The 55,459-nt window shown below is 70.6% G+C and carries 45 protein-coding genes; 20 read left to right on the top strand and 25 right to left on the bottom strand.

Annotated features, from left to right (window positions below; all coding sequences use genetic code 11):
* From CQ044_RS17490 to CQ044_RS17460, 7 genes are all read left to right on the top strand, one after another.
* The coding region (locus tag CQ044_RS17490; protein ID WP_146116823.1) for a DUF4129 domain-containing protein at positions 1–718 on the top strand (718 nt) is incomplete at its 5' end.
* Complete coding sequence (locus CQ044_RS17485) at positions 715–1,962, top strand: DUF4350 domain-containing protein (protein WP_258133361.1); 1,248 nt, start codon at positions 715–717, stop codon at positions 1,960–1,962. The genes CQ044_RS17490 and CQ044_RS17485, both read left to right, overlap by 4 nt.
* Positions 1,963–2,150: 188 nt before the next feature.
* Entirely contained in the window at positions 2,151–3,074 is a 924-nt protein-coding gene (locus CQ044_RS17480; protein ID WP_105689654.1) for a MoxR family ATPase, read from the top strand.
* Positions 3,075–4,385, top strand: coding sequence for a DUF58 domain-containing protein (locus CQ044_RS17475; protein WP_105689648.1), 1,311 nt, complete (start codon positions 3,075–3,077; stop codon positions 4,383–4,385). It abuts the gene before it with no gap.
* Between the two features lie 190 nt (positions 4,386–4,575).
* Positions 4,576–4,995, top strand: a complete 420-nt coding sequence (locus tag CQ044_RS17470) for a Fur family transcriptional regulator (RefSeq protein ID WP_105689647.1) — start codon at positions 4,576–4,578, stop codon at positions 4,993–4,995.
* 93 nt (positions 4,996–5,088) lie between these two features.
* Complete coding sequence (katG, locus tag CQ044_RS17465) at positions 5,089–7,302, top strand: catalase/peroxidase HPI (protein WP_258133360.1); 2,214 nt, start codon at positions 5,089–5,091, stop codon at positions 7,300–7,302.
* Positions 7,303–7,441: 139 nt separating this feature from the next.
* Positions 7,442–8,218, top strand: a complete 777-nt coding sequence (locus CQ044_RS17460; protein ID WP_105689645.1) for an aquaporin — start codon at positions 7,442–7,444, stop codon at positions 8,216–8,218.
* A gap of 37 nt (positions 8,219–8,255) precedes the next feature.
* Here the strand turns inward: CQ044_RS17460 and CQ044_RS17455 are convergent, their stop codons facing one another.
* A complete protein-coding gene (locus CQ044_RS17455; RefSeq protein WP_105689644.1) occupies positions 8,256–9,248 on the bottom strand; it encodes a stage II sporulation protein M in 993 nt (330 codons plus the stop codon).
* 16 nt (positions 9,249–9,264) lie between these two features.
* Between CQ044_RS17455 and CQ044_RS17450 the strand changes: the two genes are divergently transcribed.
* Positions 9,265–10,113, top strand: a complete 849-nt coding sequence (locus CQ044_RS17450; protein WP_105689643.1) for an RDD family protein — start codon at positions 9,265–9,267, stop codon at positions 10,111–10,113.
* Positions 10,114–10,230: 117 nt separating this feature from the next.
* On the opposite strand, the gene CQ044_RS17445 is transcribed toward CQ044_RS17450, so the two are convergent.
* Entirely contained in the window at positions 10,231–10,437 is a 207-nt protein-coding gene (locus tag CQ044_RS17445; RefSeq protein ID WP_105689642.1) for a DUF3499 family protein, read from the bottom strand.
* A gap of 107 nt (positions 10,438–10,544) precedes the next feature.
* Between CQ044_RS17445 and CQ044_RS17440 the strand changes: the two genes are divergently transcribed.
* A complete protein-coding gene (locus tag CQ044_RS17440; RefSeq protein WP_235281556.1) occupies positions 10,545–10,988 on the top strand; it encodes a hypothetical protein in 444 nt (147 codons plus the stop codon).
* A 36-nt stretch (positions 10,989–11,024) separates the two neighbouring features.
* Here the strand turns inward: CQ044_RS17440 and CQ044_RS17435 are convergent, their stop codons facing one another.
* From CQ044_RS17435 to CQ044_RS17425, 3 genes are all read right to left on the bottom strand, one after another.
* Complete coding sequence (locus CQ044_RS17435) at positions 11,025–12,425, bottom strand: DUF5719 family protein (protein WP_105689641.1); 1,401 nt, start codon at positions 12,423–12,425, stop codon at positions 11,025–11,027.
* Positions 12,422–15,688: a glycosyltransferase gene (locus CQ044_RS17430; protein WP_181158371.1), complete on the bottom strand. Its 3,267-nt coding sequence runs from the start codon at positions 15,686–15,688 to the stop codon at positions 12,422–12,424. The genes CQ044_RS17435 and CQ044_RS17430 overlap by 4 nt, the downstream gene beginning before the upstream one ends.
* A gap of 79 nt (positions 15,689–15,767) precedes the next feature.
* Positions 15,768–16,085: a WhiB family transcriptional regulator gene (locus tag CQ044_RS17425; RefSeq protein WP_082076464.1), complete on the bottom strand. Its 318-nt coding sequence runs from the start codon at positions 16,083–16,085 to the stop codon at positions 15,768–15,770.
* Between the two features lie 211 nt (positions 16,086–16,296).
* Between CQ044_RS17425 and CQ044_RS17420 the strand changes: the two genes are divergently transcribed.
* From CQ044_RS17420 to CQ044_RS17405, 4 genes are all read left to right on the top strand, one after another.
* On the top strand, positions 16,297–17,703 hold the full coding sequence (locus CQ044_RS17420) for an O-antigen ligase (protein ID WP_105689640.1): 1,407 nt from the start codon (positions 16,297–16,299) through the stop codon (positions 17,701–17,703).
* Positions 17,700–18,995 (top strand): O-antigen ligase family protein, encoded by a 1,296-nt coding sequence (locus CQ044_RS17415; RefSeq protein WP_105689639.1) that lies wholly within the window; start codon positions 17,700–17,702, stop codon positions 18,993–18,995. The genes CQ044_RS17420 and CQ044_RS17415 overlap by 4 nt, the downstream gene beginning before the upstream one ends.
* 113 nt (positions 18,996–19,108) lie before the next feature.
* Entirely contained in the window at positions 19,109–20,083 is a 975-nt protein-coding gene (locus CQ044_RS17410; protein WP_105689638.1) for a glycosyltransferase family 2 protein, read from the top strand.
* 6 nt (positions 20,084–20,089) lie between these two features.
* Entirely contained in the window at positions 20,090–20,677 is a 588-nt protein-coding gene (locus tag CQ044_RS17405) for a hypothetical protein (RefSeq protein WP_105689637.1), read from the top strand.
* Between the two features lie 46 nt (positions 20,678–20,723).
* Here CQ044_RS17405 and CQ044_RS17400 read toward each other — a convergent pair whose 3' ends face one another.
* Genes CQ044_RS17400 through CQ044_RS17370 form a run of 7 tightly spaced genes read right to left on the bottom strand, consistent with a single transcriptional unit; the run spans position 20,724 to position 27,711 of the window.
* Entirely contained in the window at positions 20,724–21,464 is a 741-nt protein-coding gene (locus CQ044_RS17400) for an ABC transporter ATP-binding protein (protein WP_045270325.1), read from the bottom strand.
* The gene (locus tag CQ044_RS17395; protein WP_105689636.1) at positions 21,464–22,258 is read right to left on the bottom strand and encodes an ABC transporter permease; all 795 of its coding nucleotides are present in this window, start codon (positions 22,256–22,258) and stop codon (positions 21,464–21,466) included. Before CQ044_RS17395 ends, CQ044_RS17400 begins: the two co-directional genes overlap by 1 nt.
* 38 nt (positions 22,259–22,296) lie before the next feature.
* Positions 22,297–24,366: an acyltransferase family protein gene (locus CQ044_RS17390; RefSeq protein WP_105689635.1), complete on the bottom strand. Its 2,070-nt coding sequence runs from the start codon at positions 24,364–24,366 to the stop codon at positions 22,297–22,299.
* On the bottom strand, positions 24,363–25,499 hold the full coding sequence (gene glf, locus CQ044_RS17385; RefSeq protein WP_105689634.1) for a UDP-galactopyranose mutase: 1,137 nt from the start codon (positions 25,497–25,499) through the stop codon (positions 24,363–24,365). The genes CQ044_RS17390 and glf overlap by 4 nt, the downstream gene beginning before the upstream one ends.
* Positions 25,499–25,867, bottom strand: coding sequence for a DUF2304 domain-containing protein (locus CQ044_RS17380; RefSeq protein ID WP_105689633.1), 369 nt, complete (start codon positions 25,865–25,867; stop codon positions 25,499–25,501). Before CQ044_RS17380 ends, glf begins: the two co-directional genes overlap by 1 nt.
* Positions 25,868–25,875: 8 nt before the next feature.
* Positions 25,876–26,559 carry a glycosyltransferase family 2 protein gene (locus CQ044_RS17375; protein ID WP_105689632.1) on the bottom strand — a complete coding sequence of 228 codons (684 nt, stop codon included), beginning with the start codon at positions 26,557–26,559 and terminating at the stop codon, positions 25,876–25,878.
* 39 nt (positions 26,560–26,598) lie between these two features.
* Positions 26,599–27,711 (bottom strand): glycosyltransferase family 4 protein, encoded by a 1,113-nt coding sequence (locus tag CQ044_RS17370; RefSeq protein WP_105689631.1) that lies wholly within the window; start codon positions 27,709–27,711, stop codon positions 26,599–26,601.
* A gap of 110 nt (positions 27,712–27,821) precedes the next feature.
* Here CQ044_RS17370 and CQ044_RS17365 point away from each other — a divergent pair, with 110 nt between their 5' ends.
* Genes CQ044_RS17365 through CQ044_RS19670 form a run of 3 tightly spaced genes read left to right on the top strand, consistent with a single transcriptional unit; the run spans position 27,822 to position 31,788 of the window.
* Positions 27,822–28,934, top strand: coding sequence for a glycosyltransferase (locus CQ044_RS17365; protein WP_105689630.1), 1,113 nt, complete (start codon positions 27,822–27,824; stop codon positions 28,932–28,934).
* Positions 28,931–30,175 (top strand): lipopolysaccharide biosynthesis protein, encoded by a 1,245-nt coding sequence (locus CQ044_RS19675; protein WP_181158370.1) that lies wholly within the window; start codon positions 28,931–28,933, stop codon positions 30,173–30,175. Before CQ044_RS17365 ends, CQ044_RS19675 begins: the two co-directional genes overlap by 4 nt.
* Positions 30,172–31,788, top strand: coding sequence for a DUF2142 domain-containing protein (locus CQ044_RS19670; RefSeq protein WP_181158369.1), 1,617 nt, complete (start codon positions 30,172–30,174; stop codon positions 31,786–31,788). Before CQ044_RS19675 ends, CQ044_RS19670 begins: the two co-directional genes overlap by 4 nt.
* On the opposite strand, the gene CQ044_RS17355 is transcribed toward CQ044_RS19670, so the two are convergent.
* Both CQ044_RS17355 and CQ044_RS17350 read right to left on the bottom strand, forming a co-directional pair.
* A complete protein-coding gene (locus CQ044_RS17355; RefSeq protein ID WP_181158368.1) occupies positions 31,746–33,581 on the bottom strand; it encodes a glycosyltransferase in 1,836 nt (611 codons plus the stop codon). The two genes, CQ044_RS19670 and CQ044_RS17355, sit on opposite strands and share 43 nt — an antisense overlap.
* A complete protein-coding gene (locus CQ044_RS17350; RefSeq protein ID WP_105689628.1) occupies positions 33,571–34,548 on the bottom strand; it encodes a glycosyltransferase in 978 nt (325 codons plus the stop codon). Before CQ044_RS17350 ends, CQ044_RS17355 begins: the two co-directional genes overlap by 11 nt.
* Before the next feature lie 12 nt (positions 34,549–34,560).
* Here CQ044_RS17350 and CQ044_RS17345 point away from each other — a divergent pair, with 12 nt between their 5' ends.
* Together CQ044_RS17345 and galE are read left to right on the top strand one after the other, a co-directional pair.
* On the top strand, positions 34,561–36,720 hold the full coding sequence (locus CQ044_RS17345) for a glycosyltransferase (RefSeq protein ID WP_105689627.1): 2,160 nt from the start codon (positions 34,561–34,563) through the stop codon (positions 36,718–36,720).
* A gap of 64 nt (positions 36,721–36,784) precedes the next feature.
* On the top strand, positions 36,785–37,804 hold the full coding sequence (gene galE / locus CQ044_RS17340; RefSeq protein ID WP_105689626.1) for a UDP-glucose 4-epimerase GalE: 1,020 nt from the start codon (positions 36,785–36,787) through the stop codon (positions 37,802–37,804).
* A gap of 44 nt (positions 37,805–37,848) precedes the next feature.
* On the opposite strand, the gene CQ044_RS17335 is transcribed toward galE, so the two are convergent.
* The 5 genes from CQ044_RS17335 to rfbA all read right to left on the bottom strand — a co-directional run bounded on the left by CQ044_RS17335 (position 37,849) and on the right by rfbA (position 44,816).
* A complete protein-coding gene (locus CQ044_RS17335; RefSeq protein WP_045270234.1) occupies positions 37,849–39,039 on the bottom strand; it encodes an ABC transporter ATP-binding protein in 1,191 nt (396 codons plus the stop codon).
* Positions 39,039–39,953: an ABC transporter permease gene (locus tag CQ044_RS17330; RefSeq protein ID WP_105689625.1), complete on the bottom strand. Its 915-nt coding sequence runs from the start codon at positions 39,951–39,953 to the stop codon at positions 39,039–39,041. The genes CQ044_RS17335 and CQ044_RS17330 overlap by 1 nt, the downstream gene beginning before the upstream one ends.
* Positions 39,954–39,994: 41 nt before the next feature.
* Positions 39,995–41,923, bottom strand: a complete 1,929-nt coding sequence (locus CQ044_RS17325) for a rhamnan synthesis F family protein (RefSeq protein WP_105689624.1) — start codon at positions 41,921–41,923, stop codon at positions 39,995–39,997.
* Positions 41,916–43,859, bottom strand: a complete 1,944-nt coding sequence (locus CQ044_RS17320) for a rhamnan synthesis F family protein (RefSeq protein WP_258133358.1) — start codon at positions 43,857–43,859, stop codon at positions 41,916–41,918. The genes CQ044_RS17325 and CQ044_RS17320 overlap by 8 nt, the downstream gene beginning before the upstream one ends.
* Positions 43,860–43,946: 87 nt before the next feature.
* The gene (rfbA, locus tag CQ044_RS17315) at positions 43,947–44,816 is read right to left on the bottom strand and encodes a glucose-1-phosphate thymidylyltransferase RfbA (protein WP_105689622.1); all 870 of its coding nucleotides are present in this window, start codon (positions 44,814–44,816) and stop codon (positions 43,947–43,949) included.
* A 92-nt stretch (positions 44,817–44,908) separates the two neighbouring features.
* Here rfbA and rfbB point away from each other — a divergent pair, with 92 nt between their 5' ends.
* Positions 44,909–45,907 (top strand): dTDP-glucose 4,6-dehydratase, encoded by a 999-nt coding sequence (gene rfbB / locus CQ044_RS17310; RefSeq protein ID WP_045270231.1) that lies wholly within the window; start codon positions 44,909–44,911, stop codon positions 45,905–45,907.
* The gene (locus CQ044_RS17305; RefSeq protein WP_181158365.1) at positions 45,907–47,316 is read left to right on the top strand and encodes a bifunctional dTDP-4-dehydrorhamnose 3,5-epimerase family protein/NAD(P)-dependent oxidoreductase; all 1,410 of its coding nucleotides are present in this window, start codon (positions 45,907–45,909) and stop codon (positions 47,314–47,316) included. Before rfbB ends, CQ044_RS17305 begins: the two co-directional genes overlap by 1 nt.
* Here CQ044_RS17305 and CQ044_RS17300 read toward each other — a convergent pair.
* From CQ044_RS17300 to CQ044_RS17275, 6 genes are all read right to left on the bottom strand, one after another.
* Positions 47,304–48,503: an acyltransferase gene (locus CQ044_RS17300; protein WP_181158364.1), complete on the bottom strand. Its 1,200-nt coding sequence runs from the start codon at positions 48,501–48,503 to the stop codon at positions 47,304–47,306. The genes CQ044_RS17305 and CQ044_RS17300 overlap by 13 nt on opposite strands.
* Positions 48,500–51,022 (bottom strand): hypothetical protein, encoded by a 2,523-nt coding sequence (locus tag CQ044_RS17295; protein ID WP_258133357.1) that lies wholly within the window; start codon positions 51,020–51,022, stop codon positions 48,500–48,502. Before CQ044_RS17295 ends, CQ044_RS17300 begins: the two co-directional genes overlap by 4 nt.
* Positions 51,023–51,116: 94 nt before the next feature.
* The gene (locus CQ044_RS17290) at positions 51,117–52,190 is read right to left on the bottom strand and encodes a glycosyltransferase (protein ID WP_105689619.1); all 1,074 of its coding nucleotides are present in this window, start codon (positions 52,188–52,190) and stop codon (positions 51,117–51,119) included.
* 59 nt (positions 52,191–52,249) lie between these two features.
* A complete protein-coding gene (locus tag CQ044_RS17285; protein WP_374954871.1) occupies positions 52,250–53,707 on the bottom strand; it encodes an LCP family protein in 1,458 nt (485 codons plus the stop codon).
* On the bottom strand, positions 53,704–54,171 hold the full coding sequence (gene purE / locus CQ044_RS17280) for a 5-(carboxyamino)imidazole ribonucleotide mutase (protein ID WP_045270228.1): 468 nt from the start codon (positions 54,169–54,171) through the stop codon (positions 53,704–53,706). Before purE ends, CQ044_RS17285 begins: the two co-directional genes overlap by 4 nt.
* A 127-nt stretch (positions 54,172–54,298) precedes the next feature.
* Positions 54,299–55,423 carry a 5-(carboxyamino)imidazole ribonucleotide synthase gene (locus tag CQ044_RS17275; RefSeq protein ID WP_105689618.1) on the bottom strand — a complete coding sequence of 375 codons (1,125 nt, stop codon included), beginning with the start codon at positions 55,421–55,423 and terminating at the stop codon, positions 54,299–54,301.
* Positions 55,424–55,459 lie beyond the last annotated feature (36 nt).

The raw sequence follows: 55,459 nt of genomic DNA, 5'->3' as shown, positions 1-55,459 counted from the left end.
CGGGATCCGATCGGCAATGATCGGCCGCGCCCTCCGCGTCGCGCTGATCGCCCTCCCCATGGCGGTCGGCGCGAAGCTCGCCGCGATCCCGCTGATCCCCGACGGCGACAGCGCTCGCGAGCTCGCCGAGAAGGAGCTGTCCAAGCCCGAGTACCAGGAGGCGAAGCCCACCCTCATCGATCAGTGGGCCCGCGCGGTGATCGATTGGCTCATCGACCTGCTCACTCCGCAGCACGCCGTGGACCTCGGCCCGTGGGCCGCGATCGTGATCGGCGCCCTGCTCATCGCCGCCCTCATCGCCGTGCTGCTGATCTGGGGACGTCCGCGCCGCTCGCGGACCGGCCGGACGGGAGCCGTGCTCCTCGGGTCCGCCGACGACCGCACCGCCGCGCAGCTGCGCGCGGACGCCGATCGCGCCGCGCGCGAGGGCGACTGGACCGAGGCGATCGTGCTGCGCTACCGCGCCGTCGCCCGGTCGCTCATCGAACGGGATCTCATCGCCCCGGCGCCCGGCGCGACCGCGCAGACGATCGCCCGCGAAGCGGCGGTGCCGTTCCCCTCGGAGGGAGAGTCCCTGCACGCCGCCGCCGTCGCGTTCGACGACGTGCGCTACCTGGGGCACCCCGGTTCGGCGGCCCGGTACCGCGCTCTCGTCGAGACGGACGACCGTCTGGGCGCCCTGCGTCCGCAGGCGCTGCCCGAGGCGGTGTCCGCATGAGCGCCGTCGCTCCCCCGTCCGTGCCGGACACGGCGGCCATCGGCGACGGATCCGGGCCCTCCGCCGACGCGCGGGGCGCCGGGACGCTCGTGCGCGCGCCTCGTCGGCTGCGCCGCATTCTCGGCTGGGTGCTCGTCTCCGCCCTCGTGCTGATCGTCGGCGCTGCCGGACTGCTGCTCACGGCCCCCTCGCCCGCGCAGCGCGACGCGCTCGATCCGGAACGCCCCGGCCCCGGCGGCATGCAGGCGCTCGCGCAGATCCTCAGGCAGCAGGGCGTCCGTATCGACGTGGTGCGCTCCCGCGCGGACGCCGCCGGCCGGCTCGACGCGCACACGACCCTGGTGATGAGCGATCCGTACACGCTGAGCGACGCGGCGGTCACGGAGCTCACCGACTCCGCGCACGACATCGTGCTGGTCTCCCCGAGTGCGCGGATGCTGCGGATGCTGCAGCTCGGCACCTACGGTTCCCCGTCCTCGCCTCCGACAGCGGGGGCCGACTGCGACGTCCCCGCCTTCGCCCATGTCGGGACCATCGCGCCGGGCCAGCTCCTCCTCCCCGACCCCGGAGTGACGGCCTGCTTCGGCGACGCGACCGACGGCGCGGCCGTCCTGATCTCGGAGGACGACAGCACCCGCCGCGCCGCGGTCGACGGTGCGGCGCTGTTCACGAACGAGCATCTCGCCGAGAACGGCAACGCCGCGCTCGGGCTCGCACTGCTCGGCGCGCAGCCGCACGTCGTCTGGTACGTCCCCTCCTACGAGGACTCCGACCGCACCGACATCGACGTGCCGAAGAGCCTGGCCGATCTCACCCCCGGATGGGTGACGCCCGTCATCGTCCTCGGCATGATCACCGCCCTTCTCGCCGCGGCGTGGCGCGGACGGCGCTTCGGGCCGCTCGTGGCCGAGACGCTGCCGGTCACGGTGCGCGCCTCGGAGACCATGCTCGGCCGGGCGCGCCTCACCGCGAAGGCCGCCGACGCCGCGCACGCGGCGGACGCGCTGCGCACGGGCACCCTCTCCCGTCTCGCGGCACGCCTGGGCCTCGCCGCCAGGGCGGACACCGCCGCGGTCGCGGACGCCGCCGCCGACCGGATCCGCGTGGACCGGGCAGGCGTCCGTGCCCTGCTCACCGGCCCGCTGCCCGGCAGCGATGCCGAACTCGTCCCCTACGCCCGCCGTCTCGCCGAGCTCGAGAGCGCCGTCGAGAACGCCGTCCGCATCGAAAGGAGCACCCCGTGACAGATGGTCCCGGCACCGACCCCGCAAGATCCGCCCCGCTCGGATATCCGCCGGCGCCGCCCGCCCCTCCTGCGGCCGTGCAGAGCCCGTCGGTGGCGACGCAGACACCTGCCCCGTACGCGACGACGGCAGCGCCGCACTCCCCCGCGCCGGCTTCCGGATCCGACGACGCCGCTCTCCGCCAGGCCATGCAGCGCGTGCGCGCGGAGGTGGACAAGGCGGTGGTCGGCCAGGCCGGCACCGTCACAGGACTGCTCGTGGCACTGCTGGCGAGGGGGCACGTGCTGTTGGAAGGCGTGCCCGGTGTCGCGAAGACCCTCGTCGTGCGGTCCTTCTCCCGCGCCCTCGGGCTCGACACCAAGCGCGTGCAGTTCACCCCCGACCTGATGCCGGGCGACGTCACCGGATCCCTCGTCTACGACGCGCGCACCGGCGAGTTCGAGTTCCGCCGCGGGCCGGTGTTCACGAACATCCTGCTCGCCGACGAGATCAACCGCACCCCGCCGAAGACGCAGGCGGCGCTGCTCGAGGCGATGGAGGAGCGCCAGGTCTCCTCCGACGGCGCGAGCCTCGCCCTTCCCGATCCGTTCCTCGTCGCCGCGACGCAGAACCCGATCGAGCACGAGGGGACGTACTCGCTGCCGGAAGCGCAACTGGACCGCTTCCTCATGAAGCTCGTGGTCGGCATGCCGGAGCGCGATGCCGAGGTCTCGATGCTGCGCCGGCACGCCGACGGCTTCTCGCCGCGCGAGCTCACGGATCTGCACCCCGTGGTGAGCGCCGACGAGATCCTCGCCGCGCAGCAGGCCGCAGGGCGCGTGCAGGTCACGGACGACGTGCTCGGCTACGTGGTGGATCTCGCGAGAGCCACCCGGCACTCCCCCTCCGTCCAGCTGGGCGCGAGCCCCCGCGCCTCCACAGGGCTGCTGGCCGCCGCGAAGGCGTGGGCGTGGCTGAACGGCTCGAGCGCCGTCACCCCCGACCATGTGCAGACCATGCTGATCCCGGTCTGGCGGCACCGCCTGCAGCTGCGCCCCGACGCCGAGATGGAGGGCGTCTCCGCCGACGCGGTGCTCACGAGCGTCGTGCAGCAGACCAGGGTGCCGATCTGAATGTTCCTCACCGGTCGCCTCGTCATCGTCGCCGCCCTCGGCGTCGTTCCGCTCATACTGCTCGACGCCCTCGGGGTGCCGCCGTGGTTCGTGCTGCTCGGCTGGCTCGCGCTGTGCGGGCTGCTCGTCGGCGTCGACGTCCTGGCGGCGGCCCCGCTCGGAGCGCTGCGTCTGACCCGTGAGGTGCCGAACCGCGCGCGGCAGCACGAGCCGGTCGCCACGACCGTGGTGGTGCAGAACCTCGGCGAGCGCCGGCTGCGCGGACAGCTCCGCGACGCCTGGCAGCCGACCGCCGGCGCCGCGGACCGCGGCAGGGCGGCTCTGGATCTGCCCGCGGGCGAACGCCGGCGCGTGCCGATCGTGCTGCTGCCGCGCCGCAGGGGCGAGCTGGCGAGCGAGTTCATCGCGATCCGCTCCCGGGGGCCTCTGGGCCTCGCGGGACGCCAGGGACGGCACAGGGTACGCGGAGCGATCCGGATCCTGCCGCCGTTCACCTCCCGGCGGCACCTTCCCTCTCGCCTGGCGCGACTGCGCGAGCTCGACGGCAACACCAGCGTCCAGGTGCGAGGACAGGGAACGGAGTTCGATTCCCTGCGCGAGTACGTGCGCGGCGACGACGTGCGCTCGATCGACTGGCGGGCCACCGCCCGTGCGGGCACCACGATGCTGCGCACCTGGCGGCCGGAGCGCGACCGGCACGTGGTGATCCTGGTCGACACCGGCCGCACGGCCGCGGCGCGCGTGGGCGACGGCACCCGCCTCGATGCCGCCTACGAATCGGCACTGCTCCTGTCGGCGCTCGCCCAGCGCGCCGGCGACCACGTGCATCTGCTGCTGTTCGACCGTGCCGTGCGCGGCAGGGTGAGCGGGGTGGACGGGCCGGCGCTGCTGCCCGCGCTCTCCGATGCAATGGCCCCCGTGCACGCCCGCCTCGTCGACACGGACTGGGGAGCCGCGTTCGCCGCGATCCGCTCCCTCACCACGCGGCCCTCGCTCGTCGTCGTGCTGACCGCGCAGGACGCCGTGGAGAGCGCGCGGTCTTTCCTCGGCGCCTTCCCGAACGCCTCGCGCGCGACGACGATCCTGGTCGGATCCGCCACGGACCTCTCGATCGACGAGCTGGCACGCGCGCGCGACTCCCGCGAGGACGTCTATCTCGCCGCGGCCGCCGAACGAACCCTCGCGGATGCCGCGCGCGTCGCCGACGCGATCCGGCGCGCGGGCGGCGAGCCGATCGCCGCGGATCCGGACGACCTCCCGCCCCTCATCGCGGACCGCTACCTCGCTCTCAAGGCCGCCGGCCGCCTCTGACCCCCGCACACTCCGCACACCCCGCACCCCCACCCCACCACCCGCGAGACTCCAACTCGGCGACGAGACTGCGCTACGCAAGCGCATTCTCGTCGCCGAGTTGGAGTCTCGCGGTCAAAGGAGGGGGGCGGGACACGCCAGCCCGACCGCAGGTTTTCCTGAATCATTCAGGAAAAGCTACCCTGGAGTCATGGACACGTCGGCGATCCTCCGCGGGGCGGGACTGCGCGTCACCGTGCAGCGCATCGCGGTGCTGCAGGCCCTCGCGCTCGCCCCGCACAGCTCCGCGGATCGGATCCACACCGCCGTCGACGGCGCCGGCATCGCCCTGCCCACCGTGCACGCGATCCTCGGAGACCTCGCGACGGCCGGCATCATCCGCCGGGTGAGCCTGCCCGACGCCGACCGGGCGCTCTTCGAGGTCGAGCCCGGCGACAACCACCACCACATGCAGTGCGTGCGCTGCGGCCGCCTGGAGGTCGTCTCCTGCGCCGTCGGAGCCTCCCCCTGCCTGCACCCCGCCGAGGACCACGGCATGAGGCTGCTCGAGGCCTCCGTCACCTACCGCGCGGTCTGCCGTGCGTGCGACGAGGCGCCCGCGGCCGCCTGACCGAGACTCGCGCCGCACCCGCCCCTGGACCACCGCCGGGGAGCGGTGCTCGGCGCGCCATCGACCGACCAAAAGAAGAGGAAAGGATCAGCCTTGTCTGAGAACACCTGCCCGATCGACCACGCCGGCAGCACGCCCGCCCCGCGTCCCGCGGGCGGCCGCACCGGCAACACCGACTGGTGGCCGGAGCGCCTGAACCTGCGCCAGCTCGCGAAGAACCCCGCCGTGGGCGATCCGCACGGCGAGGACTTCGACTACCGCGCCGCATTCGAGGCGCTCGACCTCGACGCCGTCAAGCGCGACATCGCCGCTCTGCTCACCGAGTCGCAGCCGTGGTGGCCTGCCGACTTCGGCAACTACGGCCCGCTCATGATCCGCATGGCCTGGCACTCCGCGGGCACCTACCGGGTGTTCGACGGCCGGGGCGGCGGCGGCACCGGCCAGCAGCGTTTCGCCCCGCTGAACAGCTGGCCCGACAACGTCGGCCTGGACAAGGCACGCCGCCTGCTCTGGCCCGTGAAGAAGGCCTACGGCAAGGCGCTGAGCTGGGGCGACCTGATGATCCTGGCCGGCAACGTCGCGCACGAGCAGATGGGCATGCCGACGTTCGGCTTCGCCGGCGGGCGTCCCGACGTGTGGGAGCCGGACGAGGACGTGTACTGGGGCTCGGAGAAGATCTGGCTCGACTCCAGTGCCCGCATCGGCACCGACGAGCAGGGCGAGCGCTCGCTCGAGAAGCCGCTCGCGGCCACCATGATGGGCCTCATCTACGTCAACCCCGAGGGGCCTGAGGGCAACCCGGATCCGGTGCTCGCAGCGAAGGACATCCGCGAGACGTTCGGCCGGATGGCGATGAACGACGAGGAGACGGTCGCCCTCATCGCGGGCGGCCACACGTTCGGCAAGACGCACGGCGCCGCGCCCGAGGCCGGCAACGTCGGCGAGTCGCCCGAGGGCGCGCCGATGGAGCAGATGGGCCTGGGCTGGAAGAGCAGCCACGGCGCCGGGCACGGCATCGACACGATCGGATCCGGCCTGGAGGTCACCTGGACCTATCACCCCACCCGCTGGGACAACGAGTTCTTCCACATCCTGTTCGCCTACGACTGGGAGCTCACCACGGGTCCCGGCGGCGGCAAGCACTGGAAGCCGACCGATGGCGCCGGCCTCGACATGGTGCCGGAGGCGCAGGGCGAGGGCCGTCGGGAGCCGCGCATGCTCACGACCGACGTGGCGCTGCGGGAGGACCCGATCTACCGGGAGATCTCGCTGCGCTTCAAGGACGACCAGGCCGCGTTCACCGACGCCTACAGCCGCGCGTGGTTCAAGCTGACCCACCGCGATCTCGGGCCGAAGGCCCGCTACCTGGGCGCCGAAGTCCCCGCGGAGGACCTGCTCTGGCAGGACCCGGTGCCCGCACCGGAGGGCGCGCCGATCGGCGCGGCTGACGTCGCCGACCTGGAGCAGCGCATCGCGGCGACCGGCCTCAGCGTGTCCGACCTGGTGTCGACCGCCTGGGCCGCGGCGGCCTCGTTCCGCGGCAGCGACAAGCGCGGCGGCGCGAACGGCGGGCGGATCCGGCTCGAGCCGCAGCGCAGCTGGGAGGTCAACCGCCCGGCAGAGCTCGCGCGCGTGATCGCGGCGCTGGAGGGCGTGCAGGAGGCGTTCAACGCGGAAGGCGGCGCGCAGGTGTCGTTCGCCGACCTCGTGGTGCTGGCCGGAAACGTGGGCGTGAAGCAGGCTGCGGCCGCCGCCGGGCGCGCCGTCGAGATCCCGTTCACGCCGGGGCGCACCGATGCGACGCAGGAGCAGACGGACGTCGACTCGTTCGCCTACCTCAACCCGCAGGCCGACGGCTTCCGCAACTACGCCAGCGACGTGGCCAGGGCGATCCCCGCAGAGGTGCTGCTGGTCGACCGGGCAGGACTGCTGACGCTCTCCGCGCCCGAGATGACGGTACTCGTGGGCGGCCTCCGCGTGCTCGGTGCGAACTGGGACGGATCCGCCTACGGCGCGTTCACGCACACCCCCGGCGTGCTCACGAACGACTTCTTCGTCAACGTGCTCGACCTGAACACGACCTGGAAGCCGCTGGATCCCGGATCCCACGCCTTCCAGGCCACGGACGACGCGACGGGCGAGAAGACCTGGGTCGGCACGCGCGCGGACCTCGTGTTCGGCTCGAACTCCGAGCTGCGGGCCCTGGCCGAGGTGTACGCGAGCGACGACGCCGGCGCGAAGTTCGTGGACGACTTCGTGAAGGCCTGGGTCAAGGTCGCCGAGCTCGACCGCTACGACGTGCGCTGACCGGATCCGCCCCTCCGACGGCCCGCCCCGATCCCGGGGCGGGCCGTCGCTCTTGCGGCGCAGGATGCGCCTTCGCCGGTAGTGTCGCTGACGGACAGCGGCGCCCGACTTCCCGCGGCGCCAGAGAGCAAGGAGCCCCATGTCCTCCTCCCCCGTCGACGCACCGGCCGCTCCGGCCTCGTCGCTCGCTCCGCGCCTGGTCGCGGAGGGCCTCGGCACGTTCCTGCTCGTGGCGGCCGCGATGGGCACCGCCCTGTTCGCGTCCAGCCACTTCACCGATCCGGGCGCGCAGGGCTCCGTCTACCTCGCCGTGGCGCTCGCCGTCGGCCTTTCGGTGCTCGTCGGCGTGTACGCATTCGGACCGATCTCGGGCGGGCATTTCAACCCCGCCGTCACGCTCGGCGCCGCGGCCGCGGGGCGGATCGCGTGGAGGGACGCCGGTCCCTACATCGTCGCGCAGTGCGTGGGCGGCGTCGTGGCATCGACGGTGCTGACCCTGATCGGCACGTTCGGCCCTGACGGCTGGCTGCCCCGAGCTCAGGACTCGGGCTTCGCGAGCAACGGCTGGGGCACTCTCTCCCCCGGCGGCTTCGGGGTGTGGGCGGCGATCATCGCCGAGGTCGTGTTCACGGCGCTGTTCCTCTTCGTGATCCTCGGCGTCACGCATCCGACGCGCGGCACCCCCTTCGCGGGCGTCGCGATCGGTCTGACGCTGACCCTCGGCGTGCTGGCGACCCTGCCGATCGACAACGCCTCGCTCAACCCCGCGCGCTCGCTCGCCACGGCGATCTACGGAGGAGTCGCGCCGCTCGCACAGCTGTGGGTGTTCCTGATCTTCCCGATCCTCGGCGCCCTGATCGCCGGCTTCACCTATCGCGCGCTCTTCGACCAGCCGAACCCCGCCGCGCAGGCGTGACCTCGGGCACAGGCCCGCCCTCGGACGGCGGGCCTGCTCAGCCGGCCACGAGCGTCGGCGTCCCCGCCTCGAACTCGGTGAGGTCGCCGCTCTCGCCCCGGCGCTGCGCACGACGGCCCAGGATCAGCATGTAGGCGAGGAAGACGGCGAGCGCGAGCGCGCCGATGCCGATCTTCACCGGCCAGGGCAGCCCCCAGCCGGTCACGAAGCCCTCGACCATGCCGGAGAGCCCGAGCGCGAACACGAGCCCGATGGCGACCGTGCCGAGCGAGCGTCCTGCGACCGCGAGCGCCTCGCCGCGAGTGCGCTCCCCCGGCACGAGCCAGGCCCAGAAGATGTGCAGGCCCGCCGCTGCGGCGACGAAGATGCAGGTGAGCTCGAGCATGCCGTGCGGCAGCAGGTAGAGGACCACGACGTCGCCGCGGCCGAACGCGAACATGATGCCGACCGCGAGGCCGACGTTCACGGCGTTCTGCATGAGCACCATGACCGGCCAGATGCCGGTGACCCCGAGCAGCACGCACTGCGCCGCGATCCAGGCGTTGTTCGTCCACACCATCCCGGCGAACTCGGCGGCGGGGTTCTCGGTGTAGTAGTCCGTGAAGGAGTGGTCGGCGTAGTACTGCAGGTCGGCCTTGGATCCGAGCGCCGCGACGAGAGCCGGATCCGAGGTGATCCAGATCGCGACCCCGACGATCACGGCGAGGCTCGCGAGCGCGATCACCAGGGTGGTCCAGCGCAGCCGGTACAGCGCGGCGGGCAGCTGCAGCGTGAAGAACCGGGTGATCTGACGGAGCACGTTCTCGCTCTGCCCCGTCAACCGCAGTCGCGCCCTGGCCAGGATCGTGGAGACGTGCGCGCTCTGCGGCGAGGAGCCCACCGAGCTGCGCAGGTCGGCCAGATCCGCCGAGGCCGCACGGTAGCGCGTGATGAGCTCGTCGACACCCGCGCCGTCGAGCGACTGCCTGCTGAGTTCGTCCAGGCGCGCCCACTCGCGGCTCCTGGCATCGGCGAGTGCGTCGGCGTCCACGTGTTTTACTGTACCCATGTCGGATGCCAGCGCCTCGAACGCCGTGGGCGCCGCGCACTCGATCGCGGCGCTCGACAGTGACGACGAGGTGCTGTCCGGTGAGGCCGTCGCGATCGAGGTCCAGCCCGTCGGCCTGTTCTTCCGCACGCTGGGCGCGCTGATCGACGTCGTCCTGAGCTGGGCGGTCTTTCTCGGGTACATCGCCGTGCGCTACTGGATGCTGGGCGCCTTCGGCGATCCCGCCCTCGACCGGATCCTCGCAGTGCTGGCCCTGGTCACGGCGTTCGTGATCGTGCCGTGCACGATCGAGACCCTCACGCACGGCCGCAGCCTGGGCAAGCTCGCCGTGGGCGGACGGATCGTGCGCATCGACGGCGGTGCCGCCGGCTTCCGGCACGCCCTCATCCGCTCGCTGATCGGTGTGTTCGAGACCTATCTCACGTTCGGCGCCGTGGCCTTCCTGACCGCGGCGTTCACCGCACGCTCGCAGCGCCTGGGCGACCTCGTCGCCGGGACGTACAGCCAGAAGGTGCGCACGCCGCACCTGGCCGCGCGGGTGCTCATGATGCCCCAGGGGCTCGAGTCATGGGCGGCGATCGCCGACGTCGCACGCATGCCGGATCGGCTCGCGCGGCGGATCTCGCAGTACCTGGACAGCACGCCGCAGCTGCTGCCCGCCGCCAGGGCGCGGATCGCGCATGAGCTGCTGACCGAGGCATCGGCCTACATCTCTCCCCTGCCGGCTGCTCCCCCGGAGGCCGTGCTCGTCGCGGCGACCGTGCTGCGCCGTGAGCGGGAGCGCCGAGCGCTGGCCCTCGCCGACGCGCGCGTACAGCGCCTCAGCGGCGTCGACGTCGGCGCGTGATCAGTCCCGCCGGTCCCTGAGCGAGCGCAGCGAGCCGGTCCCTGAGCGAGCGCAGCGAGACGGTCCCTGAGCGAGCGCAGCGAGACGGTCCCTGAGCGAGCGCAGCGAGACGAAGGGTCAGGCCTGCAGGGTCTCGTGCCGGACGACGATCCAGCCGGCCGGCACCGAGAGGCGCTCGGCGTGGATCGCGCACAGATCGTGCGCATGCGGGTCGTTCTCGGGGCCGAGCGGCCCGAGCGCCGCCATCTGGTCGCCGTAGTCGTAGGTGAGGGTCGCCACGGCCTCGCGCGCGCAGCCCACCTTGGAGCAGAGTCGTCCGTACATCCCCCTCAGGCTACGGGGCCCGCAGGCGTGCGCCGGGAGGCCGCGCGCACGGCCGCCGGATCCGCCCTCCCGCCGCGGAGCACCCCGGCGACGCCTAGACTGGCGGCATGCGCCGTGCCCGCCCCTCCCGCCGCGCGGTCGTCCCGCGTCGTGGCGACCGGCACGGCCGCCACGGCCGCCTGGGCCGCAGCTCCGTCGTGCGGCCACCGCTGCCTCCCCTCGACGGACGACTCGACACCTTCGATCTGCACGTCGGATCCGCGGTCGAGCTGCTGCGCTCGATGTGGCCGGATCTGCGCCCCGTGCGCATCGAGATCGCCGCGATGCCCACCCACTCGGATCCGGACGGGCTGCCGCGATGGCTCGTGGACACCCAGGCGCAACGGATCGTGCTGTTCCGCGTGCCCATCGAGCGGCTCCTCGAACCCGGACACGACGACGCATCGCATCGACGTGTCGCGATCGAGGGCGCGGTGTTCCGCGCCGCCGCGCAGTACATCGGTCGCGAGCCGTGGGAGATGGATCCGCGCGGCTTCGACACCGACGAATGAGGCGTCCGGCGCTTCGAACGCCGTGGCCTCCGCCCCCTAGCGCTGGTAGACCGTGATCGGGGCCGCCGCGGCGTCCGTCGCCCAGACCGGATATCCCGCCAGCAGCCCGATGCCCGAATAGACCACCGCGGCCCTGACGGCCGTGGGAGACGAGAGCGTGTACGTCGTGGAGGCGCTGAGCGCGACCGTCGCTGCACCGTCCGGCTGCAGCGCGACGCGCTGGGTCGCCCCGCCCTGGAGCGGGGTCAGCTCGACCGTGGTCGCCTCAGCGGTCGCGTTCTGCAGATGCAGCTGCGGCGCCGGCCCCTCCGCCACGGCGAAGGCCGTGGTCCCGGTGAGCAGCGGCGCTGGCGTCATCCAGGCGAAGTCGGATCCCTTGGCGAAGCCCGTGGTCTGCCAGGCCGCGGCGACCACCGGGGTGCTCGACTTCACATCGATCGCGTAGAGCCCCGGCTTCAACGCGGAGAAGTTGACGGAGCCGACCTGACCCGCGGTGAGCTTCACCGTCTTGGGGTCGCCGACCTTGCTGCCGTTGGCCGCGTTGCGGGGCTGCAGGGTCACGGTGGCGTCTGCGTCGGGCGCGAGCAGGCGTACGGCGGTCGAGGCGTTGTCGTCGTCGTCGGAGCCGACCAGGGCGCGCACGCCGAGCAGTGAGAAGTCCTTCTGCGGCTGCGCGATCGCGTCCTGCACGTCGATGCCGACCGGATCCAGGGTGCGGATGAGGCTCGACTGCAGCGCCGCGCGCACCGGGGCGCCGCTCGAGGTCACCTTGACGACCGGGCTGCTCTCCCCCGCGGAACCCGCGACGAGCGGCACGGTGGACTGGGTGCCCGCGGGCACCACGAGCTCGGAGGAGTGCGTGCCGCCGGCGGATCCGTACTCGGTGAACGTGACGGTCGCGGTGACCGCCCCCGGGTTCGCGATCAGCAGGATGTCGCTGGAGCCGGTGGTGCCGGCACCGCCCACGATCCAGGACTCCATGCTGGGCGGACGGCAGGCGGATGCCGCGAAGCCGGAGAGGTCGTCGGCGGAGACCGTCACCGACTGGGCCGCGGCGACGAGCGCGGGCTCCCTGTCGTGCGGGGAGGCCGTGAACCCTGGAGCCGCGGTGGCCCCCACCACGTCGGACATGCCGAGTTCGGCCGAGGTCAGGTCCGCGCCCTGCGAGGCGCCGCTCACGAGCTTCGGCGTGCCCGCCACGCTGAGCTGCGAGGCCTGAGCCGCGTCGCGTCCGAGCGCGAGGAAGGATCCTGCGCAGCTGAGCAGCGTGTCGCCCGCGACCGGCTTGACCGTCGTGTGCGCGGGCGCGCGCGCGATCGTCGGCCAGGCTGCGGGGATCGCGATCACGGCACCCGCGACGCAGGCGGCGGAGACCACGATGCCGGCCGTGAGCCTCGCGCCGGTGGCAACGAGACGGACGGAGGTCCTGCGGCTCATGCGTCTGCCTCCTTCGCGGGCGTGGATGCGGTCTCGGCGGCTGCGGCTCCTGGCTCCTCGGGATCGTGATCGTGATCAGGACGGGGTTCGGGATCGGGATCGCCGCGGTCCGGTTCCGGGTCGCCCGATTCCGCAGCGCTGTCGACTGCGCCCTGCTCGGGTGCCTCACCCGCCGTCTCGATCGCGGCGGCCGGCTCTGCCGCCGTCTCGGTCGCGTCCGCATCGGGCTCAGCGGCAGCATCGTCCGGCGCCGCCTCGCGCGCTGTCTCCGCAGCAGTCTCGACGACGACCGCAGGGGCCTCGGCGACCGCCACGGACTCGCCCGCGGTATCGGACGCGGATACGGAATCGGATGCAGCCGCCTCGCCGGGCGCGGCCACGACGGCGGGGACCACGACGGACGCCTGCGCGGCCTTGCGCTTCTTCGGAACGCGCACGGGGCGCTCCCGCTTCGGCTTGACCGGGCGGGGAGCCCGCTCCGGCAGCACGCCGACGGCGCGGGGAACCGCTCGCGCCGCCCGGCGCGAGGCACGGGTCGGGATGGAGAGCAGGAGAGCGGCGAGCAGCACGATGAGCTCGACCGTCCCCACGAGCTGCGCGGTCGCGCGCTGCCCGACGCCGAGCCCCGCGCGGGCGGCGGGTTCGGCGTCCATGCGCCACAGGACGCCGCGGGCCGTCTCCCCGACGCGCACGAAGCCCGCACGCTGATCCAGGGCGGTCGCGGACTGCAGCCGCAGCGAGCGCTCGGCCGACGTCTCCTTGTCGGTCCCCGCCTGCAGCAGCACGAAGCGCACGCCCAGGGCGCCGAGCGCCTTGGGCGCGTCGAACTGCCGCGCGGAGACGAGGTCGACCGTCAGCTCGGTGTAGTCCTTGCCCGGCACGGAGGTCGCGGCGTTGATGATCGTGGACTGGGCGCCGAGCGTGGCGCTCGCGCCCCAGACGACGGTGCTGGCGAGGGCGCCGTCCGACTGCGCGCTGAGCACGAGGGTGCCGAGCTCGCGATCGGCGCGGGCCTGCGCATTCACGTAGGCCGGCAGCGTGGTCAGGTCGCCGCGCTGGATGGTCGCGGTCCCCGCGACGAACGACACGGCGGTCGGCACCGCGCACACCACGACGCCGGCGGCGGCGATGAGCGCGGCCGTGCTGCGCAGGGCAGGGCGCGTGATCGCGCAGTCCAGGGTCACGAGAGCTCCGCCCAGCACGCCGATCCAGGCGAGGCTCAGCCCTGTGCCGGGCCAGAGCGGCACGGCCTGAGACTGCGCGAAGGCGACGGTGACGCCGACCGCGGCGAACGCGGTGGCAAGGCCCGCGGCGGCGACGAGGAGGGATCCGATCCCGACGCTCCAGCGACGCGTGATCGTGGAGACCAGCGCGAGCACGGCGAGCGGGGCGGCCAGCCAGAGCACCCAGGAGGCGTCCTTCATGCCCAGGAGTGCGGGCCAGCCCGCCTGGTCCATGGTCGGCAGACCGGCGAGCAGCGACAGCCGCCCTGCCGCGTCCGCGGTCGCCTGCGGCGCCACCACGATCGCGCCGGGATCCGACAGCAGCGCCCACAGGGTTCCGTGCGCCGCGTGCCAGATCGCGAGGGGGGCGAACACGACGACGGCGGGCACCAGCACCCAGACCATGCGCACGGCGCCGCGCATCGAGCGGCGCGCGAGCAGCCACACGATGGCGACGAGCCAGAGCAGCACGAACGCGGGTGCGAGCGAGGGCGCGCAGGCCAATGCCGCCGCGGTCAGCAGAGATGCGGCCCCTGCCGCACCCCAGGAGCGCTGGGCGACGAGAGCGGTGTGGAGCACCCACGGCAGCAGCAGGTGCAGCAGCACCGCGGCCGGGCGCCCCTCGGCGAGGGCGATCAGGAAGGTGGGCGCGAGCGCCCACACGACACCGGCGAGAATGCGCAGTCCCGGCTTGTCGGTGATCCGGGTGGCGGCGAACCATCCGCCGAGCACGGCGAGAGGCAGAGCGGCGACCCAGAGCAGCAGCAGCGCGTAGGAGGGCGATCCAGGCCAGAGCGAGCCGAGGACCGCCAGCACACCGGAGAACGGATCCGCGGGGCCGACGACGTCGACCCCGAACCCGCGCTGCCCGTAGGCGGCGTCGCGCCACAGCGCCTCGACGGTCTGCCGCAACGGCAGCAGCGCCCCGCCGCCGAGGGCGGGCCAGGCCAGCAGCGAGGCGAACAGCGCGACACCGGCGACCAGCGCGGCGAGCACCGCCCAGGCGCCGCCACCGGAGAAGAATCCGAGGTCCTCGTGCACGCCGGCCTCGGTGCCGTGACCGTCGTCCAGGCGCTGGCGCAGCTGCGCGCGGGTGACCCGGAGCGGGGCGATGCTCGCCCAGCTCGCACTGCGGTCGGCATGGATCGCCCGGCGGGAGCGCGCGACGGCGGATCCCGAGACCATGGCGACGGCGGCCGCGCCCCATTCCGGGAGCACGGCGGCGGGACGCTTGCCCGTCAGGTGCGTGAGGGAACGCCACAGCGCGAGCGGCAGCAGCGAGAGCCAGTGCAGCGGCACCACGGCGGCGGGAGCGTAGCTCAGGCGCCGGTGCAGCTGCGCGCGGCGGCGGGCGAAGGCGTCCGCGGCGGTGCCCTCCGCCTCCGCGCCATCATCGACGGCGATCCGTGCGCCCGCGGCGAGCACCATGCGGCCGCCGGCGAGGCGTGCGCGAATGCCGAGGTCGAGCCCCTCGTCGCGTCCGCCGAGGCCCGCGTCGGGGCGCAGTCCGCGGCCGCCGCGCAGGAGCAGTCCGCGCGCATCGGCGCCGAGCGCGTCGTCCATGCCGTCGTGCTGCCCCTGGTCGAGCTCCCCGTGTGCGGGGTCGACGGCACGGCCGAGGCGGGTCATGCTCTGCCCGAACGACACGATGCGGTGCTCGTCGAGGGTGCTGACGAGCTTGGGGGCGGCGATCGCCGCCGCCGGCGAACGCTCCAGCGCTCCGGCGAGCTGCGCGAGCGCCGCGGGGGCGGGAGCGCAGTCCTCCGTCAGGATCCACAGCGCCGCATCGGCGGCCACGCGCGGGAACGCGAGGGCCACTGCCTCGGCGAGCGTCGTGGACGCCTTGGTCTCGATCACCGCTTCCGCCGCCTCGGCGACGCGGGCACTGGCCCGCAGCGCGCTCGAGGAGCCGCACGCGACGATCGTCAGTGCATCCGGCCGACGCGTCTGGGCGGCGAGCGCATCGAGGGCGCGCAGCAGGCGCGCGAGGGAGGTCGCACCCGAACGGGCGACGAGGACGGCGTGTACTCGGGCAGACATGACGGGGTCAGCCTAAGCGGGCCACCGCCGGCAGGCGGGATGGGACGCGGGCGCGTCCCGGATTTCCCGGCAGAAGCATTCAGCCGGCGCGGCGCTTGAGCTTGCGGCGCTCGCGCTCGGAGAGACCGCCCCAGATCCCGAAGCGCTCGTCGTTGTTCAGCGCGTACTCGAGGCATTCGCCCCGCACGTCGCATGTGGTGCAGATGCGCTTCGCGTCGCGGGTCGAGCCGCCCTTCTCCGGGAAGAAGGCCTCCGGATCGGTCTGCGCGCACAGCGCGTCGCTCTGCCACGCGAGTGCGTTGTCGTCGCCCTCGGTCGGGCGACGGACGCCCGGCACCCCCAACTGGACCGGATCAACGAACCAGTCGTCAGGAACGTCTGAACGGTATGCCGTCATGTCGCCCTCTCCCTCGTATCCCCCCGGGTGCCCCGCGGGCCGCGTTGCACTACTAATTACACCCGTGTCATTCGCCCTGGTCAAGTCGCGGATCGTAAACCCTCAAGCATGTGTTGAACGTTCTTCGCCGCCTACGGCGTGTCGCACCGGCGTGTCGCGGGCCCGGCCACGATCCCGACGTCACAGGACGCGGGCGGTACTCTGAACCACGATGGCGCAGCACTCCCGACTCTCCACGGCACTCCCGCCGAGTGCTCCGGCACGCGAATCCACCGGGCACCTCTTCCTGCGCGCGCACATCGTGCTGCTGCTCTTCTGCGTGTTCGCGCACACGGCGATCTTCAATCTGCTCGGCGCGGACGGGGCGGGCGCCGTGCTGGGCGTGCTGATCCTCGGCACGCTGGGGCTCGCGATCCCGCGCATCGCGCTCGCCAGGCCCGCACGATTCCCGTGGCGCCGGATGCCGTGGACGGCGCTCGGCTACACGGCGCTGGCCCTGCTGTCGGTGTCCTGGTCGGGCTGGCCGTGGGCGACGCTGCTCACCTGGACCCTGCAGGCGGCGATCACCGTCGTCGCCCTGTTCATCGCGTTCACGCTGAGCTGGCACGAGATCGTGCGCGCGCTCTCGAGCGCGCTGAAGTGGATCCTCGGACTCTCGCTGCTGCTCGAGCTGTGGGTCGCACTCGTGATGCGGCATCCGCTGCTGCCGTTCTTCTCGGATCTGCCCGCGGGCAAGCCGGACCCGCACTGGTACTGGGTGCGCGGCGACCTGTTCGACGGCGGTCGGCTGCAGGGCATCGTCGGCAACTCGAACACGCTCGGCATCCTCTGCGCCTTCGCCCTCGTGGTGTTCGCGCTGCTGTACGCGCAGGGAGCGCGACGCAGGCCTGCCCTGCTCGTCTGGATCGTGCTCGCCGCCTTCTTCTTCCTCCGGGCGGGTTCCGCCACCGCCTACGCGTCGTTCGCGGTCGGCGCGCTCGTGCTCGTCGCGGCCCTGCTCATGCGCCGCACGCGCACGCCGCGCGGACGCACGCGCTTGTACGCCCTGTTCACCGCCCTCGCCCTGCTCGGCGTCGCGGCCGCGTGGTTCGCCCGCGACGTGCTGTTCGGCGCCCTGGGGAAGTCCTCAGACCTCACAGGGCGCCTCGAGATCTGGCGCAAGGTCTGGACTCGCGCCGTCGAGCGTCCGGTGTTCGGCAACGGCTTCTCCTCCCCGTGGGTGCCGTGGGACCCGGCGTTCCACGACTGGATCATCGATCACCGCATCACGGTGTTCATGGCCCACAACATGTGGCTGGACGTGTTCCTGCAGCTGGGCCTCATCGGCGTGCTGCTCATCGCGATCGCCTTCCTCGCGTTCGCCTGGCGCGCCTGGTTCTTCGCCGTGGACCGCCCCCGCTGGGATCTCGTGCAGGACCGCCCCTACGCCGCGCTGTCGCTGCTGCCGACGATCCTCGTCGCGATGCTCCTGGTTCTGGGGCTCGCGGAATCGACGCCGATCATGCTGTGGGGCTGGCTGCTGCTGATCCTGCTGTCGTTCAAGATGAAGATCTCGCCGTTCGTGGGATCCGGTCCCGGCGAGGGCGCGCCGCCGCAGTCGCGCCGGCGGACGGCATGACCACTCCGCGGCGACGCCTGGCGAGGACGCTCGCCTCGGTCGAGATGGCGCGCGCCTACTCGGCCTGCGCGCTGCTGAGCGTGTTCGGATCGTTCGCGATCGCGGCATTCACCTCGACCGCGACCCTCAACACGATCATCGCCGTGCTCTGCGTGATCGGCGTCGGCATCCTCTGGGTGCGCCGCGAAGAGCTCAGCCTGCTCCGGCTCGCGCCGTCGACGCTGCTCGCATTCCTCGCCTGGACGCTCGCGAGCGCGGTCTGGTCGACCGCGTCAGCGGCCTCCCTGAAGGCCTGGGCCGCCCTCGCCGGATACGCGGTGATCGCGGTCGTCGTCGGCCACATCAGGGACACCCTGCAGACCGTGCGGGCGCTGGGGGACGCGCTGCGCATTCTGCTCGGCGCATCGCTGATCGCCGAGATCATGAGCGGGATCCTGCTGGACATGCCGTTCCACTTCCTCGGCATCCAGGGCGAGCTCGCGGCGGGGGGACCGATCCAGGGCCTCTTCGGCACGCGCAACATGCTCGGGTTCATCGCGGTCATCGCCGTCATCACGTTCGTCGTGGAGTGGCGCTCGCAGTCGCTGTCGGCGGCGATCGCGATCCCGTCGGTGGTGGTGGCGGGGTTCATGGCGCTCTTCTCCGCCTCCCCCACCGTGCTCGTGCTCGCGGCCGCCGTGGGCGCGGCGAGCGTCGCCCTGGTGATCGTGCGGCAGGCCCCCGCCGCACGCCGGCGCCCTCTGCAGTGGGCGATCGGCGGCGTGGTCCTCGCTGTGCTCATCACGATCGCGATCTTCCGCACCCGCGTCATCGCCGTGCTCGATGCGGGCAGCGACTTCAACATTCGTGTCGAGCTGTGGAGCAACCTGCTCACCTACGTGCAGCAGCGCCCCGCACAGGGGTGGGGCTGGTTCGGCCTCTGGAGCGACGCGCTCTACCCGTTCAACTCCATCAACTACTTCACCCAGGACCACCACGGCAGCGCGCTGAACGCGTTCTTCGACACCCTGCTCCAGGTCGGGGCCGGCGGCCTCCTGCTGTTCTGCCTGCTCGGCGGGGTCGCCCTCGTGCGCTCCTGGCTGGTCGCGAGCGTGCGCCGCTCTGTCGTGTACGCCTGGACTCCCCTCGTCCTCGTCGCCCTCGCCGTCGATTCGGTGTTCGAGAGCTTCACTCTCGTCAACGCCGGGTGGTTCCTGCTCGTGCTGTGCGCCCTGCGCGCCGGCCAGTCCCGGTCCTGGCGGGAGAACATCGACGCCGTGCAGACGAGCTCGACCCCGCTGCCGGACCACTGACGCGCCGGCGCGCCACGGGCGGGCTGCGAGGCGCGCGCACGCGTTCGCAGGGTTGCACGGGCTTCCGCGGGTAGGCTGAAGACCTCCCCTTCACCCTCTCTGGAGCGACATCCGTGACCCCTGACCGCCAGAACGGCGCCGCCGGCTTCGACCCGGCCACCGCGACGATCGTCGTCGTCACCTACAACCGCTCGCACCTGCTGCAGGGACTGCTGGACAGCATCGTGCAGATGGACCCGAAGCCGGGCCGCGTCGTCATCATCGACAACGCCTCCTCCGACGACACCACGGACGTCGTCGACTCCTACCGGTCGCGGATCGACGCGGAGATCGTGTATCGGCGCCTGGAGACCAACACCGGCGGATCCGGCGGGTTCAGCGAGGGCATGCGCACCGCGTACGAGCTGGGATCCGAGTGGATCTGGATGATGGACGACGACGTCGAGGTGCTGCCGGACGGACTGGCCCGCATGGGCGCGTGGGCCCCGAGGTTCAAGAGCATCCAGGGCCGCCGCTACGACTACGACGGCAGCGCCTTCTACTGGCAGTACCGGATCGCCGAGCGCATGGGCATCCCGATCCCGTTCGCCCCCGCCGGTTTCGACGCCACGGGGTTCAAGCCGATGAACAGCGGCTGCTTCGAGGGCATGTTCATCCACCGCTCGATCGTCAAAGAGATCGGCCTTCCGGATCCGCGGTTCTTCATCTACTGGGACGACCAGATGTACGGCTGGCTCGCCTCCCGGCGCACGCAGGCCGTCATCGTCGACGAGTTCGTGCTGCGTCGCACCCGCGAGATCAAGCAGTGGGACATGGGCGTGCGGCACATGAACGCGTCCAGCAACGCCTACCGCTACTACATCATGCGCAATCGCGCCTACCTGAAGCAGTATTACCGCGTGCACCGCGTGTACAACCCCGTCCTGTTCGGCCTCGGCACCGCGATGACCTTCGCGAAGGAACTCATCCGCCTGGTGTTCGTCGAGCGGACCGTGCGCGGCACGAGCAACCTGTTCCGCGGGCTGCGCGACGGCGGCCGGATCGGCCGCGACCGCAGCTGGCGCCCGATGCCCGCACTGGAGGACTGAGGACTGATGAGCGAGCAGAAGCCGGAGGCCGTCTGGGTCTTCCCCGAGGAGCCGAAGAAGCGCGGCGGCCGCATCGCCCTGATCATCGGGCTCGTGGTGGCGGCGCTCGTCGTGGCGGCCGTCGTCGTCCTGTTCCTGATCCCTCGCGGTGACGGCGTCCCGACCCCTACGACGAGCCCGACGGCGTCGAAGACGGCGACCCCGAGCACCTCTCCGATACCGACCGTCGTTCCCACCGACCTCCCGACGGCACCGGTGACAACACCTCCCCCGGTGCCCGACCCGTCCGTGGACGCTTTCCGCGGGCAGGTGCAGCCGCGACTGGACGACGCGTCGACCGGGCTCGAGCTGGTCCAGAGCCAGAGCGGTGACGCCGCGGTGCAGGTCGTCGACTCGCTGCAGAACGATGCGCAGAACCTGGCCGGACAGCCCGCGCCGACCGCGATCGCGGCGCAGTGGGGTGAGGCCGTGAACGTCTACGCCGCCCGGCTGCAGTCGCTGCGCTCGGCGTATTCCGGCGAATCCGACACGTCGGGCGCGCTCGACGACGCGAAGGTCGCACTCGGACAGCTGCGCTCGCTCGTCGGACTCTGATCGGGCGCAGGTCCGCGCCGGGTCCCGGCCGCGGTCGGGACCCGGCTCAGGGGTTGTCGGCGTTGTAGCTGTCCAGCACCTCGCCGATCGACGCATCCAGCACGAGCCCGCCCTTGTTCAGGTAGAGGCCGCGCGTGCAGAACCGGCGCAGGTCCTTCTCGTTGTGCGAGACGAAGAACAGCGTGCGCCCCTCGGCGAGAAGCTCGTCGATGCGCTGATAGCACTTGTCCCGGAACGCCTTGTCGCCCACGGCGAGCACCTCGTCGACGAGCAGGATCGGCTCCTCGAGCTGGGACACGACCGAGAACGCCAGGCGCACCTTCATGCCGTTCGAGAGGTGCTTGTACGGGGTGTCCTGGAACTTCTCCAGTTCCGCGAAGTCGATGATGTCGTCGTAGCGCGCCGAGACCTCCGCACGCCCCATCCCGTGCAGTCCCGCGGTCAGCCGCACGTTCTCACGCACGGTGAGGTCGCCCACGAAGCCGCCGGTGAGCTCGATCAACGGCGCCACGCCGCCGTGCACGCGCACCTGGCCCTCGTCGGCCAGGAGGACGCCGGCCACGAGCTTCAGGAGCGTGGACTTGCCCTGGCCGTTCCGGCCCACGACACCGATCGCCTCGCCCTGCCGCACGCGGAAGGAGACGTCACGCAGCGCCCAGAACTCACCGGGCCGGTTGCGCCGCTTCTTGCCGGCGAACAGGTCCTTGAAGCTGCGGCGTCCGCGGCGGCCCAGCCGGAATCGGACGCCGAGTCCGTCGACCTCGATCGCGGAGTGCTGCTCGGTCATCACAGCTCCTTCAGCACGTCGCGCTCGAGCGAGCGGAAGGTGAACAGTCCGAGGGCGAGGAGGATCACCGTCACGATGGCGCCGATGATGACCGGCTCCGGCTGCCACTGCCCCGGGAACAGGCCGACGCGGTACAGCATGAAGATCCCCGACAGCGGGTTCAGTGCGCCGATGACGTGCAGCTGGTGCGGCAGGTCCTTGAAGCCGTAGATGATGGGCGACACGTAGAACAGCGCGCGCAGGATCAGCGCGGTCGTGCGCTCCAGGTCGGCCCAGAGCACGCAGAGGGGCGCGACGAGCAGCCCGAGACCGACCAGCAGCACGGTCTGCCAGATCATCGCGACGGGGAACAGCAGCAGCGACCAGTTCGGGGTCGCCCCGGCGAAGATCGCGAAGAGCACGAGCACGGGGATCGCGAACGCGAACTCCATCCCCTTGGTCAGGATGACGCGCATCACCCAGATCGACCGCGGGATCGCCGTCGATCGGATCAGTCGCGCGTCCTTCTTGAACGCCCGCGTGAACTCGCCGACTGCAGTGTTGAACCAGACCCAGGGCAGCAGCGCGACGATGAGGAATACGATGTACGGCTGCTCCCCCACCTGGCCGCGGTGGAAGACCTGGGTGAACACGAACCAGTAGATCGCGCTCATCACGAGCGGATCCAGCACCGACCAGAGGTAGCCGAGCACGCTCGTCGCGTAGCGCACGCGCAGGTCGCGCGCGGACAGCAGCCACAGCGAGTGGAAGTAGCGCCGGGGCGTTCCGGGTGCGCCGGCCGTCGTGTGACTCACGGTTCCGAGTCTAGGCGGCGGCGATGACCATCCCTGTGTCACGGCTTCAGGAAGTCGCCGAGCTGCTGATCGAGAGCAGGGGCCAGGGTCCTGACGAACGGGAAGCTGAGGTGGTTGGTGTCCAGATACACCGCCACGTGCCCCATCTCGGTGAGGCAGAGTCCGTTCGGGCAGATCCACGGCGTGAAGTCGACGAGGCCGATGCGATCCGCGAGCGGCGCGGCCGGATTCTCCGCGGCAAGGGCCTGCTCGACGGGGAAGTTGCACGGGTGGCCCTCGATGGCGCACTCGTAGCGGTTGTCGACCGCCGAACGAGGGTTGTCGCGCACGCCGACGACGCGGATCCCCTCGGACAGGAACCTGTCCACGGTCTCGTTCGCGCCGTTGATGAGCCGTTCATCCGGGGAGTCGGGGGAGGCCGCGGTGACGATCGTGAAGAGCGCGTCGGGATGCATCGACACCACGAGGTCGGTGGCGTCCCGCTGCCAGTCGTCGCAGTAGTTCGACAGGTCCGTCCCCTCCTCATGCGTCTCGAGCGAGCACCACGGGCGCATCAGCATCACGACCCCCCAGCCGCGCTCGTCGGCGACGGGGCGCAGGGCTCCGGAGAACTGGTTCGCGTGGGAATCGCCGATGACGACGACGAGCTGCTTGGCGGTGGCGGCGTTCTTCGTCTGCGAGCAGCTCTCCTGGACCTCGGCGATGTCCGATGCGAACCGACCGGTGCACGCTTCGTCGAGACGGGACCAGCGCTCGCGATCTCCCGCACCGGGGACGGGGATCAGCGGGACGTCCTTGCCGTCGCCCGCGGTGTCTCCCCCGGCTGCCCCCGTGTACTGCGCTGCGAAGGCCGCCTTCTGGATCTCCGCGTTGACGGTCGTGGCCACCTGCCAGGGCGCCAGCACCGCGGCGACCAGCGCCGCGCAGAGCGCGATCACTCCGACGTTGCGCCAGGGCCTGCCCCGCTCGCCTCCGGGCAGTCTCAGCGGACGCTCCACGAGCACGGTCACGAGCCGGGCGAGGATCAGCGAGAGACCGATGATCGCCAGGCCGTCGAGGAACGAGGCGTGCGGTCGCTCTCGGACCGTGAGCCACAGGATGAGGATCGGCCAGTGCACCAGATAGAGCGCGTACGCATCGCGGCCGAGCGCCAGCACGGGACGGGTCGCGAGGAATCGCCCAGGCCCGAGATCGCCGAGCTCGGGGTGCTCGTCCGCCGGCCGCGTGCCTGCGATGATCACGAGCGCGGCCGAGACGATGGGCCACAGCGCGAGGTAGCCGGGGAACCCTCCGCGCACGTCGATGACCATGCCGCAGACGACGAGCCCGACCAGGCCGAGCCAGCCGAGGACGGCCCGCAGCACCCGCGGCACCCGCACATACGGCAGCGCGAGCGCGAGCAGGGATCCGGCCGCGAATTCCCAGAGCCGCGCGCGGGTGTCGAAGTAGGCGAAGGTCTGCTGCTCGGCGGTCTCCCACACGGAGAACGCCAGCGAACCCGCGAATACGAGGCCGAAGAGAACGGCCATCACCGACGCGGCGGACCTCCGCGTCCATCGGACGAGAAGAGCGCCGAGGAGGAACAGGACCGGCCAGAGCACGAAGACCTGCCCCTGCACCGAGAGGGACCAGAAGTGCTGAAGCGGCGAGGCCAGACCGGAGTCGTGCGCGTAGTAGTCCACGCCGTCGAAGCCGAGGACCCAGTTCTGCACATAGCCCAGGGAGGCCCATCCCTCCTTCCACAGCTGAGGCCACGCCGATTCCGGCAGCAGCAGCCAGCAGGCGCCCAGTGCCGCGGCGAGCACGACCGCGGCCGCGGGCATCAGGCGCCGGAAGCGGCTCAGCAGGAAGGTTCCGACAGCGAGCGGCTTGCCGGCGTCCAGCCGGCGCGCGAACGAGCGCGTGAGGAAGAAGGCCGAGATCATCAGGAAGACGTCGACGCCCCCTGACACCCGCCCGATCCAGACGTGGTACACGACGACGAGGAGGATCGCGACGGCACGGAGCCCGTCGATGTCGCGGCGATAGCCGGGCGACGACGGCGGCACGGCGCTGCTGCGCGCCGCCGCCGCCCTGTGGGCCCGTCGGGATTCTGCGTCGACCGTCATGCCAACTGGTTGTTCCACATCGACAGAGCGGATCCGATCGCCATGTGCATGTCGAGGTACTGGTAGGTGCCGAGGCGGCCGCCGAAGTGCACGCCCTGCTCGCCCTTGCCGAGCTCGCGGTACGCGAGGAGTCCCTCGCGGTCGGCCGACGTGTTCACCGGGTAGTAGGGCTCGTCGCCGCGCTCTGCGAAGCGGGAGAACTCGCGCATGATCACGGTCTTGTCCGTCGGGTACCGATCGGCGCGCTCGGGATGGAAGTGCCGGAACTCGTGGATGCGCGTATACGGCACGTCCGCATCCGGGTAGTTCATCACGCTCGTGCCCTGGAAGTCGCCCACGTCGAGGACCTCCTGCTCGAGGTCGATGGTGCGCCAGCTCAGCTCGCCCTCCGCGTAGTCGAAGTAGCGGTCCACCGGACCGGTGTAGACGATCGGCACCTGCCCGACCGTCGCCTTCTTGTTCAGCGGCTGCGACTCGTCGAAGAAGTCCACGTCGAGCTCGACGTCGATGTTCGGGTGATCCGCCATGCGCTCCAGCCACGCGGTGTACCCGTCCGTGGGCAGTCCCTCCCACGTGTCGTTGAAGTAGCGGTTGTCGTAGTTGTAGCGCACCGGCAGCCGGCTGATGATCGACGCAGGGAGTTCCCTGGCGTCGGTCTGCCACTGCTTGGCGGTGTAGTCGCGGATGAACGCCTCGAACAGCGGTCGGCCGATGAGCGCGATCCCGCGCTCTTCGAGGTTCTTCGCCTCGTGCGCGTCGAACTCGCCCGCCTGGCCCGCGATGAGGACCTTCGCCTCAGCGGGCGTGTAGGCGGAACGGAAGAACTGGTTGATCGTGCCGAGGTTGATCGGCAGCGGATACACCTCGCCGCGGTGGGTCGAGTACACCCGGTGCACGTAGCTCGTGAAGGTCGTGAACCTGTTCACGTACTCCCACACGGTCGGGTTCGACGTGTGGAACAGGTGCGCCCCGTACCGGTGCACCTCGATGCCCGTGGTCGGCTCGTCCTCGCTGTAGGCGTTCCCGCCGATGTGATGACGACGGTCGATGACGGTGACCTTGCGCCCCGCTGCGGCGGCGCGCTCTGCGATGGTGAGGCCGAAGAAACCCGACCCGACGATGAGGAGATCCATCAGAGTTCCCCTTCCTGCTGGTGCTCGTGAGGACGTTCCGGCGAACGCAGCGCGATCTGCCGCGCGAGCTGGGTGATCTGCGCGTCCTGTGCGCGCCTGTGCCGCACGGCGGTGAGCGCGTTGCCGACGAACACGATGATGAAGGCGTACAGCAGCAGATCCGTGCCGCGCCCCACCCCGACGCTGCGGGCGAGATCGTCGATGAGTCCGGGGAACAGCACGGCGAAGACCGCCGCCACGAACAGCAGGATGAGGGTGATCGTGCGGATCGCCTGGTTGCGGGCGGATCCACCCGGCCGCAGCAGGATGAGTCCGAAGATGATGAAGGCCGCGATCAGCAGGACCTTGATGATGATCTGATCGAACATGTCCGGTCCTATTTGATGAAGAGCTCGCTGAGGATGTTCACGGAGTTCCAGAGCGACTGCCCCTTCGACCGCGAATAGTCCGTGTAGATGATGTGCACGGGCTGCTCGGCGTAGCGGAGCTTGTGGTTGCCGATCTGAGCGACGATCTCGCTCGCATGCGCCATCCGGTTCTGACGGATCCGCAGGGTGCGCGCGGTGGTCAGGTTGAACGCGCGAAGGCCGTTGTGCGCGTCGGTGAGGCGCACCCCCGTGCTGAGGCGCTCGAAGAGGACGGCGAGCCGCAGGACGAACTTCTTGAGGGCTCCCGCGTTCGTGCGGCCGTCCAGGAAGCGCGATCCGACGATGATGTCGTAGGGCTCGTCGCGGAGGCGCTGCACCATCGCGAGCGCGTCGCTCACCTGGTGCTGGCCGTCCGAGTCGAACGTCACGAAGTAGGCGGCGCCTGGCTGGCTCCGCGCGAACTCGATGCCGGTCTGCAGTGCGGCGCCCTGTCCGAGGTTGATCGGGTGGCGCAGCACGATCGCGCCGCCCGCGAGCGCCTCCGACACGGAGTCGTCGGAGCTCCCGTCGTCGACGCAGACGATGTTCGGGAACGTGGTGCGGGCATCGGCGATGACCTCTCGAACCACCGTCGCCTCATTGAAGAGAGGGATGATGAGCCAGGTGTCGTCGTTGTGCGAGGAGTGATCCATGAGGCTTTCGGGAGGGGAAACGGGCCGCCCCAGTCTATGTCACCCCATCCTGGAGCGCCCCTGGACGCTCCGCGCCAGGGTTTCGACGTACTCGTCGGCCCGGTCCTCCCAGTACCAGCCGTGCAGTCGCGCATCGCCGGAATCGGCGTTGCGGGCCGCATCCACCGCCTCGAGCAGCGCCCCGAGATCCCGTCGCGCCGCGATCATGACCGGGTAGCCCTGTTCTCGCAGAAGTCGCGCACCGGGCACGTCGTAGGTCGCCACGCGACCGTCCACGTCCAACGCCTCGAGCAGCGTGGTCTGGAATCCCTCCGCGAGCGTGGTCGGATTCACCAGGATCGCCCCGCGCAGTTCGCGCCGCACCTCCTCTGCGGAGACGCGTCCGCGGACCGCGATCCGCGCTTCGAGCCCCGCGCGACGGATCCGCTCCTCGATGCCGGCCCTGTCCGGTCCGTCTCCGAGCATCACGGACTCGAGGCCGGGGTTCTCCGCCGCCAGCTCCGCCACGAGATCGACGAAGACGTCCGCGCCCTTGCCCGCGACGAGACGCCCCACGAAGACCAGCCGGTCCGCGCGCGGGAATCGTCCAGAGGTCGCGGGTCGCGGGGACGCGTCGATGGCGTTGTAGAACACGCGCGCCTCGCGCCCCGACAGTCGGCGGACGAAGCCCGTCACGCTCTCCGAGACGCCCAGCACCTCATCGGCCGCGCGCAGCACGTGACGCCCGAGCGTGCGGTCGACCATGCGGCTCGCCATCGAGATGAGCGCGGACGGCGAGACGACGTGGTCGCTGCCGTGCTCGGTGTGCACGACCGCGGTCCCGGCTCGCCGACCGGCGCGCAGGCCGATCCAGGTCATCGGGAAGAAGCGCGTGTGCACGGAGACGGCGTCGATGCGACGCTCCTTCAGGAGGCGCGCGATCCGCCGCGTCGTCCCCGGCGACGGGAACCCGAGGACGTCCCCGACCCGCAGATGCTCCCGCATCCGGATGACCTCGATGCCCTCCTCGGACGACGCGCCGGCGACGTCGGCAAGGGTGATCACGAGGATCTCGTGCCCGGACGACCGCAGGCGCCGTGCCAGGCTGTGCACGTGCGTCTCGACGCCGCCCGTCTTGGGCGGGTAGTTGTTGACGACGAAGGCGATCCTCATCTGCGCTCTCCTCGGGCTTCGCGGCGACGACGTGCCGCGCAGGGCGGGGCGTTCAGGAGACCACTGTACGATGATCGCTAGCTCCCGACCGACGTCTCCAAGGAGGATCGTTGCGCATACTCGTCGTCTGCTCGGATGCGGACATCGGGGGCGCCGAACGACTCCTCGCCACGCTGGCGTCCGCGCGGCGCTCCGAGGACCGGCTGGCACTCGCCGTCCTCATGCGGCCCGGCACCCTGAGCGCCCGGCTCGAAGCGTCCTTCGATGAGGTCCACTACCTCGGCTTCCCGCCGACGTCCCGCAACCTCCCCGGGATGGTGCGCGCCCTTCAGCGCGTCGCCCGGGCGTTCGAGCCCGATGTGGTCTGGTCCAATCTCTTCCACGCCGACATCGTGACCGCCCTGGCCCGTCTGCGCGTGCCCAGGGTCACGACGGCGCACACGCAGAAGCTCGGCCCTCAGGATCATCCGCTGACCCGGCTCATCGCGCGCGCGGTCGGACTCCTCTCCTTCCGCTTCCAGGCGGTGGTGCCCACGAGCGACAGCGAGCAGATGACGGACTTCCTCCGTTCGCTCGGCATGCGCAACGTCCGTCCGGCGATCCTGAACACGGCGCCGCTGCCCGCGGCGGCCTCCTTCCGCGTCGACGCCAGGCAGTTCCTGTCCCTCGCCCGGAACCACCCGGTGAAGGGGCATTCGGTCCTGTTCCGGGCCTTCTCGGACATCGCGGACGACCATCCGGAGTGGAGCCTCGTGGCCTACGGGCCCGGCGTGACCGCCGAAGACCCGGCCATGGCGCGGGCGATCTCGGACGCCGACGCCGACGAGCTCGTGCGTGCAGGACGGATCCGCCTCCTTGGCCCCACGGACCGCCCGGAGGATCAGCTGTCCGAGGCCGCCGCCCTCGTCATCTCCAGCCTCTACGGCGAGACGTTCCCTCTCGTCGGGATCGAGGCGGCCGGCGCCGGAGTGCCCGTCATCACCTCCGATCTCGGCAGCTGCGCGGCGTTCGCCGATGACCGCCGCTATGCGGTCCGGCCCGGAGACGCCGCCGCGCTGGCAGCGGCCCTGGCCGCCTACGCGGAAGCCGGGGATGCCGAGCGCGCAGCGCTCAGCGCCACCGCCCGCGCGCGCAGCGAGAGGGACTACGACCCCCGGGTCGCCTACGAGGCCTATCGCGCGGTGTTCGCCTCGCTGGTGCGGACGAAGGCAAAGGAGCGGTGAGCGGCGGCACTTCCGGCGTGCTCTCACGCGCCGTTCTGACGACGGGCGGGATGGCCGCGCAGGGCATCGCCCGCCTGCTGTACACGGTCGTCATCGCGCATCTGGCCGGAGCGGGCGCCGTGGGCGACACGAGCGCGCTGCTCTCGGTGATGGTCTATCTGTCGCTCATGCTTCCGGCCGGCCTCGGCATCGGCGCATCGCGCTACCTGCCGCTCGGGGACTTCTCCGCCGTGGCGATCGGCGTGCTGAACCGGTGGTTCTGGGTGTCGTCGACGCTGCTCGCCCTCGTCGCGGCGCCGATCGCGTTCCTGCTGACGCAGGATCCGTACGCCGCGATCGGCTGCGCGATCCTGACCTGGAGCTACAACGCCTACGTCTATACCCGCGGCGTCCTCATGGGCGAAGACCGGATCCTGCGTTCGCTGATCGCCGACGTCGGCTCCTCCCTGCTCGCGATCACGGCGCTCGTCGCCGTCCTCTTCGCCGGGGCGAACTGGGCGCTCCTGCTGCCCCTGGCCGTCGGGTACGCGGTGTTCGCCTTCTTCGCCCGTCCGCGCACCCGCCCGATGCCCAGCACGCCGGAGCAGCGCGCCATGCTCGCGCGGTTCGTCCGCGACGCCACGATCGGCGCTCTCGCCACCGGCGGCCTGCTTCCGGCGACCATGGTCTTCGTGCGCGCCTTCGACACGCCGCTCCAGGCGGATCTGTTCGCCGCGGCGCTCTCCCTCGCGACGCCGGCGAACATGATCTCCCAGGCCCTCAACCAGGTGCTGATCCCGCATTTCGCCAAGCTCCACCTGGATCCCGCGCTCATGCGGCAGTCCCATCGCCGCATGGTCATCGCGACGACGGCGGCCTTCGTCGTGATCTTCGCCGCCATCATCGCGCTGTCGCCGTTCATCCTGTCGATCTTCTACCCGCAGAAGTTCGTCGACGGCGCGGGCGCCATGCAGGCCCTCCTGGTCGTGGTCTTCTTCATCTCGACGACCTGCGCGTCCGCGGCCTACCTGGTCTCCGCCGGCCGGCAGAAGGCCTTCGCCCTGATCTGGCTCACCGCGCTCATCGCCGGAACCGTCGTGATGGCGGTGTTCTCGCCGCTGTACGGCATGTGGGGCGCGCTTCTCGGATTCGCCGTCGGCGGCGTCGGCGGCTCGGTCGCCGTGATCATCGCTGCGTTCCTCACCACCGCCCCTTCACCGCTCTCCCCCGCCCTGACCCCTTCGGAACGAGAAGAACCATGACCCGCCTGTCCCGATTGCTGATCACGCTCCTCGCCGGCCTGGCCGTGTTCCTCTCCCTGGGCGCCTGGGCCCTGAGCTCGCCGGTCGGCGCCACGCCGGACGAGGAGTTCCACCTCGCGAGCATCTGGTGCGGAAGCGGTCCGAAGGAGGGCATGTGCCAGCCGGGCTCGGACGCACGGCACTGGTACGTGCCGAAGAAGGCCGTCGACGCCCCCTGCTACGCCTTCAAACCCGACAAGAACGCATCCTGCCAGGGCCGCAGCTATCTCGACGAGGGATTCAAGCTCGAGCAGACCAAGCACGTCAACGCCGGCTCGACGCAGTACCCGTCCGGGTTCTACTACTGGATGTCCCATCTGGCGAGCGACAACATCGCCGTCTCGACCATCATCATGCGGTTGGTCAACGCGGCGCTCTTCACCGTGCTGCTGGTCGGAACGTGGCTTCTCCTGCCCCGACGGCTCCGATTCTCCCTCTCCGCCGGGGTCGCGCTGACCGCGGTTCCTCTGGCGATGTTCCTGATCCCCTCGGTGAATCCGAGCAGCTGGTCGATCATCTCCATCGCCGTGATGTTCCCCGCGCTGCTCGGCTACTTCGCCGCCAAGGGGTGGCGCATGTACGCGCTGGGCGGCATCGCGCTCCTCACCGCCCTGCTCGGGCTGGGCGCGCGCGGCGACAGCGCGGCCTACGCGATCGTGGGGGTCTGCGCCGCACTCGCCCTGTCGTTCCGCAACGAGCGCAGCTTCTACCTCCGTGCGCTCCTCCCCGTCGTGATGGTCGTGCTGGCCGCCTTCGCCTTCCTCGGCGCAGGACAGACCAGCCTGGCCATCAACGGCATGGGCAAGTCGCAGTCCACGATGTCCACCACGGACCTGATCGTGGGCAACCTCCTCGCGATGCCGGGGCTGTGGTCCGGCATCTACGGACTCGGATGGCAGCTCGGCTGGCTCGACACCGCCCTTCACCCTGTCGTCTGGGCGTTCGCGATCTTCTGCGTCCTGGGCGTGCTCTTCGTGGCGCTCCGCTGGCGCGGGTGGCGCAAGCTCGTCGCCGTCGTGGGCGTGGGCGCCGCCGCGCTCCTGGTGCCCCTGTACATCCTCGTGTCCAGCCGTGTGCTCGTCGGGTACGAGGTTCAGCCGCGCTATGTCCTGCCCCTGATCATCCTGTTCGTCGCGGTCGTGCTGGCGCCGTCCGAGGATCCGCGGGGTCGTGACCGCGGGGTGTCGCTGTCGAGCGCGCAGATCTGGACCATCGCCGTGCTGCTCACCGCGGCGAACGCCGTCGCCCTGTACGACAACATGCACCGCTACACGGGCAGCGGCACCCTCACCCTCCGCGGCGCCGTCGCATGGTGGTGGCGCGCGACCCCGTCGCCCCTCGTGGTGTGGCTGATCGGCAGCGCGGCGTTCGCCCTGGCGATGGTGGTGTTCGCGCTGACCGCCACGAGGCGCCGCGCCGAGCTCGGCCCGCTTCCCGAGCGCGAAGGCGTCCGTCCCGCTCCGACCGAGCCGTCGAACGGGACCGAGCCGTCGAACGGGACGGAGCCGTCGAACGGTTCCGCGCCGAGCGCTCAGCCGACGGAATCGCGCGAGGCCGCGTCCGCTTCGGCATAGATCCGCTTCCATGATGCGGCGTCGGCGAGCTCCGGCGCCGCATCGCGGTAGCGCCGAGCCAGCACGGGCCAGGCGAGTCCGATGCGGATGCGGAGCCATGCCGAGCGCGCGAGCAGCGAGAACGCCTCGCGGCGCGATCTCCGCAGGCGGAAGAAGCCCTTCCCCGTGGCGCTGCGCAGCTCGACCTCGTCGGCGAGACCGAGGCGCCACCACTTGCCCTGCGCGCGCGCGACCGGCTCCGGCCCTGCGGCCGAGGGCCGCACCGCGGCCAGTTGATGGGCGAGCACGCGCAGCAGGCGGCCGGCCTGGGCCCGCGGTCCCCGAGGGGCGGCGGGACCGTATCCTGAGCCGCGTCCGGAGGCCCTGCTCTCGGCATCGGGATGGACGCCCTGCCCCGCGTCCACGAGGATCCGCTGCGCCCGCGTCCTGCCCTCCCGCAGCAGTGCCGGAAGGTGCTCCGGGCCGGTGAGGATGTCCTGCAGTGCGATGTTGCGCAGGTACACGGAGCCGTACTGCAGGCAGAGGATGTGGTTGACGTCCTGCGCCCACGTCGCGGACAGGACCCTCCTCGGGCGGCGCTCGTGCACGAGCGCCGTGACCACGCGGTTGCGCAGCTGATGGTAGGCCTGCCAGTCCAGACCGTCATCCTTCGAGGTCCACGGGATGTGCCAGAGCGCGGCTCCTGGCACGGTGATCGTGCGGTGACCGGCGGCCGCGGCCCTCATGCCGTACTCGGCATCGTCCCATTTGATGAAGAACGGCAACGATGCTCCGACGCGCCGGACGGCGGCGACGGGGATCAGACACATCCACCAGCCGTTGAAGTCCACGGGGCGGAATCGCCGCAGCGCCGGTGTGCTCTCCAGCGGGCGCTCCGCGAGATCGGCCGAGGAGAGCTCCGGCTCCACCGAATGCCACCACATCGCGCGACGGTCCATCTGCTCCCCCATGGAGTGCAGCACCGTCGGCTCGAGCATGCTCAGCATGTGCGCGCCGAGCAGCGGTGCGCCGACGGAGACGGCGGCGAGCGCGTGCAGCCTTCGAAGGGACTCCGGCTCGACGCGGACGTCGTCATCGAGCAGGAGCACGTGCGTGACGCCGGCGTCCTGCGCTTCGATCATCCCGCGGCTGAAACCGCCGGAACCGCCGAGGTTCGCCTGCTCGATGAGGCGCAGCGGAACGTCGTTCGCAAGTGCGGATCCCGTGAGACGCGGCGCGATCGGGTCGCTCCCCTGATCGATGACCACGACCTCGGCGATCGTGTCGGCCAGCTCGTCGCCGCCCAGCGCGTCGAGCACTTGGACGCAGTCGTCGACCCGGTTCATCGTGGTGATCGCGACGAGGATCCGCACGGGCGCGGGATGAGCCGGTACATGCCACTCCCCTGCACTGACCCGCACCGGCGCATCCGCGGCCTCCGTCTCCAGCCAGGCCCAGGTCAGCCCCTCGAAGAAGACGCCGGTGTCGAGCACCAGATCGCCGCTGCCCCGCACCTCCGCCAGCAGGTGCGGCGCGCCCTCTGCGGCGATGCCGTAGAGGCGATGCGTGCCTTCTCCGTCCGCGGTGAGCCGCAGCGTCGCCCTGTCGATTCCCCCGGCCTCGGCCCAGATCCCCGCCGGGAAGGCATTGAAGTAGGTCGCGAACGAGGCGGCCCCGTGCGGCGCGATGCGCACCGCATCGCGCCCTTCGACCTCGGCGTCGCCGCGGAGATAGAGCGCCTCCGCGTCGGCGGCGATGCCCCCGGTCGGGAAGACGAGACGCTGTGCGACGATCGACGCCGTGTCAGCGCCCACGCAGCCGCCGCCATCCCTTGCGCGCCGCATCCGTGGCATAGCTCCCGAGCGTCCTCTGGGCGGCGAGCTGGCGCTCCACCTCGTCCTGGACGTACCGCGCGAGGTACAGCGGAAGCCCGTCGCCGTGCGCGGCGACGAAGGAGCGCAGAGCCTCGTCGCGGATCATCCGGTCGTAGCGGTCGTGCTCGTCCGCGAGCACGAACATGCTGTTCCCGAGGATGCCGTCCTGTCCGCGTCGCTGCATCCAGAACGCGCGGACGGCATCCCGCAGGTATCCGATCGTGCGGGTCCGCAGCACGCGCAGGTTGAACTCCCAGTCCTCCGCGGCGTGCACGTCCTCCCGGTAGAGCCCGACCTCGTCGTGCAGCTCCCGCCGATACACGTAGGCGATCGGGACGAACCTGTTGACCTGGAGCATGTCCGCGTAGGTGATGCGCGCCATCTCGCCCCAGAACGGCTCACGGCCGGTCTCGACGATCCGGTCCCCGTCGATGCGCTCGTAGACGATCTCGGTGCGGCTGACGACCCCGGCATCCCCCGGTTCGCGATCGAGCCAGGCCACCGACGCCTCGAGGAAGGTCGGATCCCAGAGGTCGTCGTCGTCGTGCAGCACGACGAACTCGGTCTCCAGCGCGAGGACGCCCGCATTGGCCGCGGCGGAGCGCCCGAGGCCCTCGTTCCGGTGGATGACGGTGATCCTGGCCCGGTCCGCGGCCGGCAGCGCGTCCACCAGGCCGTCGACGGCGGCGGGATCCCCTCCGTCGTTCACGACGACGGCCTCCCAGCCGTGCAGCGTCTGGCGGCGGATGTCGCCCAGAGTGCGTTCCAGGAACATCGGCCGATCCTTGGTCCTCACGACGATGCCGACGCGAGCGGACGTTTCAGGCAAAGAGATCTCCTGTGTCAGCCGGGGTTTCGATGCTCGAAGGCTACCATTGCCCCGCCTGCGAACCTGCGGCGAGCGCATAGACTCCCAAGCGTGCTGACCCGCCTTCGAGGACTCTGGCGCTCCGCGCGTTCCCTTCCCCTGCTCCGCGTCCCCCTCCTGGCCGCCGACCGGTTCTGGTGGGCGAGGACGATCCGCCGCGCGGACGTCGTGGACGTCTCCTACGCGGGGCTGCAGCTCGGACGCCGGGTCTCCGCACGCGCAGCCGTCCGCGCCTACGTGTCCGGCGGATTCCGCGAGGGGCTGACGCTCAACCCGCTCTTCGCCGAGCGTCTCGTATCCGCGCAACTGCCCGACTCCGATCGCGTGCCCGCCCTGTACGCGTACCTGGTCACGGATCCTGCGCGCATCGAGACGTCGCTGGCGTGGGATGCGCCGGCGTACGCGACCGCACACGCGTCCGGCGCCGGCCGAGGCCCGCTCGCCGACGCCTGGCTCGCGCTCCGCTCCGGCGGCGCGGTCGTACTGCGCGGAGGCCGGAGCGCCGACCTGGCCGCGCTCCACGGCTGCGCCGCGGACGTGCTCTCGGGCCTCGGGCCGGATGCGTCGCCGGTCGTCCCCGCCTCCTCCGCGGTCGTGATGACATGGGAAGTGGACGGAGAGGACGCCGACGGAGACGGCCTCCGCGCCCCGCTGGCCGTCCTCGGCGCAGCCGGCACCGGGACGGATACGGATCCTGCCGTGTCAGGGCCCGTCGCCCTCATCCTCGCGATCGCCGATGCGACACCGGCCGTCCGACTGCAGGCGTCGCAGCTCGCGCTGGGAGATCCCCGCGTCCTGCTGCACGATCGGACCGTCTCCGCCGCGGAGACCGCCGGCGATGCCGTGCTCGTCCGGCGCACCCCCGGCGCGCTGATCACGGCGAGCGCGATCCGCGCGCTGATCACGGCGGCGCACTCGGCTCCGACCGCGCCGGTCTGGCTCGCGCCCGACGGCTCGATCGCGTCCGCCGGACTGCTGACGCACGACGGCGCGCCCTACCGGGCGCTCGCCTCTCACCCGTGGGAGGACGCGCAGGCCCTGGGCGACGTCCTCCCGGTCGCGATGCTCGACGCGCCCGTGCGGGCGTCGCGCGCGGGCGCCGTCGGAGCACCGCGCACCCTGCTCTCCGCGACCGTCCTGGGGCCCGCCCCGAGCGGGGTCGCCCTCCCGCCGGCCCCGGCCGCCGCCGACGACGCACCTGCCCCGTCGCCGCGCGGACTGCGCATCGACGGCTGGTCCCGCGGCGCCGCTCCCGCTCCGCGCTACGCGCGCGCACCGGAGCGCTTCGTCCTCCCCGACGGATCCGAGGTGCCCCGGCTCCGCTGGGCGATCAAGACCGCGGCCCCGGCGGGCCCCCGCGGCGAGTCCTGGGGAGAGACGCATTTCGCCCGCGCACTCGCGAGCGCGCTCGAACGCCACGGACAATACGTCGCCGTGGATGCGAGGCCGGCGCTCGACCGGGCCTCATCCGACCTCGACGACGTGGTCCTCTCCCTGCGCGGCCCCCACCCGCTGCCGGCGCCCGCGTCTGCTCACACGGTCCTCTGGATCATCAGCCACCCCGACGAGATCACCTCCGCGGAGGTCGCGGGCTACGACCACGTGCATGCCGCCTCGACCTCCTGGGCGGCTACCGCGACACGGCGGTTCGGCGTCCCCGTCCGCCCGCTGCTGCAATGCACGGACGCCCGGCGTTTCGCGCCATCGGGTCTTCCGCGCAGCGCCGACCTCGTCTTCGTCGGCACCGCGCGCGGCATCGCACGTCCCTCCGTCGTCGAGCCGCTGCGTGCCGGACGCCCGGTCCGCGTGTACGGCCCGGACTGGAGGGGGTACATCCCGGGAGCGGCGATCGCGGGGACGCACGTCGACAACGACGACCTGCCCGCGCTCTACGAATCCGCCGGCGCGGTGCTGAACGACCACTGGCCGGCCATGAGACGGGAGGGGTTCGTCTCGAACCGCCTCTTCGACGTGGTCGCGGCCGGTGGTCGTGCGATCAGCGACGACGTCGACGGCATCGCCGACCTGTTCGGCGCCGCCGTGCGCACCTACGGACAGATCCCCGAGCTCCTCGCCCTCACGTCCGCGCCGCTGGACGCGAAGTTCTGCTCCGATGCGGAACTCGCGGAGATCTCCCGCCGCATACGCACCGAGCACTCCTTCGATGCCAGGGCCCGTGCCCTGCTCGACGATGTGCTGACGCGCGGCTGATCCGCCGCGAGCGCACGCGCTCCCCCAGTAGCATCGAAGAACCGTCCAGAGCCAAGGAGCACACGTGCGCGTACTCGTCACCGGAGGAGCCGGCTACATCGGATCCCACACGATCCTCACCCTCCTCGAGCGCGGCGACGACGTGATCGTCGTCGACAACTTCGCCAACAGCTCGCCGGTCGCTCTCGACCGGGTCGCCGGCATCGCGGGCCGGAGTCCGCGCCTGCACCGGATGGACGTCTCGGACGAGTCCGCGCTGGATGAGGTCTTCGCCGCCGAGAAGCCAGAGGCCGTCATCCACTTCGCCGGGCTCAAAGCGGTCGGCGAGAGCGTCGCGGAGCCGCTGCGCTACTACTCCGAGAATCTCGGCACGACGTTCGCCCTGCTCTCGACCATGCAGCGCCACGATGTGCGCACGCTCGTCTTCTCGTCTTCGGCGACCGTCTACGGCGACCATCAGAACGCGCCCTACCGCGAGGACGGCGGGCTGCTCGAGGCGTCGAATCCGTACGGCCAGACCAAGGTGATGCTCGAGCGCGTGCTCACCGATGTCGCTCAGGCCGACCCGCGCTGGCGCATCGCGCTGCTGCGCTACTTCAACCCGATCGGCGCGCATGAGAGCGGGCTCATCGGTGAGGACCCGCGCGGCGTGCCGAACAACCTCGCCCCCTACGTCGCCCAGGTCGCCGTCGGGCGGCTCCCCGAGGTCGGCGTCTTCGGCGACGACTACGCCACGGCCGACGGCACCGGCGAGCGGGACTACATCCACGTCGTCGACCTGGCCGAGGGCCACGTCGCGGCGCTCGAGCACCTGCGTACGCACGAGGGCATCCGCGCGTGGAACCTCGGCACGGGCAGGGCCACATCGGTGCTCGAGCTCATCGCCGCGTTCGAGAACGCGTCGGGCCGCCCGATCCCGCACCGCGTGCTGCCGCGGCGCGAAGGAGACCTGGCGCAGGCCTGGGCCGACACGACGCGCGCCGAGCAGGAGCTCGGCTGGCGCGCTCGGCGCGGCGTCGCCGAGATGGCCGAGGACGCCTGGCGCTGGCAGTCCGGCAACCCGCAGGGCTACGACACGGAATAGGCCCACGGACGCGCCGTGAGCCGTTCCGCGCGGTGCGACGCGGCCTAGGAGGCGACCGCGACCTTCGCGGACACGCTGCCGACGCTCGACGCGCCGCCGCGGACCGTGAACATGACTCCCTGTGACAACCCGTGCGAGCTGTGCTCGCTCACGCCGGCGGCGTTCGCGTTCACGTAGTACTGGCCCGCTCCCAGGTGCACCGCCTCGATCCTGAGGTCCACGGCACGCGGGCCGTCGATGGGATCGAGGACCACACCCAGCATCTCCGTGTTGCTCGCCAGCACCATGTGCCCGAGCGGGGTGTCGATGCTGAAACCGACCTCCCACCGCTCGATCCGGTGCAGGCCGTCGACGTTGATGCGGACCGTGAGCGCGTCGTCGACGTCGATCTCCTTGGTCGGCACGCCCTCCGCGTCCAGGAGCTCGATGCTCTTGACCTGGATCGGGTGCCGCGTCTCCTCGGGAGCCGCCTCATCGGCGCGGCGCCCGTCGAGGACGTTGCGCAGGGCGCCGACCGCCTCGTTCGTGTCGCCGTCGAAGACGACCTCGCCGTGGCTGAGCACGATCCCGCGATCGCAGAGCTCCTGCACCTGGTTCGCGGAGTGGCTGACCAGGATGATGGTGCGTCCCTCTTTGCGGAACTGGGCGATACGATCCATGCACTTGCGCTGGAACGCCTCGTCGCCGACCGCGAGCACCTCGTCCACGAGCAGGATGTCCGGATCCGTGTGCACCGCGACCGCGAAGGCGAGACGCACGTACATGCCGGAGGAGTAGAACTTCACGGCGGTCTCGATGAAGTCGCCGATTCCGCTGAACGCGAGGATGTCGTCGAATCGCTCTTCGATCTGCTGTCGGCTGAGGCCGAGCAGCGACGCGTTCAGGTAGACGTTCTCGCGTCCGCTGAGGTCGGGATGGAAGCCTGCGCCGAGCTCGAGCAGCGCCGCCATGCGGCCGCGGGTCTGCACCGTGCCTCGCGTCGGCGAGACGATGCCGCCGATGAGCTTCAGCAGGGTGGACTTCCCGGAGCCGTTCGCGCCCATCAGCCCGACCGTCGAGCCGGCCTGGATCGACAGCGTGACGTCGTCCACGGCGGTGAACGCGCTGCGGTGCTCCTGACCGAGCTTGCCGAAGTGGACGATGCGGTCCTTCAGGCTGTTGTCCTTGCGGACGCGGAACTCCTTCACCACGCCGTCGAGGCGGACGATGTCGGGGCGGTTGTCGTCGTCGGTCATCACAGCTCCTGCGCGAAGTTCCCCTGCATCCGGTTGAACACTCGATGAGCGAACCAGAGCAGGACGACGCCGATCACGGCGGCGATGAGCATGCGCACGGCCAGGTGCGCGGGGTAGTCGGCCTCGGTTCCCGCGCCCCAGAACGCCCGGTGGAAGCCCAGCACGCCGATGGTGAGCGGGTTCGCCGCATAGATCTCGAGGATCCAGGTCGGGAGGTGGAAGCGGTCGAGCGCACTGCGCACCATCGACCAGGAGTAGACGATCGGCGACGCCCACATCGCGAGCATCATGACGACCTCGGTGAGGTACTGGATGTCGCGGAGATAGACGTTAAGGGCTGCCAGCAGCAATCCGATCGCGACCCCGTACACGATCACCACGAACAGCGACGGGAAGAACCACAGCATCTCCGCCGGAGCGGGAAGGGCTCCGAAGGCGATCGCGGCGATGATCAGCACGAGGAGCTGCACGAGGAACATGAACCCCGCGGCGCCGATGCTCGCCAGCGGGAACACCTCCCGCGGGACGTAGATCTTCTTCACCAGTCCTGCGTTGCCGACGATGGAGCCGGTGGAGCCGAAGACCATGTCGCTGAAGAAGCCGAAGATCGTGAGACCCGAGAACAGATAGATCGCGAAGTCCGGCACGCCCTCCGCGGCGCGCAGGAACTGCCCGAGCACCAGGAAGTACATCAGGAACTGGATCAGGGGCCGGATCACGGTCCACAGGAAACCGAGCACGCTGTCCCGGTAGCGCGCCTGCAGGTCGCGCCGCACCAAGAGGGACAGCAGCTGCCGTCGCGAGATGATCTCCCTGATCTTGCCCCCACGGACCCGGAGGCCGCGCGAATCGATCGTGGAGAACGGCTCAGCCGCGACGCGCGCGAATCGTTCCGTGGTGTCCAATGTCCTCATACTTCCGTGAGTCCCGTACCGGGCCTGGGGGTCCGCTCCGGTCATCGACCGAGGAGGCGCCGGAGCGTCGTTCGGGGCTTCCGCGCCGCGCGGGCGACCTTGCCCATCACCGAGTCGGACGCCATGATCGCGCGCAACCGCGCGCCGGTTCCGGGAAAATTGACGCGCATGTACATTCTGGCAAAGTCTCGCGCGGATCCGGTACCCACATACCCTGCTTTGCGGATCAGCTCGATCTGCTCGTAGGTGTATCCGGGAGTCGTCGCCGACATCTCGTCGAGCAGGAAGTCCAGCGTGGTGTGGCTGACGGACATGTACTCCGCCGTCGCGACCGTGCGCACGTGGTAGCCGAGCTCGCCGGCCGCGTACACCGGGAGGCGCTCCAGGATGTGCGCGAGACCGCCGTCGCGATAGGCCTCGGCCCCGCCGAAGTCGTCGTACGTCCAGGGGTGCTCGATCAGGATCCGCAACGCCTCAGGGCGCCCGATGTACATCGACCCGAACGGCGCCAGCGGCGAGACGTCGTCGAGCGGGACCCGGATGCCGAGCTCTTCGCAGAGCCGCTCGGCGCCGGGCTTGTTCACCGACCAGCCGCGGCCGAGCGTCGGATAGCCGATGTGGATCATCGGGGGGAAGACCATGCCGAGGCCCGGCTCGCGCTGGAACAGGGCGACCAGGTTCGCGGTGTGCCCTGGACTGTTCAGCAGGTTCAGGAACTGCTGCTCCTTGAAGTGCCGGCCGATGTTGAAGCCGTCCTGCGGTGTCTTCTTGGAGTGGATCTTCACGAACAGGTCGTAGTCGCCCGACAGCAGGACGTCGCGGCAGGCGATGAGGAATGCGCTCTGATCGCGTCCGTCGTTGGATCCGACCACGCGCACGTCGACCTCGCCGCGATCGTGCCCGCGTCGTCTCAGCGCCTCCCTGATCCCTTCGGCCCGCTCCGGGTCGGAGGTCGTGACGACCAGGTCGTATGCGCCGGGGAGGGTGTCGGCGCGGTCCAGCATCTCGTCCGTCATCTCCACATAGAAGATGTGCGCGAACACCACGGTGCGCAGCGGACGCTCCTGGTCGTAGGAGACGTCGACGTCGGGGAGCACCTCGAGTGCGGCCGCATCCGTGTTCAGATCCTTCGGCGGAATCGTCCGGGCGGCGTTGCGCCACAGCAGCTCCATCGGGTATCCGAAAGCGGCCGCCTTTTCCAGCGTCCAGCGTCCGACCACGGCGTGCCGGTCCAGATACGGGGGCCACTGCAGGAAGGGACGGCGCTTGAGCGTGGGGCAGCCGGCATCCAGCAGCGCCTCGGCGCGATAGAGCGACGGGTTCTTCGTGCCGATCTCCGCGGCGGGGAAGGCGACGTCGTGGGTGAAACCGTCCTGCGCGAACGTCTCCGTGAACACCGCCTCATGCTTCAGCACCGCATCGAAATACGTCGGCATCTCCGGCAGCTCCGCCCAATACCGCCGCCACGCCTCCGACAGGAACATCTCCCGCCGCACCGCGATCCAGAACGACTGCAGATGATACGGAAGAACACCCTTCCCCGTGAACGGATTCGGCTCCTGACGCACATGATCCGTCATGCCCCAGAAATGAACCGCACGCTCCCCCATCCGATCGAACACCGGCCCATACGGCCGCACCGGACCGAACCACGTGTCATTCGTCAGCAGAACCTCATCGAACTCGCCGATCGCATCGCCCACATGATCCAGCGCATCCTTATGCGCCCAGATATCGAAACCCGCATTCGAACGCACCAGAATCTCATCCGACACCGGCTCCAGCTTCGCCCGGCCCTCCTCCGACAGAGAACCGTTCACCACCACCAGCACACGCGCCGCATGCTCACGCAACCCCGCAAGAGCAAAAGGAACGAAATCCTCCACACCCCCACGACGATCCCACACCACATACACCACCAGCCGACGACCACCCACAGGAAAAGACGCAGGCTTCTGCAGATCAGTCATCACGGCCTCCCTTGATCAGCGTGCGCGCTCGTCGCAGAGTCGCCTTGGCGGTGCGCAGCCCGACGCGCACCACGCGACCGACAGGATGCAGGACCGGATGGAGACGCCGTGCGAGATCCGGATGGTTGATCCGCATGTACATCCGCGTCATGGCGACCGCCCCGCCCGTCCCCATCCAGCCCGCACGATGCATGAACTGCACCTGCTCGAGCGGGTATCCGGGGGTGGTCGATGCGAGCTGGTCGACCTTGTACTCCATCGACGTGTGGCTGATGGACGCATGCTCGCCGGTCAGGATCGTCCGCGTGTGGTAGCCGTCCTCCGCAGCCGCGTACGACACCAGTCGCTCGATCACCTTCGTGAGCGCCGGCACGGACTTGGAGCGGGGCCTCTCGTAGTCCGCGAAGGTGAACCCCATGTCCAGCAGGCGGCGCAGGGCGCTCGGACGACCGATCCACATGCCGCCATAAGGTGCGAGAGGCGAGATGCCGTCCAGCGGCACCTGGATGCCGGCGTCCTCGCAGATCTGCTTCGCCCGCGGAAGATAGAACGACCAGGCGCGACCAGGGAGGCTGTATCCGACGTGCATCATCGGCGGGTAGACCAGACCGAGGCCCGGCTCCCGGTCGAACAGCGCGAGCACATTGCGCACATACCCCGGCGAGCTGAGCAGGTTCTCCAGCTGATAGCGCGAGAAGTAGCGTCTCGCGTTCTGGGAGCGCTGACGCGGCGTGCGTCCGTGGACCTTGATCACCAGGTCGTAGCGTCCGTCGGTCAGCACGTCCCGGCAGCCGATCAGCAGAGCACTCATGTCGCGGCCGTGCTCCGGCACGACGCGGACCTCGGTCTCCGCGAGTCCGGCGGGATCCACCGCGCGGATCGCTTCGCGCAGCTCCGGCTCGATGCCCGCGTCGTGCACGGTGACGAACAGGTCGAAGGGGTGCGGAACCGACCGCAGAGCTCCGACGACCCGCGGCACGTCCTTCGTCTGCGGGAGGTGCGCGATGACGGCGAGACGCGGCGCGGTCTCCGGTTCGTCGGCGAGGGCGCGGTCGGGGAGCACTTCCAGCATCCCCGCGTCGGTGTTCAGCACCTTCGGCTGCACATTGCGCGCCAGGTTGCTCCAGACGAGCTCGGCCGGGTACCCGTACGCCGACATCGTCTCGACGATGCGCCGCCCGCTCACCGCGTGCCGGTTCATGAAGGGCGGGTAGTGGAACAGCGGCCGCCGCTTGACGAGCGGGCACCCGTCCTCGACGAGCAGGTCCGGATTGAACAGCGCAGGATGCTCAGTCGGATGGTCGCTCTCGGGGAAGGCGACGTCGTGGGTGAAACCGTCCTGCGCGAACGTCTCCGTGAACACCGCCTCATGCTTCAGCACCGCATCGAAATACGTCGGCATCTCCGGCAGCTCCGCCCAATACCGCCGCCACGCCTCCGACAGGAACATCTCCCGCCGCACCGCGATCCAGAACGACTGCAGATGATACGGAAGAACACCCTTCCCCGTGAACGGATTCGGCTCCTGACGCACATGATCCGTCATGCCCCAGAAATGAACCGCACGCTCCCCCATCCGATCGAACACCGGCCCATACGGCCGCACCGGACCGAACCACGTGTCATTCGTCAGCAGAACCTCATCGAACTCGCCGATCGCATCGCCCACATGATCCAGCGCATCCTTATGCGCCCAGATATCGAAACCCGCATTCGAACGCACCAGAATCTCATCCGACACCGGCTCCAGCTTCGCCCGGCCCTCCTCCGACAGAGAACCGTTCACCACCACCAGCACACGCGCCGCATGCTCACGCAACCCCGCAAGAGCAAAAGGAACGAAATCCTCCACACCCCCACGACGATCCCACACCACATACACCACCAGCCGACGACCACCCACAGGAAAAGACGCAGGCAGGGGAAGGGAAGTCATAAGGTGCATCAGCTCCGGATAATCACGATCGCGAGGCCCTCGGCGTCATGCGCGAAGGGCCGCGGATCATCCTACGGGTGCGACCCTTCAGCGTCCCTGGGCGAGCGCCTTGAGCAGGTACGTGCCGTAGCCGCTCTTGATGAGCGGCTCCGCGCGCTCGCGCAGCTCGTCGTCGGTGAGGAAGCCCATGCGCCAGGCGACCTCCTCGGGGCAGCCGATGGAGAGGCCCTGACGCTTCTCCACGGTGCGGATGAAATCGGTCGCCTCGGCGAGCGAATCGAACGTTCCGGTGTCCAGCCATGCGGTGCCTCGGGTGAGCAGCTGCACCTGCAGCTTGCCCCGATCGAGGTACTCGCGGTTGACGTCGGTGATCTCGAGCTCTCCGCGCGGGGACGGCTTGAGGTTCTTCGCGATCTCGATCACGTCGTTGTCGTAGAAGTAGAGGCCTGGCACCGCGTAGTTGCTCTTCGGCTGCACGGGCTTCTCCTCGAGCGAGACCACGCGGCCCGCGTCGTCGAACTCGACGACGCCGTAGGCGGTCGCGTCATCGACCCAGTAGCCGAACACCACACCGCCGTCCAGCTCGGTGTACTTCCGCAGCTGCGTGCCCATCCCCTGGCCGTAGAAGATGTTGTCGCCGAGCACCAGCGCCGCCGAGTCGGATCCGATGTGCTCCTCGCCGAGGATGAACGCCTGGGCGAGTCCGTCTGGCGACGGCTGCGTCTTGTAGGTGATCGAGACGCCGAAGCGCGAACCGTCTCCGAGAAGGCGCTGGAACGACTCCACGTCATGAGGGGTGGTGATCAGCAGGATGTCGCGGATCCCCGCCAGGATGAGCGTCGACAGCGGATAGTAGATCATCGGCTTGTCGTAGACCGGGACGAGCTGCTTGGACGTTCCGAGGGTGATCGGGTGCAGCCGGGAGCCGGTGCCGCCGGCCAGGATGATTCCACGCATGCGCCTATTCTCTCGCATGACCGGCACGTTCCTGTGAATTCGCCAGCACGCGCGCCCGGTGCCGGGCGGTGCGCCCCGCTACCCTGGAACCCATGCAGAGACTGCTCGTCACCGGCGGGGCCGGCTTCATCGGTTCGAACTTCGTCCACCACGTCGTGGAGAACACCGATCACCACGTCACCGTGCTGGACGCGCTCACCTATGCCGGCAACCGCGCCTCTCTCGACGGCCTGCCCGCCGACCGGGTGACGTTCGTGCACGGCGACATCACCGACGCCGAGCTCGTCGACTCGCTGTTCGCCGACGCCGACGCGGTCGTGCACTACGCCGCCGAGTCGCACAACGACAACTCGCTGCACAGCCCGCGTCCGTTCCTGGACACCAACATCGTCGGCACCTACACGCTGCTCGAAGCCGCCCGGAAGCACGACCGCCGCTTCCACCACATTTCCACCGACGAGGTCTACGGCGACCTCGAGCTCGACGATCCGGAGCGCTTCACCGAGAACACGCCGTACAACCCGTCGTCGCCCTATTCGTCCACCAAGGCCGGATCCGACCTGCTCGTTCGCGCCTGGGTGCGCTCCTTCGGCGTGCAGGCGACGATCTCGAACTGCTCCAACAATTACGGTCCCTACCAGCATGTGGAGAAGTTCATCCCGCGCCAGATCACCAACGTGATCCGCGGCATCCGCCCCAAGCTCTACGGCGCGGGCGAGAACGTGCGCGACTGGATCCACGCCAACGATCACTCCTCCGCGGTGCTGACCATCCTGGACAAGGGCCGGATCGGCGACACCTATCTCATCGGCGCCGACGGCGAGCGCAACAACAAGGACGTCGTCGAGCTCATCCTCGAGCAGATGGGGCAGCCCCGCGACGCCTACGACCACGTGACCGACCGTGCAGGACACGATCTGCGCTACGCGATCGACTCCACGAAGCTGCGCACCGAGCTCGGCTGGACGCCGCAGTACGCCGACTTCGAATCGGGTCTCGCCGCCACGATCGACTGGTACAGGGCCAACGAGGCGTGGTGGGCGCCGTCGAAGGACGCGACAGAGGCGTTCTACGCCACCAAGGGGCAGTGATGGCGGTCGAGTTCGGCAAGCAGCTCACGGTCGTCGAGACCCCGATCCCGGGGATGATCGTCCTCGAGCTGCCGGTGCACGGCGACGCGCGCGGATGGTTCAAGGAGAACTGGCAGCGCGAGAAGATGACCGCGCTGGGCCTTGCGGACTTCGGTCCCGTGCAGAACAACATCTCGTTCAACGACGCGGTCGGAACCACGCGGGGCATTCACGCGGAGCCGTGGGACAAGTGGGTCTCGGTCGCCACCGGACGCATCTTCGGCGCCTGGGTGGATCTGCGCGAGGGCGAGAGCTTCGGCACCGTCTTCACGATCGAGCTGGATCCCTCCCGCGCGATCTTCGTGCCGCGCGGCGTGGGGAACTCGTACCAGACGCTCGAACCCGACACGGCGTACACCTACCTCGTGAACGACCACTGGTCGCCGGACGCGAGCTACTCGTTCCTCAACCTCGCCGACGAGACGGCTGCGATCGACTGGCCGATCCCGCTCGCCGACGTCGAGATCTCCGCGAAGGACAAGAACCATCCGCGGCTGGCGGATGTCACCCCCATCGCGCCGCGCAAGACGCTCGTCGTCGGCGCGAACGGGCAGCTCGGCCTCGCGCTGCGCAGCGTGCTCGGAGACGCGGCGCACATCGAGTACGCCACGCGCGCCGACCTCGACCTGGCGGATGCGGGACTCGCCACGGCACGCCGCTGGCGCGACTACGGCGCGATCGTCAACGCCGGCGCCTACACGGCCGTCGACCTCGCGGAGACCGCCGACGGCCGCCGCGACGCGTGGGTCGCGAACGCCGAGGGTCCGGCTCGTCTGGCGCGCATCGCCGCGGAGAACGGCATCACCCTCGTGCACGTCTCGAGCGACTACGTGTTCGACGGCACGGCCGATCGCCCCTACCGCGAGGACGACGCCGTGGCGCCGCTCGGGGTCTACGGGCAGACGAAGGCCGCCGGCGACGTCGCCGTCGCGACCGCCCCACGGCACTACATCCTGCGCACGTCGTGGGTCATCGGCGAGGGCAAGAACTTCGTGCGCACCATGGCGTCGCTCGCCGAGCGCGGGATCGACCCGAAGGTCGTGGACGATCAGACCGGTCGCCTCACGTTCACGGACGACATCGCCCGCGCGATCGTGCACCTGCTGGCCTCGGACGCACCGTTCGGCGTTTACAACGTCACGGGATCCGGTGAGCCCGCGACCTGGGCGGACATCGCGCGCGCGGTGTTCTCCGCGACGGGTCACGACCCGGCCAGGATCTCCGGCGTGAGCACCGAGGAGTACTTCGCGTCGGCGGCTGCCCCCGTGGCGCCGCGACCGGCGTGGAGCGTGCTGGACACCTCGAAGCTCACGGCAGCGGGCTTCCAGGCCCGTCCGATGCTCGAGGGACTCGCCGACTACCTGTCCTGAACCTCGGCGCTCGGCCTGCTGATCGCCCGCACCCGTTCCGAAGCGCTGCGCCCGACCGCGCGCGCGAGGCGCGCGGACGGCTCCTCCACGAACCGTGCGAACAGCCACGCGACGAGGACGGCGACCGGAACGGAGATCAGCAGCGCCCTGTGCGGCGTCCCCGGGGCGAGCTGCAGGGCCTGCAGCAGGATCGGCATGTGCACGAGATAGAGGCTGAACGAGATCCGCCCGAGGAATCTGAAGGGCGCCGTCCCGAGCAGACGCGCAAGACCCGAGGGGGCGGAGAGACCGAGGACGACGAGCGCCGCGCCGATCGCGACGAAGCCCTGCAGCGCTCCCCTGGCCCCGCCCGGAACCAGATCGGGCAGTCCGACGCGGACGACATCGGGCAGCCCGAGGGCCAGCACGCCTGCGAGCACGAGGATCCACGGCGCCGCCTTGCCTCGCGGTGCGGCCCCCTGAGATCGCATCACGGCGGCGACGCATCCGGCGAGGAACATCGGCCCGTAGATGAGCGCCTGGACGCCCAGCACGGTGCCCACGGCCGTGACGGCTCCGCAGGCGATCAACCAGTACCAGTGCCCGCGTGCGATCCGCGCCACCGCGAGGAAGGCGACGGGGAGCATCAGAGAGAACAGCAGCTCCCAGCGCAGCGACCAGAGCGGGTTGTTGACCTGGGTTGACCCGGTGATCAGGAAGAACGAATCGACGATCTGGGACGGGGAGAGCGTCGAGAAGCTGAAGGCCCTCGCCCATTCGCTCGGGGCGGTCTCCGGCTTCTGATGCCCCAGGAGGATCACGATGATCGCGAACGCCATCGCGCCGGCCGAGGGGAGCCACAGACGCAGCACGCGACGCGGATAGTAGCTCCACAGGTCGAGACCGCGCCCCTGGAGCATCGGGAAGACCAGGACGAATCCGCTCAGCACGAAGAACACGACGACGGCTTCCGGCCCCATCAGCAGGTACCGGATCGGGGTGTCCGCCAGCAGGCGGACCGGAGTCGGGCTGTCGCGGGCTCCGGCCAGCGCGGCGAGATACGCATCGCCCCACGCGCTGCCCAGGACCACGTGGTACGCGACCACGATCACGGCGGCGACCCCTCGGAGCCCATCGAGCGCCACGAACCGGGTGGACGCGGATGCCGCCGGACGAACGAGGTCCTGATCCGGAGGGACCGGGCTCAACCCGTCACCGTCACCGTGCGGCAGCCGAGGAGCGTATGGCCCCCCGCGCCGTTGTTGATGCCGTAGACGCACACGCCGTGTGTTCCCGGCGACATCGGAACGGTCTGGTAGAAGCCGTGATTCGAGCCCGTGCCGGGATACGCCGCGGCGACATCGGGCCGGGCGACGTCCGCCGTGTACTGCGTGCCGACGCCGTCCACGTAGATGTGGATGGCGATGGGATCCGTCGTGTCAGGGTCGATCGCCCATCCCGCGACCGTCGCCGATCCGGCGCCCCCGATCAGCGCCTCGTAGTTGCCGAACGGCGCTCGTCCGCGATCCACCACGGGCGGCGTCACCGAGGCCGTCGCCTGCTTGCAGCCGAGGAGAGAGTGCCCTCCGGCACCGGTGTTGATCCCGTAGACGCAGATGGTCGAGGTGCCCGACGGGATCGTGACCGTCTGGTCGAAGCCGTGGTTGGAGCCGTACGACGGGAACGCGGACAGCGAGCCGTTGTTCGCCTTGTCCGCCATGAACGCCTGACCGACGGCACCGACGTAGATGTGCACGTTGATGGGCGAGCGGGTGTCGGGGTCCACGGCCCAGCCGGTCACGCGAGCCGAGGTGCCGGTGACGTCGACGGCGTCGATCGCGCCCACCGGCGCGCGCCCCTGATCCGGGATCGACTGATCGACGTCCACGGTCTTGCAGCCGAACAAGGTGTTCCCGCCCGGACCCGCGTTGATCCCGTAGGCGCACACCGTCGTCGTGGTGTCCGACGTGGTCAGCTGCTCCTCGAAGCCGTGCTTGTCGCCGTATCCGGGGTTCGCGGCGCCCACGTCCGCGCGGACCTTGTCCGCGGTGAACGGACGGCCCACCCCGCCCTGGTAGAGGTGCACCTGGATGGGAGCGGCGGTGTCGGGGTCGATGGCCCAGCCCTTCGCCGTGACCACTCCCCTCCCGCTCACGAGCGCCTCGAAGTTGCCGATCGGCGCCCGGCCCTTCTCCTCGATGCCGCCCGGTTTCGTCGCCTGCTGGCATCCGAGCTCGGAGTTCGCGCCGGGACCGATGTTGATCCCGTAGACGCAGATCGACTGCGTACCCGGCTGCGAGGGCACGTGCGCGACGAAGCCGTGATTCGCGCCGTACTGCTGGTACCCCGCGGGGATGCTCGTGCTCGAGGCGTTCGCCGTGAACGGGCGCCCGACGCCCGCGATGTAGACGTGCACGGTCGCCGGACCCGTCGTGTCGGGGTCGATGGCCCAGCCCGTGACGTCGAATCCGTCGCCCGCGGCCTTGATCGACGTGATCGCGCCCACGGGCGAGCCGGTCATCGGCACGATCTTCTGGCATCCCAGTAGCACGTTCGCCCCTGGACCCGAATTGATCGCGTAGATGCAGACCTCGGTCGCATCCGGTCCCTGCGCGGGCACCCGCGCCGAGAATCCGTGCTTCTCCCCCTTGCCGGGGTAGGCACCGGCGACGTCCCAGCGCGTCTGATCCGCCGCGATGGCCGTGCCCACGCCGCCGACGTAGACGTGCACGGAGATCGGCGAGGAGGTGTTCGGATCGATCGCCCACCCGGAGACGGCGACCTCGCCGGGGCGCGCCTGCACCATCTCGACGTTCCCGAACGGGTTGTCGGCCGCGGGGTTGGACTGCGTCGATCCGAACCAGTCGGTGAAGTAGTTGTAGAAGTTGCGGTTGCCGTAGGCGGAACACGAGTCGCCCTCGCCGTAGCCGGCGCGGAGGGCTGCGGCGTTGGGCTGATACGGCGTGTAGTAGTAGAGCGCGGCCGTCGCCTTGTTCGCGATGTAGACCGGCCCGGAACCGCAGCCCTGGTTCGGGTTGTAGAGCACGTTCCAGGTGTTGCCGGGCTGATACCAGGTGAACCAGCGGCCCTCCATGTAGATCTGCATCTGACGCGCCGCGCCATAGATCTGCTGGAAGAAGCCCACGTAGCCCGGGTCGCAGGGAGCGTCGTCGGGGCATCCCTGTCCGAGCGCGCTGTCGTAGCGCCAACCGCTGGGCCAGGTGTGGGTGACCAGGCCCTGCTCCTTCTGGAGCATGACGATCAGGACCCGCGGGTTGATGTTGCACGACTGCGAGACGCGGTAGATGATGCTGGCCGCACTCTCGTTCGCCGTCCCCGAGTATCCGCTGCAGTAGGCGTCGGCGGGGCGGTTCTGAGACGTGACGCGGAAGTCCTTGAGGCAGGTGTATCCGCTCTGGCACGACGGCACCTTGGCGTTGAAGAAGTCCTGGATCTGCTGCGCCGACATCGTCGACTTGTCCGTGAACACGGCGTCGCTGATGATGTTGCCCGCGTTCCAGCCGTCCAGGGTGGCCGGGCGGATCGCCGTGGTCGCCGCTCCCGCCGTGGTCGAGGCCACGGCCGACGTCCGGGCCGCGCTCGCGGAAGCCGCATCGGCGACCGACGGGACGAGCACGGAGACGAAGACGGCGGCGATCGCGAGCATGCCGATCATCCAGCGTCGGGGCGCGTGAGCGCGCGCGGGACCCGGGGCATGTCCAGTCATGCTGATATTCTGCGGGATCCGGCCCCGGATGACACTGCGGACACGCGCGCAGGCCCGGAATCTCGCGGCAGAAGCGGTTTCGGCCCGCTCGGCGTCACAGCTCCGCGTGCAGGGTCCAGACCCGCTCGGCGGAGCCGTTCCAGGAGTAGGCCCGAGAGCGGTCCGCGGCGAGCACCGACAATCGTCGCGCGCCCTCCCCCGCAGCGTCTCTCAGGGCGTCGGTGAATCCTGCCGCCCCGACGAGCAGCCCGCCCTCGGCGAGCACGTCGTGGTGCACGCCGCTCTCCGCCGCGATCACCGGAACGCCGAGCACGAGCGCTTCGACGAGCCGCCACGGCCAGGCCGGGGCGGGGTCCGCCGCGGCGAAGGCGAGCGCGCCGCCGAGCAGCGCGGCGCGGTCCCCCGCGTCCAGCCGCCCGAGAACGTGCACACGCGGCGCGGCGAGTCCCTCCGCCACGGCGGCCTCCGCGATCGCGGGCGCGGATCCCGCGGCGGCGTCCACCACGAAGACGTCGGCGTCGCGGTCGACCGCGGCGGCGAAGACCGCGGAAAGGGTGTCCGCCGTGCCCGTGGCCACGAGGTACCGGTCGGGGGCTCCGAGCGCACGGCGGCGCTCGGCGGCGTCATGCGGGATCGCGAAGCCCGCCGCTGCGGCTCCCGGGATCACCCGGATGCGGTCGGCGAAGCGGCCGAGGCTTGCGAGCTCTTCCGCCATCGCATGCGTGGGCACAACCACGGCGTCCGCGTGCTTCGCGGCGCGCTTGAGCATGCTGCGCTGCCACAGCACGCTCGCGCGCGACAGCTGCTCCGGGGCGGTCCACGCCCGCAGATCCCACAGCGTGGCGACCGTCTGGTCGTAGTCGTTGGCCCTGTCGTGCTTCGCGAGCGGGGCGAAGAGCGTGGGGGCGTGGATCATGCCTCCACCGACGCCGCCGACCACGCCGAGCTGCCAGGCGGCGCCGAGCTCTCGGCGCGCCAGCGACAGACGATGCAGCGTGTCGGCGCCGTCGACGACCGGCTCAGCCCCGCCGCCCGGCACGATCGCCTCGACCGTGCACTTCTGGGGCGCGGTCGCCGCCAGACCCAGGGTCAGTGACCGCGCGGCGTCGGCCTGATCGGCGTCGACGACGTCGTTCACCTGATCCAGCACAACCCGCAGCACAGCCATTCTCCGACCCTATCCAGTGCATGCCGGACGAGCCCTGAGGCGCTCCACGGACCGCCGGATCAGCTCGTCGGCGTCGGCGAGGGCTCGGGGTGCAGAGCCGCCTTGACCTTCTCGTGGATCGCGTTCCAGTCCGGCTCGAACTCGTCCACGCCGTTCGCGGGGGTGAGATCGATCGTGGTGAGCTTCTCCTTCTTCGCCTTCATCATGAGGTCGAAGAACTCCGGCAGCTTGTCCTGGGGCAGGTCGGTGTCGACCGCGGACGAGCCCGCCGCGGCGATCTCGCTGAAGTGCGCGGCCACGTTCTGCGGCGTGAACTGCTTCAGCAGCGCGTCCTGCAGCTCGCGCTGACGGCGCATCCGGTCGAAGTCGCTCGTCGTGTAGCGCGAACGGGCGTACCACTGCGCGGTGTCGCCGTTCATGTGCTGCTGCCCGGCCTCGATCCAGCCGGTCGCCCACTCCTCGGCGTTGTCCGGACCGCCCCACTCCGGAACGTTGCCCTCCGGCAACCGCTCCTTGACGTCGATGTCGACCCCGCCCAGCGCGTCGATGAGCTTCGCGAAGTCGTTCATGTCGAGGAACACGTAGTACGGGATCTTGATGCCGAGCACGCCCTCGGCTGCGTCCTTGGTGGCCTCGACCGCGGGACGTGAGCCGTGCTTCTCCGCGTCGGGATAGAGCGATGGCCCGGTGTGGCAGGTCTCGACGGCGTTGGTGAGCTGGTTGATCCCGCTCCCCCAGCCGCAGTCCTCGTCGTCGTGCGCTTCCAGACCGTCCGGGTACAGGTCGTGCATCGGGCCAGGCGCGAACGGCACGTGCGGCATGTCGCGCGGGATGCCGAAGATCGTGGTCTTGCCGGTCTCGGCGTTCACGGAAACCACCGAGATGCTGTCGTAGCGCATCGAGTCGCGACCCAGGCCGCTGTCCGCGCCGAGCAGCAGCACGTTGTAGTAGCCGTCGCTGGGCGGCAGGCTCGGACCGCCGGAGCCGAACAGGGTGCTGATCGCGCTGCGGCTGGAGCCGACCACGTTCGCGGCGTAGGCCGCGCCGGAACCGCACAGGGCCAGCACCAGCACCGCGACGAGCGGGATCGCGATCCTGGCGTAGTTCTTGGTGCGCACGAGCCGCACGATGCGCAGCGTGTCGAAGGTGAGCACGACCCACAGCACGGCGTACGCGATGCAGAGGAGCTGGATGAGGCTCAGCACGAGCCAGCTCACCCAGCCGCCGCCGACGGTGAGCCAGAGCAGCGCCTGGTGCCAGAGCAGCGCGCCGAGGATGCCGAGCACGACCAGCGCCCACATCGTGAGCGTGGCGCCGAGGCCGAACCGGCCGAGCCTGCGGTTTCCGGCGAGCACCTGGGCGGATCCGGGGATCAGCACGTTGAGCACGACCAGCCACCACCCGCGGCGCGTCATCACGTCCTGCGACCCGAAGTCGGGGTCGCGCAGCGGCCTCGTGCGGATCAGCCCCGCGCTCTGCGCGGAGACGCCGCCGGGCCGGGAGAGGACCTGGGTCACAGGCTGTCCTTCAGCCGCCGGTTCTTCTCCTCGACCTGCGCCTCGAGGTCGCGGGCGTAGGACTCGATGCGGTCGGCGAGCGCCGGATCCGCGGTGCCGAGGATGCGGGCGGCGAGGATGCCCGCGTTGCGCGCGCCCCCGATCGAGACGGTCGCGACGGGGATGCCCGCGGGCATCTGCACGATCGAGAGCAGCGAGTCCATGCCGTCGAGGTAGGCGAGCGGGACGGGGACGCCGACCACGGGCAGGGCCGTCACGGAGGCCAGCATGCCCGGCAGGTGGGCCGCACCTCCGGCTCCGGCGATGATCACCTTGAGCCCGCGCTCGCGCGCCTCGGTGCCGTAGCGGTGCAGCTTCTCCGGCGTGCGGTGAGCGGAGACGACCTCGACCTCGTGCGGGATGCCGAACTCGGTCAGCGCCTCTGAGGCGGCGCTCATCACGCGCCAGTCGGAGTCGGATCCCATCACGACGCCGACGAGGGGCGCGGCGGATGCGTGCAGTGTCCCAGTCACCCGTACAGGCTACGGGCGACGGCTGGGAGAACCCCGCTGCGGCGCGCCCTCGCTCGCGAGAACGCCGACCGATCCCCGCTCAGGCGAACGCGGCCGCGGCGGCCCTGGCCTCGGCCAGCACGGCGTCGAGGTCGGATCCGCTCGCGTTCACGTGCCCGACCTTGCGGCCGGGGCGCGGCGCCTTGCCGTAGGTGTGCACCTTGGCCTGCGGGCTGGCGGCGAGCGCGGCGGGGACGCGATCGAGCATCCCGGCATCCGCGGGGCCGCCGAGGATGTTGATCATGACCGACCAGTCCTCGTGCGGGGTCGTCTCCCCCAGCGGCAGGTCGGCGACCGCGCGCAGGTGCTGCTCGAACTGCCCCGTCACGGCGCCGTCCTGGCTCCAGTGGCCGCTGTTGTGCGGGCGCATCGCGAGCTCGTTCACGAGGATCCGGCCGTCCTCGGTCTGGAACAGCTCGACCGCGAGCATGCCGGTGACGCCCAGCCCCTCGGCGATCTCCCGGCCGATCCTGGCGGCTTCGGCGAGGTACTCCGCGTCGACGCCGGGCGCGGGGGCGATCACCTCGGCGCACACCCCGCCCTTCTGCACGGTCTCCACGACGGGGTACGACACGGACTCGCCGTTCGGACGCCGTGCGACCTGCTGTGCGAGCTCCCGCATGAAGGGCACGAGCTCCTCGACGAGCAGTGCGTCGCCGTCGGCGAGGGCCGAGAACCAGTCCGCGGCCTCGTCAGCCGCGGAGACGACGCGCACGCCCTTGCCGTCGTAGCCGCCGCGGGGTGTCTTCACGACGCCGCGGCCGCCGTGCGCGTCCAGGAAGGTCTGCAGCTCACCGGCATCGGCCACGCGCGCCCAGTCCGGCTGAGGGGCGCCGAGATCCGCGAGGCGCGCGCGCATGTCGAGCTTGTCCTGAGCGAAGCGCAGCGCGTCGGGTCCGGGGTGCACGGCCACGCCGTCGGCGACGAGCGCGCGCAGCACCTCCTGCGGCACGTGCTCGTGGTCGAACGTGATCACGTCCACGTCCGCCGCGAACCGGCGCACCGTGTCGAGGTCGCGGTAGTCGCCCACCGCGGTGGCCGCCAGCTGAGCCGACATGCCCTCGTCCTCCGCCAGCACCCGGATGTCGATGCCCAGCTCGACCGCCGGAGCGATCATCATCCGCGCCAGCTGTCCGCCGCCGATCACACCCACACGCAACGCCATCGGATCTCCGTTCCTCGCCCCCTATTCTTCCGCAAG

The organism is Microbacterium sp. MYb64 (genome assembly GCF_002979495.1).
Lineage (GTDB): Bacteria > Actinomycetota > Actinomycetes > Actinomycetales > Microbacteriaceae > Microbacterium > Microbacterium azadirachtae_A.
This window is presented reverse-complemented; position numbering and strand designations above follow the sequence as displayed.

Coding starts and splice junctions, on each gene's coding strand:
- CQ044_RS17485 (WP_258133361.1), top strand. CDS start 715: ATGAGCGCCGTCGCTCCCCCGTCCGTGCCGGACACGGCGGCCATCGGC.
- CQ044_RS17480 (WP_105689654.1), top strand. CDS start 2,151: ATGCAGCGCGTGCGCGCGGAGGTGGACAAGGCGGTGGTCGGCCAGGCC.
- CQ044_RS17475 (WP_105689648.1), top strand. CDS start 3,075: ATGTTCCTCACCGGTCGCCTCGTCATCGTCGCCGCCCTCGGCGTCGTT.
- CQ044_RS17470 (WP_105689647.1), top strand. CDS start 4,576: ATGGACACGTCGGCGATCCTCCGCGGGGCGGGACTGCGCGTCACCGTG.
- CQ044_RS17460 (WP_105689645.1), top strand. CDS start 7,442: ATGTCCTCCTCCCCCGTCGACGCACCGGCCGCTCCGGCCTCGTCGCTC.
- CQ044_RS17450 (WP_105689643.1), top strand. CDS start 9,265: ATGTCGGATGCCAGCGCCTCGAACGCCGTGGGCGCCGCGCACTCGATC.
- CQ044_RS17445 (WP_105689642.1), bottom strand. CDS start 10,437: ATGTACGGACGACTCTGCTCCAAGGTGGGCTGCGCGCGCGAGGCCGTG.
- CQ044_RS17440 (WP_235281556.1), top strand. CDS start 10,545: ATGCGCCGTGCCCGCCCCTCCCGCCGCGCGGTCGTCCCGCGTCGTGGC.
- CQ044_RS17435 (WP_105689641.1), bottom strand. CDS start 12,425: ATGAGCCGCAGGACCTCCGTCCGTCTCGTTGCCACCGGCGCGAGGCTC.
- CQ044_RS17430 (WP_181158371.1), bottom strand. CDS start 15,688: ATGTCTGCCCGAGTACACGCCGTCCTCGTCGCCCGTTCGGGTGCGACC.
- CQ044_RS17425 (WP_082076464.1), bottom strand. CDS start 16,085: ATGACGGCATACCGTTCAGACGTTCCTGACGACTGGTTCGTTGATCCG.
- CQ044_RS17420 (WP_105689640.1), top strand. CDS start 16,297: ATGGCGCAGCACTCCCGACTCTCCACGGCACTCCCGCCGAGTGCTCCG.
- CQ044_RS17415 (WP_105689639.1), top strand. CDS start 17,700: ATGACCACTCCGCGGCGACGCCTGGCGAGGACGCTCGCCTCGGTCGAG.
- CQ044_RS17405 (WP_105689637.1), top strand. CDS start 20,090: ATGAGCGAGCAGAAGCCGGAGGCCGTCTGGGTCTTCCCCGAGGAGCCG.
- CQ044_RS17400 (WP_045270325.1), bottom strand. CDS start 21,464: ATGACCGAGCAGCACTCCGCGATCGAGGTCGACGGACTCGGCGTCCGA.
- CQ044_RS17390 (WP_105689635.1), bottom strand. CDS start 24,366: ATGACGGTCGACGCAGAATCCCGACGGGCCCACAGGGCGGCGGCGGCG.
- glf (WP_105689634.1), bottom strand. CDS start 25,499: ATGGATCTCCTCATCGTCGGGTCGGGTTTCTTCGGCCTCACCATCGCA.
- CQ044_RS17380 (WP_105689633.1), bottom strand. CDS start 25,867: ATGTTCGATCAGATCATCATCAAGGTCCTGCTGATCGCGGCCTTCATC.
- CQ044_RS17375 (WP_105689632.1), bottom strand. CDS start 26,559: ATGGATCACTCCTCGCACAACGACGACACCTGGCTCATCATCCCTCTC.
- CQ044_RS17370 (WP_105689631.1), bottom strand. CDS start 27,711: ATGAGGATCGCCTTCGTCGTCAACAACTACCCGCCCAAGACGGGCGGC.
- CQ044_RS19670 (WP_181158369.1), top strand. CDS start 30,172: ATGACCCGCCTGTCCCGATTGCTGATCACGCTCCTCGCCGGCCTGGCC.
- CQ044_RS17350 (WP_105689628.1), bottom strand. CDS start 34,548: ATGCGCTCGCCGCAGGTTCGCAGGCGGGGCAATGGTAGCCTTCGAGCA.
- CQ044_RS17335 (WP_045270234.1), bottom strand. CDS start 39,039: ATGACCGACGACGACAACCGCCCCGACATCGTCCGCCTCGACGGCGTG.
- CQ044_RS17330 (WP_105689625.1), bottom strand. CDS start 39,953: ATGAGGACATTGGACACCACGGAACGATTCGCGCGCGTCGCGGCTGAG.
- CQ044_RS17325 (WP_105689624.1), bottom strand. CDS start 41,923: ATGACTGATCTGCAGAAGCCTGCGTCTTTTCCTGTGGGTGGTCGTCGG.
- CQ044_RS17320 (WP_258133358.1), bottom strand. CDS start 43,859: ATGACTTCCCTTCCCCTGCCTGCGTCTTTTCCTGTGGGTGGTCGTCGG.
- rfbA (WP_105689622.1), bottom strand. CDS start 44,816: ATGCGTGGAATCATCCTGGCCGGCGGCACCGGCTCCCGGCTGCACCCG.
- rfbB (WP_045270231.1), top strand. CDS start 44,909: ATGCAGAGACTGCTCGTCACCGGCGGGGCCGGCTTCATCGGTTCGAAC.
- CQ044_RS17305 (WP_181158365.1), top strand. CDS start 45,907: ATGGCGGTCGAGTTCGGCAAGCAGCTCACGGTCGTCGAGACCCCGATC.
- CQ044_RS17295 (WP_258133357.1), bottom strand. CDS start 51,022: ATGACTGGACATGCCCCGGGTCCCGCGCGCGCTCACGCGCCCCGACGC.
- CQ044_RS17290 (WP_105689619.1), bottom strand. CDS start 52,190: ATGGCTGTGCTGCGGGTTGTGCTGGATCAGGTGAACGACGTCGTCGAC.
- purE (WP_045270228.1), bottom strand. CDS start 54,171: ATGGGATCCGACTCCGACTGGCGCGTGATGAGCGCCGCCTCAGAGGCG.
- CQ044_RS17275 (WP_105689618.1), bottom strand. CDS start 55,423: ATGGCGTTGCGTGTGGGTGTGATCGGCGGCGGACAGCTGGCGCGGATG.